Genomic DNA, 57339 nt, shown 5'->3' with positions numbered 1-57339 from the left:
ACGCTGGGCGTCATCCTGGGTGACCAAGTGCTCATGTGGTCGGCGGTGGCCGGTGTGGCCGCGCTGCTGGCAGCGTACCCTGATGCCTTCCATGCCGTGCAGTGGGCCGGTGCCGTATACCTGGCCTGGCTGGGCTTCAAGATGCTGACCGCCAAACCCGGTGCCGCACCCGTGCTCAACATCAAGGCCGGCCACTACCTGCGCCAGGCGCTGCTCATCACCCTGCTCAACCCCAAGGCCATCTTGTTTTACATGGCCTTCTTCCCGCTGTTTGTGGACCGGGCTAGCCAGCAGGGGCTGGTGACCTACGGCTTCATGGCCACCACCATTGCCTTCCTCACATTTTTGTACGGCCTGGGCGCCACGTTGCTTACGCACTTTCTGGCCGAGCGCATGCGCGCCAACCCCAAGATCGGCCGTGTGCTGGAAAAAGTCGCGGGCCTGTTCCTGGTCGGCTTCGGCATCAAGCTGGCCCTGCAGTCGCGCTGAGCGTTGCCTCTCCTCATACCGGTTTTCTAGTCTCTTCACGTAAAGCGCTCTATGGCCAAAATTTTCTGCGTTGCCAACCAAAAGGGTGGCGTTGGCAAGACCACCACCACCGTCAACCTGGCGGCGGGCCTGGCCAAGGTGGGGCAGCACGTGCTGATGATTGACCTGGACCCGCAGGGCAATGCCACCATGGGTTCGGGTGTGGACAAGCGCAAGCTGGAGCTGACCATTTACGACGTGCTGCTCGAATCGGCCTCGGTGGCTGAGGCGCGCACCACGAGCGAGAAGCTCATCGAAGGCGGCTGTGGCTACGACATCTTGGGCGCCAACCGCGAACTGGCCGGCGCCGAGGTGGAGCTGGTGGAAGTGGAGCGCCGCGAAAAACGCCTCAAGCAGGCGCTGGCCGTGGTCGATGCCGAGTACGACTTTGTGCTGATCGACTGCCCGCCAAGCTTGAGCATGCTGACGCTGAACGGCCTGTGCTGCGCGCACGGCGTCATCGTGCCCATGCAGTGCGAATACTTTGCGCTGGAAGGGCTGACCGATCTGGTCAACACCATCAAGCAGGTCAAGGCCAACCTCAACGACGATCTGCAAATCATCGGCTTGCTGCGCGTCATGTTCGATCCGCGCATTACGCTGCAGCAGAACGTTAGCGACCAACTCAAAGCGCACTTTGGCGACAAGGTGTTCAACACCGTGATTCCGCGCAATGTGCGCCTGGCCGAAGCGCCGAGCTACGGCGTGCCCGGCGTGGTGTTTGACCCCAACTCCAAGGGCGCGCAAGCCTTCGTGACCTTCGCGCAGGAGATGGTGGACCGTATCCAGGCCATGTAGGCATTCGCAAGCCAAACAGGCCTCTAGCCCCCGTCAACATTGCGCAAGCAGCTCCTGAATTCATAGCAAACCATGTCCGCTCCCACCGTCCTCGTCCTGCCCGGCTGGCAAAACTCCGGCGGCGCCCACTGGCAGAGCCGCTGGGAAGCGCTGCACGGCTACACGCGCGTGCAGCAGCACGACTGGATGCAGCCGCTGCGGGGCGACTGGATGGCGCAGCTGGAAGAAGCCGTGCTGGCCGCGCCCGCGCCCGTGGTGCTGGTGGCGCACAGCCTGGGCTGCATGCTCACTGCGGCCTGGGCCCAGCATTCGCACAACACCCACAAAGTACAGGCCGCGTTTCTGGTCGCGCCTGGCGACCCCGAGCGCGAAGAGCTGCGCGCCGCGCTCAAGAGCTGGTGGCCCATCGTGATGGACACGCTGCCCTTTGCCGCCGAGCTGCTGGGCAGCCAGAACGACCCGTATTGCAGCTTCGCCCGCGCGCAGCAATTTGCCGCCGCCTGGGGCGCCGAGTTTGTGGACTACGGCGCCGCTGGCCACATCAACGCGGACACCGGCCTGGGCGATTGGGCCGATGGCCAAGCCCGGCTGCAAGCCCTTATTGCGCGCACCGCCTAAAGCGAACGCCCCCCCCCATTTCAAAGGAAGAAGAACATGGTCACGAAGAAACCCAAGGGATTGGGCATGGGACTGGAGGCCTTGCTGGGCCCCAAGGTAAAAGACGCGCCTGCCGCAGACGCCACACCTGCCAACCCGGGCACCCCCAGCACGCTGATGCTGACCGACATGGTGGCCGGCGTCTACCAGCCGCGCACGCGCATGGACGAGGGCGCCTTGTACGAGCTGGCCGAGAGCATCAAGGCCCAGGGCATCATGCAGCCCATCCTTGTGCGCCAGCTCGGCGAGGCGGACGCGGCCAAACATATCGGTGATGGCCGCAAACGACCTATTTATGAAATCATCGCCGGCGAACGCCGCTTCCGCGCGGCCAAACTGGCCGGCCTGGACAGCGTGCCGGTGCTGGTGCGCGACGTGCCCAACGAGGCCGCCGCCGCGATGGCACTCATCGAGAACATCCAGCGCGAAGACCTGAACCCACTGGAAGAAGCGCAGGGCCTGCAGCGCCTGATCAAGGAGTTTGGTCTCACGCACGAAACCGCGGCCCAGGCCGTGGGCCGCTCGCGCAGCGCCGCATCCAATTTGCTGCGCCTGTTGAACCTGGCCGACCCGGTGCAAACCATGTTGATGGCCGGCGATATCGACATGGGCCATGCACGTGCGCTGCTGGCGCTGGACCGGGGCACGCAGATCACCGCGGCCAACCAGATCGCCACCAAGAAAATGTCGGTGCGCGAGGCCGAGAGTCTGGTCAAGAAACTGAGTGCCGAGTTTTCGCTGACGCCGCAAAAGCCGACCAAGGAAAAATCGCGCGACTTGAAGCGCGTGGAAGAAGAACTGTCCGACCTGCTGATGGCGCAGGTGGAGGTGGTGGTGAAAAAGCGCGTCAAGCGCCATGGCCGCGTGGAGGAGATGGGCGAGGTGGTGATCCAGTTCGGCTCACTCGACGAACTCAACGGCCTGATCGAGCGCCTGGCACCTGGCAGCAACCGCTAGTTGCTATCAAAACAAGAGCTGCTGGCGCATATTCCATAGGGGCTGGAGGCTGATTTGACCCCTAAACCCTGGCACCGCCTGTACCCCGCTGCTTGGCCTTGGCCGCTGCCGGCCATCGTGGCCTGGGGGCTGTGCTGGACGCTGTTTCGCATGCTGTGGGAGCAGGGTCTGGCGCTGCAGTGGTCGCTGGCGCTGGCCAGTGCGCTGGGGGTGCTGCTGAGCCTGTGGGGCGGCAGCTGGTGGCGCCGCCTGCTGATTGCGGCGGGCTTTCCGGTGTCGCTGGCGCTCACCCTCGGCTTGGTGGGCGGTAACGCGCTGCCGGCTTGGGCCTGGCTGTTGCCGCTGGCCCTGCTGCTGCTGGTCTACCCCATGAACGCCTGGCGCGATGCGCCGCTGTTTCCCACCCCGCAGAACGCGTTGGCCGAACTGCCGGTCCATGCGCCCTTGCCGGCCGGTGCCCAGGTGCTGGATGCCGGTTGTGGCCTGGGCCATGGCCTGCAGGCGCTGCGTCTGGCCTATCCGCAGGCGGTGCTGCATGGCATTGAGTGGAGCTGGCCGCTGCGCTGGCTGTGCGCGCTGCGCTGCCCCTGGGCGCGCGTGCGACAGGGCGATATCTGGAAAGCGGATTGGTCGGGCTATGACCTGGTCTATGTGTTCCAGCGCCCCGAGAGCATGGCGCGCGCGGTGGACAAGGCGCGTGCCGAGCTGCGCCCCGGTGCTTGGCTGGTGAGCCTGGAATTTGAGGCCACGCAGGCCACAACAAGCGCCAGCTGGCGCACGCCCGGTGGCAAAATGGTGTGGCTGTACCAGGCGCCCTTGTCCGCGCCCACAGGAGGAACCGCATGAACCCCGAATCAACCTTGCCCCTGGGCGACGCCGCCGAAGCCCTGCACGCCAGCCGCGTGGTGGTGTTTGCCCTGGCCACACTGGCCGAACTTCGCGAGTCCGACACAGAGAGCCACATCCTGCGCGTGCAAAACTATGTGCGCCTGCTGTGTGCCGAGCTGCAAAAATTTCCCGCGCATGCCGAGGTGCTGACGCCCGAGTACGTGAACCTGCTGCTGGCCAGCGTGCCCATGTACGACATGGGCTCTGTGGGCATCCCGGACCGCATCCTGCTCAAGCCCGGGCGTCTGACGCCCGAAGAAACCGCCATCATGCGCACCCACACCACGCTGGGCCACGACGCCCTGGCGCGTGCCGAGAAGACGCTGGGCCGCGTGTCGCCCCTGCTCACCATCGCCAAGGAAATCACGCTGTGCCACCAGGAAAAGTGGGACGGCTCCGGCTACCCCAAGGGTCTGTGGGGCGCGCAGATTCCGCTGTCGGCACGCATCGTGGCGCTGGCCGATGTGTTTGACGCGCTGATCAGCAACAAGGTCTACAAGGACGGTGTGCCCCACGAAAAAGCCGTGGAGATCATCACCCAGGCCCGCAGCAGCCATTTCGACCCCGACATGGTCGACGCCTTTCTGCAGATCCACGATGAGTTTCGCGCCATCGCCCAGCGCTTTGCGGATTCGGAAGCCGACATGCAGCAGAAGATCGAGTACATGGCGAACGCGATCGCCGAAGTCGCGGTGCTCTAAGTCACCGGACCCGGGCGCTAGGGCTTGGTGAATTTGAGCGTCATGCGGTCGCTCTCGCCAATGGCTGCATAGCGCGCGCGGTCCACCTCCTTGTTCACATACGAAGGCGGCAGCGCCCACACACCGCCGGTGTGGTCCGCCGTGTCGCGCGGGTTGGCGTTCACTTCAGACGCAGCGGCCAGCACAAAGCCCACGCTCTCGGCAATGCGCCGCACATAGGCCGTGTGCACATAGCCGGTGCTGCTGGTCGCGTCCTGCTCCCGGTCGGCGGGCAGGCGGTGCTCCACCACGCCAAACACGCCACCGGGCTTAAGGCTGTCAAACGCACTCTGGAACACGGCGCGCACCGTGGCGTCGCCCTGCTCGTTCCAGTTGTGCACATTGCGGAAGGTCAGCACCAGGTCGGCGCTGCCACGTGGCGCGTATTGCAACTGGGCCGGGGGTGCGAACACGCCCACCTGCACCTTGTCGTAGAGCTGGGGCGCCGCGTCCAGCTTGGTGCGCAGCCGCGTGGCGCTGTTGCGGTTGTATTCCACGGGCGACTGCGGATCGTCCGCCGCCAGGATCAGCCGCCCCTTGTCGCGCAGGTAGGGCGCCAGAATCTCGGTGTACCAGCCACCGCCCGGACTCAGTTCCACCACTGTGGCATCGGGTCGGATGCCGAAGAATGTCAGCGTTTCATACGGATGGCGCCAGCCATCGCGCACCGCAAAGGCCGGCGTGCGGTGCGGCGCCGCAATCGCGGCCTTGAGCGCCTCGTCCGCGTGGACGGCGCCTGTGGTGAACAGCAAAAGGGAAAGGAGCCAGGATTTTGTGCGCATGGCCCAGTGTGCCGCGCCGAGCGGCCCATGCCAACGAAGGATTTGGCATGAGCTTGTGCCGGGATGATCTGAAATCAGGGTGTTGCGGCGATGACCGGGTAGGGGGCAATGGCGCTGTACTGGTTGTTGTGGAAGTTCACCAGGCTTTGCCCCACGGTACGGACCCACTCGCGCAGCGGGGTGTCGGCCAGATTGGCAGGTCGCCCACCTGGTGGGATGCGGCTGTACAGCGCCCATTGCACGCGCGTTTGCCCATTGCGTCCGGCATCCAGGGACAGCCAAATGTGGGAGTCCGGCATGTCGGATTCAAACGGCGCCAGCGACGCGAGGTTCTGCTTGAACCAGGGATTGCTGCTGGTGGGTGCATTGCGCACCATCTGCTTCAAACTTGCAGAGTACAGCCCGCCCACCGCGCACACGCTCACTATGGAATTCGCCGTGGTACCCAAGTTCTCCACAATCTGAAATTGCCCATTAATTGGCGCTTGGCAGCGGCTCATTGCGGCTGAGGCATTGGACTGCGCGGGCAACACGGTCATCACCAGAGCCGCCAGCGCGGCGTTGGGGTCGCTGTTTCTCAGGGTCAGCGTGATATTGGTGTTTTGTGCGTCCACCCAATCGTCATGCCGACCCGCGACCAGCCAGCGCCCAGGAGGCAAAGGCAGCGCGGCGCCGTAGTTAGGCAACCGGATGGCTTCGCTGGCTTCCGCACCCACTTGCAGCGCGCTCAGTTCAACCCCTTTGGGGCCTGCGTTTTTTGGGTCGATCGCTGGTCGTGGCGTTGTAGCACTAGCAGAACTGGGAAATGCTGGCATTGGGGTTGCCGTGTTGTCCAGCATGTCGATCACGGATTGCGCACTGCCTTTCACCCACTCGCGTGCCTGCTCATCAAAGCTGCCGCCGGGCCGGAAGTCGATCGGGATGCGGGCATAGGCAACGTAATCCAAAATTCGGCCCCGGTCGCGCCGGGCATTGATGTGGACCAGGGCGTATGGCTCCGGTGCTTGTGCGGCATAGGGTGCCAGCGCCGCATACTGCTCGCGCACCTGGGCTGCCGAGTGGGTAGGGGCACCGCTCAAGAAGCTGCGCAAACCGTTGGCAAACCACTGGCCAGAGGCGCAGGCATTGCCACTTCCGTATTTGCCAGAGCCGTAGGTCTGGGTGAACGCCTTGTTGATCGTGTCACAGTAATTGCCGTTCCAGTTGACCGGCACGGAGTCGGGCGCAAACGAGACGATCAGCGCATAGATGGGGTTGGCCGGATCAGCACTTTTGAGGGACAGTGTGACCTGCGAGGTGGAGTTGAACGTCCCATCACCGCCCGACAGAGGGCGCCGACTGTCGCTGCGCGCCACGACCAGCCAGTCGCCGGGGGGCAGGGGCACCGGTTTGACAAAGGCCCCAATCCGAATCCCTTTGCCGTCCAGCATGGTGCCGGCTTTGATATCGCTGTAGTCCACTTGCGCTTGGCTGGCGCCCGCAACCAAGAGTGCCGCCAGCCCGATGGCGGCGAAGATCGTTTGTCTCATCCCAGTTGTCTTTCTTAGGTGGCCTGCACAGCGAGGGCTGCGCGTCAGGCCGCGAAAGCATAGCAGGGGACGCACGGACGGCATATCCCCAATATTGGGGATAGGGGCCTCTGGCCCGCGTGGAGTCTGCGCCAACAGCTCCCAAATCTATAGCGCGAAGATTTTGCCGGGGTTCAGGATGTTGTGTGGGTCCAGCGCGCGCTTGATGGTGCGCATCATGTCCACGGCGCCATTGCCGGTCTCTTCCACCAGAAAGCCCTGCTTGTGCAGGCCCACGCCGTGCTCGCCGGTGCAGGTGCCGCCCAGTTTGAGCGCACGCGCCACCAGTAGGTGGTTGAGCCTTTCGGCCAGCTCGCGCTCTTCGGGCTTGGTGGGGTCAATCAGATAACCCATGTGGAAGTTGCCGTCGCCCACGTGGCCGACCAGGAAGTAGGGCAGGCCGGCCTCCTGCGCTTCGGTCACGCTGTCTAGCAGCGCGTCGGCCAGGTGCGAGATCGGCACGCAGGCGTCGGTGGTGATGGCCTTGCAGCCGGGGCGCGACTGCACGCCCGCAAAGTAGGCGTTGTGCCGCGCGGTCCACAGGCGGGTGCGTTCCTCGGGCGTCTCGGCCCACTCGAAGGCCGCGCCGCCAAACTCGGCCGCAATGTCCTGCACCGTTTGCACCTGCTCTTTCACGCTGTCGGGTGAGCCGTGGAATTCCATGAGCAACATGGCGCCTTCGCGCAGCGTGAGCTTGGAGTGCGCGTTGACCATGCGGATAGTGTTGGCGTCCAGCAGCTCGCAGCGCGCAATCGGTATGCCCAGTTGGATGATCTGGATGGTGGTGTTCACCGCGTCGGCCAGGCTGTTGAACGAACAGGTGGCGGCCATCACGGCCTCGGGCAGCGGGTAGAGTTTGACCGTCACTTCGGTGATCACGCCCAGCGTGCCTTCGCTGCCCACCAGCAGGCGCGTCAGGTCGTAGCCGGCTGACGATTTCTTGGCGCGCGTGCCGGTGCGGATCACCTCGCCACTGGCCGTCACCACTTCCAGCGCCAGCACGTTCTCGCGCATGGTGCCGTAGCGCACGGCGTTCGTGCCACTGGCGCGCGTGGCGCTCATGCCGCCAATGGTGGCGTCGGCGCCGGGGTCGATGGGGAAGAACAGGCCGGTGGATTTGATCTCGTCATTGAGCTGCTTGCGCGTCACGCCGGGTTGCACCGTCACGGTCAGGTCTTCGGCATTGATGGACAGCACGGCGTTCATGCGGCTCACGTCCAGGCTGATGCCCCCTTGCACGGCCAGCAAATGGCCTTCCAGCGAGGAGCCCACACCAAACGGAATCACCGGTACCAGGTACTGCGCGGCCAACTTCACGGCATCGGTCACGTCCTGTGTGCTCTGGGCAAACACCACGGCCGCAGGCGGTGGAATGTCAAACGCCGACTCGTCCCGCCCGTGCTGTTCGCGCACCACCAGGGCGGTGGAGAACTGGTCGCCAAAGCGCGCCTTGAGGGCGTCCAGCAGGGCCGGGGGCACTGGGCGGGCATGGACTTCGGGTAGCGCTTGATGAAGGAAAGATGTTGCAGCCATATGACAGCTCCAGAAAGTGCGATGGTCGATCAATTTCACCATTTTGCCGCCGATCGGCCAGCAGAAACTTCGTGCAAGCGATAGACTACTCGGCTAGCACACTGGGCCATCGCTTTCTTGATGGCCCCTCCACCACCAAGAATCAATCGGCGCAGGGACGTATGGTCCCTCGGGTCGCTTCGGCAGTGCAGCAAACATCTGCGCCGCCGTCACAGGGAGTCCATCGTGAGAGTCGGTCTTTTAGAAGACGAGCAAGACCACGCCGCTACCACGGTGCGGGCCTTGCAAGAGGCAGGGCACAGCTGCGAGGTCTATGCACAGGGAGAGCGTTTTTTGCGCTCCATCCTGCATGAAACCTACGACGTGCTGATCCTGGACTGGGCCTTGCCTGACATGACCGGTCTGCAGGTCATCGAAGCGATCCGACAGCGACAGGACACGATTCCTGTGCTGTTTCTCACCAGCTATGACACCGAAGAAGACATTGTGCGGGCCCTGGGCAAAGGGGCCGACGACTACCTGGTCAAGCCCCCGCGCAAGGCGGAGCTGCTAGCCCGGCTCACGGCGCTGAAGCGTCGGGTCGACCAGCGTGAGGCCACTGCGGTGCTGTCTGTGTCGCCCTATGTATTGGACCCCGTCAACAGCTCGTTGCGGTTGCAGGGGCAAACCGTGGAACTCACCGTACGCCAATTTCAGTTGGCGCTGGTCTTGTTCCGCAACATTGGCAAGCTGCTGTCGCGCGCCTATTTGCTGGAGGCCGTGTGGGGTCTCAGCACCAAGATCCAGACCCGCACCCTGGACATCCACATCAGCCAGCTGCGCAGCGCGCTGGACCTGCCCGCCCATGGCTGGCGCATCACCTCTGTTTACGCCCATGGTTACCGCCTTGAACCCCTCGTCTCTTAAACCCACCGCACTTCGCATAGCCCTGGTGGGCCTGCTGCTGGCCTGTAGCGTGCAGGCGCAAGCCAATGAGCCTCTGACCATCACCATTGCCCGGGGGGACACGCTGATCAAGCTGTGCGAACACTACCTCCGCGAGCCAGGCCAGTGGCCGCAGATCAAGCGCCTGAACCGCATTGCTAAAGACAAGCGCCTGCAGCCGGGTTTCAGCCTGCGTATTCCCTTTGCGCTGCTGCGCTGGACCGAGCGTTCGGCCGAAGTGGTCCACGTGCAGGGCGTGGTCACGGGCCTGCTGTCGGGCACCACCAGTCTGTTGTCGCCGGGGCTGCAGCTCAAGGCGGGTGACAAGTTTGATACGGGGACTGCGGGCACCCTGACGCTGCGCCTGCCCGATGGCGCCACCGTGGTATTTCCGCCGCGCACGCAGGCCGGACTGGGGGTGTCGCGCGAAGTCTCGGGCACCGCAGTGCGGGCCACGGCCATTGATTTGCAAACCGGTGCGGCCGACAGCACTGTGCCTTCTCTGAAGGACCCCGCATCGCGGTTCGAGATTCGGACCCCACGCGTGGTCACGGCGGTGCGCGGCACGCGTTTCCGTGTGGCGGCGGAGGGCGATACCAGCCACCATGAAGTGCTCTCTGGCGTGGTGGCGGTGGACGGCGCCTCGGGCCACGCCAGCTTGCAGCCCGCACAGGGCCTGCGCGCAGACGGCGGACAGCTGGGCGCCGTGGTGCCCTTGTTGCCCGCGGCTGACCTCTCTGCGCTGCCACAGCGCATTGAGCGTATTGCGCAAAACCTCAGCCTGCCGCCGCTGGCCGATGCCGTGGCTTGGCGCTGGCAGGTGGCTGAAGACGCCGGCTTTGTACGCCTGTTGCAAGACGCCCGCACCGCCGAGCCCAGCTGGTTGCTCCAAGGCCTGCCGGACGCTGATTATTTTGTGCGCGTGCGTGCCATTGATGCCCAGGGCCTGGAAGGCCTGGAGGCTCAGAAAGCCTTTGCCCTGCGTGCCCGGCCCGAGCCCCCCGTGCTGATGTCGCCAGGGCCTGATGCCAGCGTGGCCCGCCCCTCTGAGCTGGTGTGGACCCAACTGGCAAAGGCACCCGCCTACCGGGTGCAGGTGGCCCGCGACGGGCAGTTTGCCGACCTGTTAGTGGACCGTGCGGACGTGCAAGGGGACAACAACAATCGCCTGGCGATGGAGCCCGCGTGGGGACCCGGCACTTACCACTGGCGGGTAGCCACCCTGCGGCCTGACGGTAGCCACGGCCCGTTTGGCGATCCGGCCAGCTTCACCGTGCTGACGCCTTCGGTGATGGCCGCGCCCGCCGTCAGTGAAAACAGCGTGCAGCTCGCCTGGTCGGGCCCGGCGGGGTTTCGCCACCGCGTGCAGGTAGCGCTGGCGGAAGACTTTGTCCAGCCCGAATACGACGAACAGGTGTCCGGTGCTCGCCTGGACCTACCCACGCCCGCCGCAGGCGTGCACTATGTGCGCACCCAGGTGGTCCTGCCCGATGGCAGCGCGGGCAGTTGGTCGGATGCGCAGCATTTTGAGGTGCCACGCAAACCCCAGTACGGCTGGTGGTTGCTCCTATTGCTAGCGCCCGCGCTGTGAGCGCACCGTGAAACGGGGACTGCGGCGCCACCTGCGGGAGCTGGCCATTCTGGCCGCGTTGCTCAGCGCGCTGGTCGTCGGCACCGTGCAGTGGGGGTGGCTGGACCGTGTGGACTTCTGGCTGTACGACACCACCGTCACCCTGTCGGGCCGCCCGGCGCCGCATGACATCCTGATTCTGTCCATTGACGAAGACAGCCTGTCGCGCTGGGGCCGTTGGCCCTGGTCGCGCCGCGTGCTGGGCAATGCGCTGAACCGCTTGACCGCAGCCGGCGCCGGGCCCGTGTTGCTGGACGTCATCTTCTCGGGCGTGCAGCGCGATGACCCTGAGGCGGATGTGCAACTGGCCGCCGCCATGCAGCGCCATGGCCGTGTGGTGCTGCCGATGTTCATGGCCGATGGGCAGGACGAAGCGGTGCTGCCTGAGCCCAGTCTGGTCGCCGCGGCCCGCCTGGGGCATTCGCAGGCGCTGGTGGACAGTGACGGTGTGAGCCGGCGCTATATGGCCCAGGAGTTTGCCAACGGCGTGGCCTACCCCCATGTGGCCCAGGTGCTGCGGGACCTGTTTCAACCGCAAGACAAAAAAGCCGTGGTGCAGGGCGGTGCCCGGTTGGCGCCCTTTGCCGGCCCGCCGGGGCATTTTGAGCGCCGCTCCTTCACCGCTCTGATGGAGGGGCGCGTGCCGGCCAAGGACATCGAGGGTCGCATCGTGCTGGTCGGTGCCACTGCCACGGGCCTGGGGGACAACCTGATCACCCCGCTGGCAGGGACCAATGGCACCATGCCCGGTGTGGAGTTCATTGCGAATGTGCTGGACGGCTTGCTCCACAACCTGGCGCCCAAGCCCCTGGGCGGGGTGGCGCGCCTGGCCCTGTCGCTGTTGTTTCTGTGGGGCCTGTTGCTGCTGCTGTTGGTGACCAGCCCGCGGGTCGCCCTGCTCACCACGGCCACGGCCTGTGTGGGCGTGGCGTTGGCATCAGGCGCGTTGCTGAAATGGGGCGGCATCTGGATACCCCCTGCTGCGCCCATCGCGGCCATGGCGCTGGCCTACCCGCTGTGGAGCTGGCGCCGGCTGGAGGCCAGCTTGAGCGCCCTGACGCGTGAGACGGTGCGCATTGCCACGTTGTCGGAGGTTGGCCGTGCGCGCTCCCTGGCGAATCGGGGAGGCGGATTTTTTGATCCGGTGGAATCACGCATCCACGCGATCACCCACGCGGTGGACAACATTGCGGCCGCGCTGACCACCGATGGCAGTACCCCTGAGGCACGCCAACATCGCGAGGACATGATGCGACACCTGGCCCATGACCTGCGTTCGCCGCTGCTGTCCTTGCGCTCGCTGGCCGACAACCTGCGCGGAGACCGTGCGGAGGACCAAACCCAGATGCTGGCGCGCGTGGACGCCTGTGCACGCCGGGCGCTGGACCTTTCCGAGCAGTTCTTGTTGATGGGGCGGGCGGATGCACTCAACCCGGCCTCGTTTGCCGAGGTCGACCTGGTGCAGATCCTGCACCAGAGTGCGGACGACCTGTGGGAGGACGCCAACACCCAGGGTGCCCGCATTGTGCGGCGCTGCGCGCTGGATTGCGCGCCGGTGCATGGCGATGCGCGGCTGTTGCAGCGCGTGCTGCTCAACCTCGGGTGGAATGCCCTGCGCCATGGCCCGCGCACGGGCACCGTCACGCTGTCGCTGGATGCCACGCCGCATGGCTACCTGCTGGCCGTGCACGACCAGGGCAGCGGGTTTGAGTCATCGGCCCTTGGCAATCTGAGCCAGCGCTATGCGCAAGGCCAGGCCGCCAGTGCAGGCCATGGCCTGGGCCTGGCCTTGGTGCAGCAGGTGGCTGACAAACACCAGATTGACGTTTCCACCGACCATCCACCGCACGGTGGGTTCCAGGTCCATTTGCAATGGCGCAGCGCGCACGCCATTCCTTAACGCAGCTCTGAGGGGGCGTTTGGGTCGCCTGCTTTGTGTGAAGTTTTTCACACAGCATGGCCCTTGTCGCGCTCCAAATGTAAACAATCCGCAGGCTGTCTCTGGGCCGTGATTTTTATCGACATATCGCTGCTAACCTCGCGCCTTCATCGTGTGATGCTATCAAATAAATAGCAAACATGGGCGTCGAATGCCTGAAAAACAGGCCCCAAGGGAAGTAAGCCGTGACGAATTTCAAGCAGTTCTCGACACCACGCGTGCTCAAACGTTTGGCCTTGGCCATTCTGAGCGTGGCGGGTGCGGGGTTGGTGCATGCCGCCAACGTGGACCTTCAGGTATCGCAGTTCACCGATACCCCCGATCCTGCCGTGCGCGGGGGCAACATCACTTACACCATCAAGGTGGAGAACAACGCTGCCGCCACGGCGAACAACGTGGTGGTGACGTCGGTGCTGCCGGCCAACACCGCCTTTGTATCGGTCAGCGATGCCGCTGTGCCGGGTGCCTGCAGCCAGGCCGCGGGTACTGTGACCTGCACCTACGCCACGCTGGCGGGCTCTGCTGCAGGCGGGCCAGTGCGCACCATTGCCATGGTGCTCAAGACCACCGGCTCCACCGTGAACACCATCAACCCTTCGGTGGCGGTCACCACCTCGGACACCGACACCAACCCCACCAACAACAGCCTCACGCAAAACACCACGATCGACGATGGTGCTGATCTGTACGCCACCCTCAATGGCGCGCCAGACCCCGTGCAGGGCGGTGCCAACGTCACCTGGACCGTGGACGGCGGCAACAACGGCCCCAACGACGCGAGCAGCGTGCGCGTCCAGATCACGCTGCCCAGCAGCCTCACGTATGTGTCTGCCAGTGGCGGCGGATTCAGCTGCACCACTGCGGGCAGCCCCGTGGTGGTGACCTGCTCGCGCAGTGCCTTGGCCTCGGGCGCCAGCTTTGCTGGCTTGAACCTGGTGACCACCGTCTCAGGCGTGTCCTCCGGCAACATCATGCTCGGTGCCGATATCAGCTCTCTGGTGGTCAGCGACCCCGATGCGAGCAACAACGGACCCACCAAAAGCATCCAGGTGAACCCCGGTGCCGACCTGCGCATCACCCAGACCGCACCATCGCCCACGCCTGGCATCGAGGGCCAGAACGTCACCTTCAGCCTGAACCCCAGCAACCTGGGATCCAGCGCTGCAACCGCGGGTCTGGACGTGACCTACCAGTTGCCTGCCGGTTTCACGTTCGTGTCGTCATCGGTCAGCAGTGGCAGCGCCACTGGCTGGGGCGTCTGCACTGTGGATGGCGCCAACCTCGTCACCTGCAGCAACACCGGCAGCTATGCCAGTGGCCGCAGCAATACGCTGCAAATTTTGGCCACCCCACCCGTGGTGGGCGCGTCCACGGTCTACAACAACATCACCGCCACCATCGCCCCACGTGCAGGCTCGCCCAGCGACCCGGTGGCTGGTAACAACACGGCCCAGGTCAACCTGACGGTGGCGCCCAACGGGGTGGACCTGTCGCTGACCAAGAGCAAGTCGCCCAACCCCGTAGCCGTGGGCGGCACCATCACCAGCATCCTCGCGGTCAGCAATGCGGGGCCGCAGCAAGCCCCATCCGGCGTGATCGAGGTGACCGATGTTCTGGACATCAGCAAGGAAACCTATGCCGGTTTTTCTGGCACCAATTGGGCCTGCGTGTTCGCGTCGCCCAACGTCACCTGCACCTACAACGCCACGCTCAACGCGGGCGTGACGCAGAGCGGCTCCAACCGCCTCACCATCCTGACCACGGCGGTGGCGGCGGGCAATGCCACCAACAACGCGACAGTTGCGTGTATCACCGGGGCCTGCCCAGGCGACTGGAACGGTGCCAACAACGGCCCCATCCCCGCCACTGTGGCGGTCACTGCCACGGCCAATTCACCGGATCTGGTGTTGACCAACACCGCCACCACCGTGGGTGGAACGGCCACCACGCTGGAATTCAACGAGACCACGTTGACCTACACCTTGGGCCTGACCAACCAGCTGGCCTCGCCGATTGCGGCGCAGGACGTGGTGGTCACTTTCGCCATCCCCGGTTTCATCACCGGCACTACGGCCGCGCCCGTGGTGGCCATGGTGCCCAGCTTCACCCACGGCTCTAACGCCACCTTCAACTGCGTGACCAGCGCGGGCGGTACCGTCACTTGCACGCAAACCGGTGGCACGCTGCTGGAGCCCGGTGACCTGCTGACCTTCAGCATTCCCGTAGACCGGGCCATGACTGCGGGCACCTACACCGGTGCCGCCGCCACGGCATCGGCCTTCTCTAGCACCCAGGGTGACCCCAACCGCGCGGACAACACCGCCTCGCTGAGCGTGACCATCGATCCCATCGCTGATGTGCGCATGGTCAGCAAGACCATCACCTCGGCCACCAATGTGGGCACCCAGACTGCATTGGCCGGCACCAACGTCACTTATGCGCTCAACTTCCAGAACAGTGGACCCGACACAGCGCAGACCATCTCGGTGGCCGATGTGTTCACTGTGGGCGTGGGTGATCCGGGCTTCACCTTCGTCTCGGCCAGTGGCAGTGGCATGTCTTGTTCCGGCCTCACGGCGGGCACGAGCTACAGCACGGGCAACCACACGCTGACCTGCACCCGCGCCAGCATGGCCAATGGGGAGTCCCGTTCGGTGGACGTGGTCATTCGCCCGAACTGGAAAGCCGGCCAGGCGGCCGGTGTGACCTGGGACATCACCAACACAGCCACCATCTCCACCACCACCAAGGAAAACAGCGCAGGCACCGACAACGGCAACAACAGCCAGAGCGCGACCCTGCATGTGGATGCAGCCCTGCTGGATGCGTTGATCAACAACACCGACAACGTGGACCCGTTGGGCTACGACGCGGTCACCCTGAGCAACAACGACATCACTTACCTGGCGCGTATCACCAACCGCGGTGCTTCACTGGCCACCGGGCTGGGCTTCACGTACACCATGACACCGCCCGCGGGCAAAACCGTCACTTTCCGGGGCGACGGTAGCGCTGCCGGTGTGGCCGCAGCCAACCCCAGCGGCACCGTGGCCGGCAGCATCTGCAACAACGTGGGCAACTCGGTCACCGGCCCGGCCACGCTGACCTTGACCTGTACCTACGCCGGCGCCAGCAGCGAGCTGGCGGCCAACGCGTCTGTCAACCGCTACCTGGTGTTCCGCGTGGGCAGCGCCCCCGCGCCCAGCGGTGACACGCTGAACACCAATGCCACGGTGTTCACCAACGAAACCGACTCGAATGCGGCCAACAACAGCGAAGCCGAAACCACCTCGGTGCGTGTACGTGCTGACATCACGTTGACCAAGGTGCCTTCGGCCAACCCGGTGCAGCTGCGCCAGCCGTTTGTCTGGACCCTGACCGCCACCAACAACGGCCCGGGCGTGAGCCAGGTCACCTCGTTGACCGACACCCTGCCCACGGGCATGGCCTTCTTTGGTGCCACGCCTTCGTGGACCAAGAGCAGTGGCGGCAGTGGCACCTGTGCCACTGCGGGCCAGGACCTGACCTGCAACTTCGGCGTGCTGGCGGCCAGCGCCACGGTGACCCTGACCGTGCCCGTGCGCATGACGGCCGTGCCCGTAGGCGGCACCACGCAAAACTGCGCCAACGTCACCACCAGTGAAGTGGACCCTGCCACGGCCAACAACCTGACGGTCTGCAACAACCCCGTGCTGGCCGTGCAAAAGTCGTCGCTGGCGGGCACCGTCTATTCCGACAAGAACAACAACGGCGCCATCAACGCTGGTGAGGGCGGCATACCCGCCGTCACGGTGACGCTGACCGGCACCGACCTGTATGGCAACGTGGTGAACACACCAGCCACCACAGCGGCCGATGGCACCTACCTGTTCGACAACCTCTCTCCCGCCGACGCGACGGGCTACACCGTCACTGAAACCCAGCCCACAGGCTACGGCGATGGCCTGGAGACCGTGGGGAGCGTGGCAGGCAGCAGCACGCCAGCGAACGACCAGTTCAAAGTGGTGCTGCCTGGCAACACCGCGGCCACCGGCTACAACTTTGGCGAACTGGGCGTGTCGCTGTCGGGCAAGGTGTTTGTCGACAACGTCACGGTGAATGGCCAGCTCGATGCGGGCGAACCCGGCATCGGGGGCGTCACCATCACGCTGTCGGGCCTCACGTCTACCGGTGTCAATGTCTGCACCGTGGTGACGTGTGTGGTCACCACCACGGCTGACGGCAGCTGGTCCTACCCGGTGCTACCGCCTTCCAATGGCGCTGGCTACACCGTGGTGGAAACCCAACCCGCGGCCTACACCGACGGGGGCGATCAGCTGGGCTCTGCCGGTGAAATCGGTGCCCATGTGAACGACCGCTTCACGGTCAACCTGTCGGTGCCCGGCACCCATGGCACGGGCTACAACCTGGGCGAGCTGGCCATTGGCGGTGCCACGGCCAGCCTCAGTGGCCGGGTGTGGTTAGACAAAGACCATGACCGCCGCTACGTGCCCGGCCCCGATGACCTGCCCCAAGCCTCCTGGACGGTAGAGCTGCTCAAGAGCGGTGTGGTGGTGGCCAGCCAGCTCACCAGCGCGTCAGGCCAATACAGCTTCCCTGGCCTGGTGCCCGGCTCGGGTTACCAGGTGCGCTTTCGCCACCCCACCACCGGAGCGATATGGGGCAGCGCGGTGCCCAACGAACAGGGCACGGCCTACACCTCGGGCGCGATGGGCGCAGGCAACCCCGCCGGTGCGCAGAACACCGACGGTACCCTGAACAACCTCACCCTGGTGGCGGGTGACAACATCGTCGAGCAGAGCCTGCCGTTGGACCCCGCGGGTGTGGTGTACGACGCCCTCTCGCGCCAGCCTGTGGCGGGTGCGGTGGTGACGGTGTCGGGCCCTGGCGGCTTCAACCCGGCCATTCACCTGGTGGGGGGCACCGCATCGGTCACCACCGGTGCCGATGGCCGCTACCAGTTCCTGTTGGTGCCCGGCGCGCCCAATGGCACCTACACCCTGGGCATTACCACCTACCCTGCGGGCTACGTGCAGGCACCGTCGTCGCTGATCCCGGTGTGCACCAACACCCTGACCGTCAACACCACCGGCGTGGGCCCCAATCCGGCCCTGGTGCAGCCGCTGAACACGGCGCCCGCCGTGGGCATTGCCTCGCACAACCCTGCGGCTTGCCCAGCCAGCACCACTGGGTTCCCAGTGAACAACACGCAGTACTGGTTCAGCCTGTCCATCACGGCGGCGGCTGCACCGTTCTCTGCCAACCTGCTGAACAACCACATTCCGCTGGATCCCTCCGCCGCCAACGTGCTGGTTGTGGCCAAGTCGGGCTCCACCAGCACGGTGGAGCTGGGCGACAGCCTGCAGTACACGGTGCAGGTGTTCAACCGCAGTGCGGGTGTGCTCAACAACGTGCGCGTGGTGGACGGCATGCCCGCAGGCTTTCGCTACATTGCTGGTACCAGCACGCTGGCAGGCACCAAGGTGGTAGACCCTGCCGGTGGTGTGGGCCCTGCACTGACCTATTCCATTGGCAACCTGGCGGCCAACAGCTCAGTACTGCTGACCTACCGGGTGCGTGTGGCCGTGGGCTCCCAGCAGGGTACGGGCATCAACCGCGCCCAGGCGTTCTCCGGTTCTATCGCATCCAACGTGGCGCAGTGGAAGGTGCGCGTGACCGGTGGTGTCTTCACCACCGAGGCCTGTGTGCTGGGCAAGGTGTTTGTGGACTGCAACGGCAACCACCTGCAGGACCCCGAAGAACTGGGCGTTCCCGGCGTGCGCCTGTATATGCAGGACGGTACCTACCTGATCTCGGACTCCGAGGGCAAGTACAGCATGTGCAACTTGCCGCCTCGCACCCATGTGCTGACGGTGGACAAGACCACGCTGCCACGCGGCAGCCGGTTGACCACTTCCAGCAACCGCAATGCAGGCGATGCCGGCAGCCTGTTCCTGGACCTGAAATTTGGCGAGTTGCACCGCGCCGACTTCATTGAGGGCAGCTGTTCCAACACCGTGCTGGAGCAGGTCAAGGCACGGCGTGCCCAGGGTGAGGTGGCGGTACCGCAGGTGGAGAAAAAGAGCGGCCTGCCGCTGCGCTTCGACAGCCAGCCCGCACTGGCTCCCCAGCAGGCCACAGATAGCGCCAACCAACCGGCCGTCAAACCCCGCTACCCCGTGCAGGCCAATGCCCCCGTGGTGCCCCAGACCGACCACGAACTGAATGTGCCCGTGCCTCTTTTGCCGATGAACCAACAGCCTGAATCTGCAGGAGGTGCCCGTGTCCTGCCTTAAGTCCCCCTCCCATTTGAATAGTTTGCCCATGTTTCGCAGTTCCATGCTCGCCCTGGCCGTGGTGCAGGCCCTGGGCGCCACCTCGGCCCAGGCGCAGGTCGCGGCCACCCCCGGATCTTCGGTGTTTGCGCAGACCGTGGGGCCCGCCAACTACGCCAGCAACGCCAATGTGGCGCGCATGGTGGTGGAGTTGGACCGCAACGGCGTGCCCGCCGATGGCCAGACGCCGGTCAAGTTCACCCTGCGCCTGCTCAACACAGAGGGCGCCGTGGTGCAGGGCGTGAACTTTGTGACGCTGGAAACCACCGGTGGCCGCCTGCAGCTGCCCGGCGGCCGCACAGACGAACTGGGCCCCGGCCGCATGGACGTAGACCGTGTGACCCCCGGCACCCAGCTGAAAGTGGAGAACGGCGTGGCCGAGTTCTCACTGTTGGCGCCTGCCGACCCCATGGACGTGCGAGTGCGCATCACCGCGGGCCGTGAAGAGGTCAGCGGTGTAGTGAGCTTTTTGCCCGAGCTGCGCGAGATGGTCGCTGCCGGTGTGGTGGAGGGCGTGATCAACCTGGGAAGCATGGCCAGCTCGCAGCTGGCACAAAGTCGCAGCAGCGATGTGTTTGAGCAAGAGATTCGCCGCTTTGAGCAGCAGTTCAACGATGGCAAGTCCAGCTACGCCTACCGTGCCGCGTTTTTTCTGAAAGGCCGCGTCAAAGGCGACTACCTGCTGACCGCCGCCTATGACTCCGACAAGGACACGCGTGAGCGCATGCTGCGCGACATCCAGCCCGAGCAGATGTACCCGGTATACGGCGATGCTTCAATGCGCGGGTTTGATGCCAAGTCCACCAGCACCCTGTATGTGCGCATCGACAAAAACAAACACTACGCCCTGTTTGGCGACTTCAACACCGGCGCCGGCTTTTCGCAGCTGGCGGGTGGCGGTGGCACGGCCAACCTCAGCAAGCGCCAGCTGGGCAACTTCAGCCGCACGCTGAACGGCCTGCGCCTGCACGGCGAGACAGACCGCTATGTGGCCAATGTCTATGCCTCGCAGGACAACCTCAAGCAGGTGATTGAAGAGTTTCCAGGCCGTGGGGTGTCGGGCCCCTATGCAGTGTCCAACAGCAGCGGCGTGCAGAACAGCGAAAAGGTGGAGCTGGTGGTGCGCAACCGCAACCAGCCCGCACAGATCCTCAGTGCCACGCCCATGGTGCGTTTTTCTGACTACACCTTCGAGCCCTTCTCGGGCCGCATTCTGTTCAGCCAGCCCGTGCCCTCGGTGGATGCCAATCTGAACCCGGTGTCCGTGCGCATCACCTACGAAGTGGAGCAGGGTGGCGAGGCCTTCTGGCTGACCGGTGGCGATGGGCAGCTGCGCCTGAACAGCCACGTCGAAGTGGGAGGCTCCTGGGTCAACGACAGCAACCCGCTGGCGCCCTTCCAGCTGGGCAGTGCGAACGTGGAGGTGAAGCTGGGCGACAAGACCACCCTGGTGGCTGAGGTCGCACGCACTAACTCCACCGTGAATACCGGCACCGGGGCCAACACCTATGTCACACCGGCGCTGTCTACACGGGTGGGCGAGGTCACAGGCAACGCGGCCCGCGTGGAGCTGCAGCACACCGGCAAGGACTGGGATGTGCGTGCCTTTGCCGCCCAAAGCGATGCAGAGTTCAACAACCAGGCCGCGTCCTACACCGGCGGGCGCTCGGACAAGGGTGTGCGTGCGCAGGCGGACGTGAATGAGTCTCTGCGCGTGTACGCCGAGGCCTTGCGTGCCGAAGACCGCGTGAGCGGTGCCAGTCGCGAGGGCGGCCAGGTGGGCTTGAGCGTCAAGGCGACCTCCCGGCTGACGGTGGACCTGGGGCTGCGCACTGTGCACGAGGAGCTCAGTGGCAACGGCAATGGCCTGAGCGTTCTCACGCCTCTCACCGCCCCGCTGGGCGCCACCAGTTCCGGCTCGTTGGCCAGTGGTGGCAGCGGTGGCTTCTTCGGGTACGGCAACAGCAACATCAACCCGCAAACCGGCTTGCCCGTGGTGAGCAACGGCACGGCCTACGGAACCACCAGCGCCAGCAGCAGCCTGCCGCAGACGCTGGACAACACCTCGGCCCGGCTGGGTCTGTTGTTTCGTGCCACGGATCGCCTGGACCTGCGGGGCGAGGTGGAAGTGGGTGTAGACGGCTACGAACGCCACCGCGAGGCCGTGGGGGTCGACTATCGCCTGGCCGAGCGCACTAAGGCCTATGCCCGTGCCGAGTCGCAAACCGGAGTGTCTTCGCTGTACTCCATCAGCCCGTCCGCCCACAGCAATGTGCTGGTGGCAGGGATAGAGACCGGCTACATGGTCGGTGGCCAGGTGTTCAGCGAGTACCGGGTGCGTGACGCCGTCAATGCGCAGGACATGGAACTGGCCTCCGGCGTGCGCAACGTGTGGGACATCTCTGAAGGCCTGCGCCTGAGCAGCAGCGCCGAACGATTGGAAGTGCTGTCGGGCAGCGGCCAGCGGGCCACGGCCCTGACGGGCGGTGCCGACTGGTCGGCCAACCCGCTGTGGCGCGTCTCGGGTCGCCTGGAATGGCGCACCACCGACTCCACCCCCACGGTGGCCGGCACGGACACCTACCTCACCACGGTGGCAGTAGCCCGCAAGCTCGACCGCGACTGGACCCTGCTGGCCCGCAACTACCTGCTGGCCACGGACTACCGGGACCGCGGCGACCTGCTGCAAAACCGCTTCCAGATCGGTGCGGCCTACCGCGACACCGACACCAACCGCATCAACGCGCTGGGCCGCTATGAGTACAAGGTGGAAAGCGACGAGAGCGTGGCCCCACGCAACTACCGCACTGCCCACATCGTGTCCACCCACGCGGACTACCACCCCGCACGCCCCTGGTGGTGGACGGGCCGGGCCGCTGCCAAGTGGGTCAAGGAAGACATGGGTGGCGTATCCGACAGCTACGAGGCCTACCTGCTGGGCGGGCGCGTCACCTACGACGTGACCGAGCAATGGAGCGTGGGCCTGATGGCGAACGCCCTGTACAGCCCGCAAGGCAACGCCACCCAGTGGGCGCAAGGCGCCGAGGTCGGCTACCAGGTGGTTACCAACCTTTGGCTGTCGGCCGGGGTGAACTGGAGCGGTTTTTATGACCGCGACCTGTCCGGTTCGGACTACACCCGCCAGGGCATTTACCTGCGCCTGCGCTGGAAGTTTGATGAAGATCTTTTCCGCAGCAGCAAACCCAGTGTGAACCGCACACTGGACCGGACCCCTTGAGTTGAGAGAGAAACACCATGAAGCTCCATCACACCCCCCTGAACCTGGCCCTGTGCACCCTGCTCGCGGCCAGCCCGCTGGCGGCGCTGGCCCAAACCCTGAACCCGGCCGCGCAGCGCATCAGCGACACGGCCATCCACGCGGACTACCAGACCTACGAGGCCACGCAGGGTCGCATCAAGGCCCTGAACGACGGGGGACGCCGGGTGCGCGACTACCACCTGTCCAAGGCCCAGTGCTGGCTGGACGTGTCGTTCCACGAGTACACGCGCAATGACCGAAGCGCCTTCCCCCAGGAGGCGCTGGACCAATCGGTGCGCCTGATTGCGCTGATGGAGCAAAAGGCCAGCCCCCTGCCTATGGACACCCCGTTGGTCAATGGTGCCGACAAACTGCGCCCCGACCTGTGGGACGCTGCCGAGCAATGGAAGGCGCGTGATGGATTTCAGTGCGTGGCACAGCGCGTGTCTTGCGCCGAGGTGGAACTGGTGCATGCCGGCAACGAACACAAGCAGCAGGCCTGGCGCCACGCCAAACCCTATGTGCAGATCGCAGAAGACTTGCTGGCCCAGGCCGAGCAGGAGGCCCAGGCCTGCGTGACTAAGCCCGCCGCGCCTTTGGTGGCCGTGCTGCCGCCCGTGGTCAGGCCATCGCAGCCCGTGGAGTTCCAGGCCAATGTGCTGTTCAACCATGACCGCCACCAACGGTCCGAAGCGCGCAAGATGACGCTGGACCGCCTCGATCAGGCGCTGGCCCGTGCCCGCGAGAGCGGTACCCGGCTGCAGCAAATCCAGCTCATCGGCCACGCCGACCGCACCGGCAATGCCGCCTACAACCAGGCCCTGTCGTCCCGCCGTGTGCAGACGGTGAAACAGTACCTGTTGGATGCCGGCGTAGACGCCGCACTACTGCACACTGCGGTGAAGGGTGACACCGTGCAGGTCTTGGCCTGCAAGGGCCAGTTCAAGACGCGGGCTGAGGAACTCGAATGCCTGCTGCCCAACCGCCGTGTAGAAGTGAACTTCATCACCGAGAGGTAAGCGCCCCCCCCCCACGTACGACCCCCCTTGGCTGGCGCGACAATAGCGCCAACCAAGGAGTTTGGACATGGGAAACCGCCTCACACAAATCGCCACCCGCACGGGGGACAACGGCACCACCGGCCTGGGCGACAACACCCGCGTGTCCAAAGACAGCCTGCGTGTGCACGCCATGGGCGATGTGGACGAACTCAACAGCCACATCGGCCTGCTGCTGTGCGAGCCCATGCCTGAAGGTGTGCGCACGCTGCTGGTGGAGATCCAGCACCAGCTGTTCAACCTGGGTGGCGAGCTGTCCATCCCTGGCTATGAGCTGCTCAAGCCCGAGGCCGTGCTGGCGCTGGATGAAGCGCTGGCCGAACACAACGAGCACCTGCCGCGTTTGCAAGAGTTCATCTTGCCCGCTGGCACCCGCGCGGCCAGCCAGGCCCATGTGTGCCGCACCGTGGCGCGCCGTGCCGAACGCGCCGTGGTGGCGCTGGAAGCACAAGAGGCGCTGAAGGACACGCCACGCCAGTACCTGAACCGCCTGTCCGACCTGATGTTTGTGCTGGCCCGCGTGCTGAACCGCTACCGCACGGACGGCACGGTGGGGGACGACGTGTACTGGAAGAGCGAACGCTTGGCCCGGGCCGACGGTACGCCCTGAGTCACCGGGTAGCCGCTATTGTTTTGGTAGCTGCTTGCACATATTCCACGGGGGCCAGAGGCCCGAAAGGCTTATAAACCCAGCGCGTTGCGCAGCTGGGTTTGCGCGATAGGCAGCTGCAGCGCGGCCGCGCGCTGCACCACAGGTGCCAGGCGCCGTTGCTTTTTTTCGTCGTGGTTCTTGGCAATGTCGACCAGGCGGTGTTCCAGAAACGGATTGAGCAGGCGGTCGCGCAGCTCCTCCAGGTACGTGCGTGCCTCAGCGCCCGTGCCTTCCGCATCAAACACTGGCAACACCTCATCGGCCCACACGGCCTCCAGCGGCGTACGCAGCGCCGGCGTGCGCATGGCCTGCACCACGGTCATGTCGGCCGGACTGCCCAGCTGCTGCCATCGTTCTGCTAAAAAGGTGTGGCCCAGGTTCAGCAGCCAGAGCTTGCGCTGCTCATAGGCCGCCAGCCGGTCGGTCACGATGAGGGCTGGGTGGGTGCAAGGCAGCACCATGCGCGGCTGGCGTTCCATGGCCCAGAGCGCATAGGGCTCCGCCACCGCACCAGCGGGCTCCAGCGGGGATGACACGATGCGGTCCACCAGCGAATTCACCCACACGCAGTGCGCGCGAAGGTAGTGCCCAAACTGGGGTGGCGCGTCCCACTCTTTGGCCAGCGTGCTGACCAGCGTGCGCAACACGTCGCCATTGCGGCTAACCAGCTCACAGGGGTAGACCGTCAACGGCGCCTGGGGCTGGTGTTGCCAGCGGTGGTAGAGCAAAACCACCAGTTTCGCGGGGTACGCAAACGGCGTGGCGTCGGGTGTTTGCAGCAGGGCGGCAGTGTCCCGGGCATCCAGAAAAAAACCGGTGTCTGCGGTGTTGGAAATGATGACTTGCACCGTGCTGGCCATGGCCTCGCGCAACCGTGCCCAGTCATGGCGGGCGTGCCACACGGCCTGCACGGCGTTCACTTGCACGGTGTCTTGGATGCGCTGGCCCTGTTGCACGCCACGCAGTTCCACGCGGTAGCCCTGCGCCAGTGCGGCAGCGCGTGCGCTGCTCTGTGGGCTGTCGGTGCTCTGCACCACGGCAATGCCACCCAGCGCCTGGCCTTGGGCCAGGGCCTGCGAGATGAACAGGTCTGCATGCGCCTGCAGAAAGCGCCCCGTGCCGAACTGGAGAATGGGATAACTCACCGACCCAACCCTCTCAACATTCAACCAGGGCCTTGACCACGCCCTGCGTGGGGTCCAGCAGTGTGGCGAACTTGGCAGGCACATCGGCCAGCGGCATGCGATGGGTGTTGAGCGCCGCGGTGGGAATCTGGCCGCCGCGCATGGCGTCCAGCACGGTCTCGAAGTCTTCCATAGTGGCGTTGCGGCTGCCCAGTAGCGTGGCTTCGCGTTTGTGGAATTCGGGGTCAGAAAACGTGATGCTGTCCCGCACCACCGACACCATCACATACTTGCCGCCATGGGCAATGAACTGGAAGCCGCGCTCCATGGCGCGGGCGTTGCCGGTGGCGTCAAAAACGACGTCGTAAAAATCTCCCCCGGTCAATGCGCGCAACTCCTCCAGGTCGTTGTCGCCGATCAGCACTCCCGCATGTGCGCCCAGGTGCTGCTTGCAAAACGCCACCCGCTCGGCTCGGGTGTCCAGCGCGGTGACCTGGCCACCCCGCAGGCCAGCAAACAGCAGAGCAGCCATGCCGATGGGGCCCGTGCCCACCACCAGCACGCGCTGGCCGGGCTGCACGTCGGCGCGGCGCACGGCGTGGGCGCCTATGGCCAGAAACTCCACCATGGCCGCCTGGTCCAGTGACACGCCCTCGGCCTTGCGCACAAACTGCGCGGGCACACTGAGGTATTCGGTGAACGCGCCGTCACGGTGTACGCCCAGTACCTGGATGTTGACGCAGCAATTGGTCTTGCCCTGGCGGCAGGCCACGCACTGCCCGCACGACAGGTAGGGCATGACGAAGACGGTGTCGCCGTGTTGCAGCGGGCTGCCTGCGGGGGCTTCCTCCACGGTGCCTGCAATTTCGTGGCCCATGACACGTGGATAGGCCAGGTAAGGCTGGTTGCCGGTGAAGATGTGCAGGTCGGTTCCACACACGCCCACGCGGCGGATACGCAGCAGTACCTCGTCCTCGGCGCGGGTGGGGGCGGCGCCTTCGATGGCGCGCAGTACGCCGGGGGTTTCGCAAATGACAGTCAGCATAGGGGTCCTTGGGAAATTACAAAGGCAGGGGCGCGGCGGGGTGGACCAGACCGCGGTCACGCAGCGCCTGCCACAGGGCAGCAGGAATGGGTTGCTCCAGCCACGCGACGTTCTGCTGTAGCTGGGCGGCAGTGCGGGTGCCGGTCACGCAGCTCACCACTGCGGGGTGGGCCAACGGAAACTGCAATGCCGCGGCCTGCAAGGGCACGTCGAATTCTGCGCAAACCTGTGCGAGGGCTTGCACACGCGCCACCACGGCAGGGGGTGCCTCGGCGTAGTTGAACTTGGTGTTGCCGGCGAGGATGCCGGAGTTGAACGGACCCGCTGCCACGATGGCATTGCCGCGGCGCAGGCATTCATCCAGGCAAGGGCTCAGGCTCTCTTGCTCCAACAGGGTGTAGCGCCCGGCCAGCATGGTGCAGTCCAGGTCAAACTCCCGCATGCTGTCCATCACCACCTGCCATTCGTTGACGCCCAAGCCTATGGCCCGTGTCGCGCCGCTGCGGCGCAGTTCATCCAGCGCGCGGAAACCTCCGCCCTGTGTCAGCTGCTGCCAGTAGGTCAGGTGCGCGTTGCCGTGGGTGTCACGGCCAATGTCGTGCACATAAAGAATGTCAATCTGGGCGAGTCCCAGGCGCTGCTGGCTGTCCTCAAAGGAACGCATCACGCCGCTGTAGCTGTAGTCGTAGTGCGGGCGAAACGGGTAGGGGTTAGCCCAACCACCGTCGCCAGGCGCCACGCTGGCGTCAGGACGCAACAGGCGGCCCACCTTGGTGCTGACCACATATTCGTGGCGCGGGCAGTCGGCCAGCTGGGCGCCCAAGCGGTGCTCGGAGCGGGTGTAGCCGTAGTAGGGCGCGGTATCAAAGTAGCGCACGCCCGCAGCCCAGGCGCTGGCAAAGACGTCCTCCACTTCGCGGGCACTGGTGGCGCGGTACAGGCCACCCATCTGGGAGCAGCCCAAACCCAGGGCGGTCAGCCGCAGGTCCACGCGGGGGAGAGATTTCAGATCCGTGGTGTGCATATGCCCATCCCCCGGCAGCGCGTGCCGGAGGTGTCCTTGGGTTGGGGTGGGTTAGTAAAGAACGTTCTTGGCAGCGGGGGTGTCGATGTTCTTTTTGGTGACCATCAGTACCCCGGTGTCGCGGAAGGCGGGCACTTTCTTGCCTTCCACGATTTCTGCCACCGTCTTCACACCCAGGTTGCCCATCTCGAACGCGCTTTGCACGGCAATCGCCTCGATGGTGCCGTCCTTCACGAAGCCTTGCAGGTCGGAGTTGCCATCAAAACCGATGGCCACGACTTTGCCTGCCTTGCCGGCTTGGGCCAATGCGCGACCCATGCCAATGGCGGTGGGTTCGTTCGCTCCAAAGATGCCCTTGAGGTCGGGGTTCGCAGCCAGCACGTCGGTGGTCTGGTTCAGCGCCGTGCCCATCTGCGAGTTGGAATAGAAGGGGCCGACGATCTGCAGCTTGGAGTGCTTTTTGATGTAGTCGGTGAAGCCACCGACACGGCCGATTTCGGAGCCTGAACCGGCGGTGTACGACATGATGGCGATCTTGCCGGTGGTGCCGATCTTGTCGATCAGTGTCTTGGCCGACATCTCACCAGCGGTCTTGTTGTCGGTGGCCAGGAAGGACTGGTAGTAGGCCTTGCCGGCGTCTGATGCGGCAGAGTCAATCAGCACGACCGGGATCTTGGCTTCCCAGGCTTTCTTGATTGCGGGGATCAGGGCATCGGGGTCCGAGGGGGCGAGCACAATGCCGGCCACTTTGCGGTTGATGGCGTTTTCCACCAGCGCCACTTGGCCAGCCAGGTCGGTGTCAGACGCCGCACCCTGGAAAGTGGCGGTATAGCCCTTGAGCGCGCCGGCAGCGGTGTCGGAGCCCTTCTTGACGTTCTGCCAGAAGTCGGAGTTGGCGGTCTTGACGATCACGGCAATTTCTTTGTCGGCGGCAGCGGCCATCGACGATGCGACCACCAAGGTGGAGGCAATCAGGGTGGTGACGAGTTTTTTCATTTCATTCCTCATGGGTGAGTGGTTGTGGAGGTTGTCTCTTGAAGTCCCGGTATGCCCTGCCGGTAGGGATCACTTGCGATGGCGCATCTGGTCAATCCACACGGCGAGCAGGATGACGATGCCAATCAGAATTTGTTGGGTGAAGGCCGAGACGCCGCCCATGTTCAAACCGTTGCGCAGGATGCCGATGACAAACGCGCCAATCACGGTGCCCGACACGGTGCCCACACCGCCGGTGAGCGAGGTGCCACCAATCACCGCAGCGGCAATCGCGTCCAGCTCGTACATCAGGCCTTCGCTGGGCTGGGCGGTCACCAGGCGCGACATCAGCACGCAGCCGGTCAACCCGGCCAGCAGGCCCGACAGCACATAGGCAAACAGGGTCACGCCCTTGACGTTCACGCCCGAGAGGCGGGCGGCTTCCATGTTGGAGCCAATGGCATACAGATGGCGCCCCAGCGTGGCGCGGTTCAGCAAGATGGACACCGCCAAGGCCAGCACCACCATCAGCACCACGGGGTAGGGAATGCCGACAAAGGTTACGTCGGGAAACCCATCCTCTCCAATCTTGGCGATGCGAAACAAGGTGCCGTTGCCCAGCTCGGCAAAGCTGTCGCCCAGACCCCCAATGGCGCGCGCATCGGTGATCTGCAAGGCCACGCCGCGCGCCACCAGCATCATGCCCAGCGTGGCGATAAAGGGCGGCAGCTTGAGCACGGTCACGCACAGGCCGTTGATGAGCCCGCACAGGCCGCCGACCAACAGGCCGGCCAGCATGCCCAGGGGCACAGGTGCGCCGGCCTTCACCAGCATGGCGGCCACCACACCAGCCAGCGCGAGGATGGCTCCCACCGAGAGGTCAATGCCGCCGGTGATGATCACGCAGGTGGCCGCAATGCCCAGGTAGGCAATCGAGGTGACCTGCAGTGCCACGGTCATGCCGTTGCCCACGCTGAAGAAGGCGTTGCTGGTGAAGGAGAAAATCACAATCAGGCCCAGCAAACTGGCCAGCGCGGCAAATTTCTGGAACAGGTCTTTTTGTTGTTCGGTCATAGGTCTACTCGGGGGGAAGTCAGAAGAGAGGCGTCAGGAAGAAGAGGGCACGCTGCGGCCTGAGGCGTAGTGCATGACGTCCTCCTGGCTGGTCTCGCGGGTGTTGCGCACGGTGACCAGTCGGCCCTCGTGAAAGACCGCCACGCGGTCCGTCATGCCCATGATTTCGGGCAACTCGGAGCTGATCATCACGACGCCTATGCCCTGGTTGGCCAGGCGGTCCAGCAGCTGGTAAATGGCGTACTTGGCACCCACGTCGATGCCACGCGTGGGCTCGTCAAAAAACAGCACACGCGATTCGCGAAACAGCCATTTGCTGATCACCAGCTTTTGCTGGTTGCCACCCGACAGCAGGCGCACCACCTGGTCACTGCTGGGCGTGCGGATGTCCAACGCTTCGATGTAGTGGCGCGCGGCCTCTTGCTCTTTGGCAAACTGGATCAGCCCCGCAGCGTTGGAAACTGCCTCCATGCGGGCCAGCGTGATGTTCTGCGCCACTGTCATCTTCAGGGCCAGGCCGTCGTGCTTGCGGTCCTCCGACAGGTAGGCCAGGCCGTGGCGCACCGCGTCGCGCGGCGAGCGGATCGCGAGCAATTCGTCCCCAAGAAACACCTGGCCCGCGTCAATAGCGTCGGCACCAAAGATGGCACGTGCCACCTCGGTGCGGCCCGCGCCCATGAGCCCCGCAAAGCCCAGAATCTCGCCGCGCCGCAGCTCGAAGCTCACGTCATGGAACACGCCCTGGCGCGTCAGTCCCTGCACACGCAGCAGCACGTCCGTAGTCGGCACCGATGTGCGTTTGGGGAACACATCGTCCAGCGAGCGTCCCACCATCTTGGCCACGATCTGTTCCACGCTGGTGTCCGCAAAGCGGTCGGTGCTCACATAGCGGCCATCGCGCAGCACGGTCACGCGGTCCACGATCTGGGCCAGCTCATCGAGCCGGTGCGAGATGTAGACAATGCCCACGCCCGCCCGCTTGAGCTCGTGGATGATGGCAAACAGTTTTTCGGTTTCCGACTCGGTTAGCGACGAGGTCGGCTCGTCCATGATCAGCACCTGCGCGTTCAGCGACAGCGCCTTGGCAATCTCCACCATCTGCTGCTGTGCCACAGACAGGGTTTTGACCAACGCGCCGGGCGCAATGTCCACACCCAGCCGGTCCAGGCACTGCTGGGCATTGCGGCGTAGCGCACCGCGGTCGATCAACCAGCCCTTGCGAGGCTCGCGTGCCAGGAAGATGTTTTCGGCCACCGACAGGTGGGGCACCAGGTTCAGCTCCTGGTGGATGATGGCAATGCCCACGGCCTCAGACTCGGCGGTGGACTGGAACTGGCAGACCTCACCACGGTAGTGCAGGGCGCCTGCGTCGGGCTGGTACTGGCCGCTGATGACCTTCATCAGGGTGGACTTGCCCGCGCCGTTTTCGCCGCACACGGCGTGCACCTCGCCACGCCGCACCTCAAAGCTCACCGCGTCCAGTGCCAATACCCCGGGGAAGCGTTTGGTAATGCCCTCCAGGCGCAGCAGCACACCAGCCGCAGCAGCGGGGCTGGGTGCGTCGGGATGGACGGTGGCGGACACGGATGGCAGCAATGCAAACTCCTGTGAGGGCGGTCTAGGGACGGGCGGGGCAGGGTATTTGCATTACCGCAAATTGGTAAGGCCACCTGACGCAACGGAGCGTATTTGGCCTTACCACGATGGGTGTGAGTACTGGTGTTTACCCGAGGTTTTGGGCGAAATGTGGGGTGAATCGGCGTAAAAAAGGCCTGTGCAAGGGCACAGGCCTGACCAGTTCGGCGGAGGTGCCGGTGCGCGGGTCTAGATCAAGACCATTCGCGCCGGTTGTTTTCCACCCAGCGCTGCTCCGAGGCCTGCAGGTGCATGCGCAGCGCGGTTTGGGCGGCCAACACATCGCGGTTTTCCAGGGCGCGAAGGATGGCTTCATGCTCCTGCAGCGCGGTCGCCCAGGTCTGGCCCGATTCCGAATGCGCGCTGAGCCGCGCGGCGATGGGGCTGTGGCGTTCGTCAAACAGCTCGCCCACCAAGCGTTCCAGCACGGCGTTGCCGGTCATGGCGGCAATGGTCTGGTGAAACTGCCGGTCAAACACCAGGGGTGAGCGGTTTTGTGCCATGGCGGCCAGCATGTTGTCCAGAATCTGGCGCAGGGCCGCCAGCGCTTCGGGAGTGGCTTTGGCGCAGGCTTGCAAGATGACGGTGCCTTCAATGGCAGCGCGGGCCTGCATCAGTTCAATCGGGCTTTCGCCCATGGTGGCCAGGGCCTGGGGCTTGCGCTGGGCCACGTTGCACACGTACACGCCGGCGCCCATGCGCACCTCCACACTGCCCTCAATCTCCAGCGCAATCAGGGCTTCGCGCACCGAGGGGCGCGAGACGCCCAGTTGCTGGGCCAGATCCCGCTCGGGCGGCAGGCGCGCACCGGGGGTGTAGTTGCCCTTGTCAATGAAGGTGCGTATCTGGTCGGCAATTTGTTGGTACAGCCGACGGTTGTCGACCTGTTTGAGTTGGTCCAGCATGGGGCCTCCGTGTGGCATGCAGTTTACGCGACGGTCAGGCCTTCCAGGCATCCATGGCCTCAACGGGTAAGGCCAATGCTGCTTTTGCTACACTGGCCTTACCAATTTGTGCAATTTGACGCCGTTGTTGTGTCTCTGGAGAACCCATCCATGCCTCCCACCATTCCCCTGCTGATCCAGCTCAGCGATATCGACAACGTGGGCGTGGCCCGTAGCCCACTGGCGGCCGGCCAGCGCGTGGAGGTGGGGGAAGGAGCTGTGCTGGTGGGTGATGTCATCGCGGCCGGCCACAAGCTGGCGTTGCAGCCGATTGCCAAGGGCGCCCGGGTGCTGAAGTACGGCCAAACCATTGGCGTAGCCACGCGTGACATCACCGTGGGCGAGCACGTGCATGTGCACAACGTGGCCATGGTCGCCTCGCAGGCCGAGCATGGCGCGGGCAGTGCCTATACGCCGGTGGTGCCAAGCAGCGAGCCAGCTACGTTTCTGGGCATCGTGCGGGCCGACGGGCGCGTGGCCACGCGCAACTACCTGGGCGTGGTGTCCAGCGTGAACTGCTCGGCCACCGTGTGCCAGCGTATCGCCCAGCATTTCACGCCCGAAGTGTTGCGCGCGTTCCCGAATGTGGACGGCGTGGTCGCCATCACCCACGGTCAGGGTTGCGGCATGGCCAGCACGGGCGAGAGCATGGACGTGCTGCGCCGCACGCTGCGCGGCTACGCGGACCAACCCAACTTTGCCGGCGTGCTGGTCATGGGGCTGGGCTGCGAGGTGAACCAGGTGGCGAGCCTGGTACAGGGCCTGCCCGAACGCGCGCTGGGCCTGTTTGCCACGCTGAAAATTCAGGAGGCGGGCGGCACGCGTGAGGCGATTGCGGCGGGCATTGCTGCGCTGGAGCAAATGCTGCCCATCGCCAACCGCGCCACGCGCGTACCGGTCAGCGCCCGGCACCTGACTGTGGGCCTGCAGTGCGGCGGGTCAGACGGGTATTCGGGCATCAGCGCGAACCCCGTGCTGGGTGCGGCCGTGGACCTGTTGGTGCGCCAGGGTGGCACCGCCATCCTCTCGGAAACGCCCGAAATCTATGGCGCTGAACACTTGCTGACTGCGCGCGCAGCCTCACAGGCCGTGGCCGACCAGCTTATGGCCCGGCTACAGTGGTGGGAGGGCTACACCCAAACCCATGGCGCAGACATGAACAACAACCCCTCCCCCGGCAACAAGGCCGGCGGCATCACCACCATCCTGGAAAAATCGCTGGGCGCTGTGGCCAAGGCCGGCAGCACCGGGCTGATGGCCGTCTACGAATACGCCCAGCCCGTGCGTGCGCAGGGCTTGGTCTTCATGGACACGCCGGGCTACGACCCGGTGTCGGCCACCGGCCAGGTGGCGGGCGGTGCCAACCTCATCTGCTTCACCACCGGGCGGGGCTCCACCTACGGCTGCAAGCCCACGCCATCGCTCAAGCTGGCCACGCACACTGCGCTGTTCGAGCGCATGCGGTTGGATATGGACTTTGACGCCGGCACCGTGGTGGAAGGCACGCAGACCATTACGCAGGCCGGGCAACAGCTGTTCGAACTCATGCTGGCCACGGCCTCCGGCCAGCCCACCTGCAGCGAAAACAATGGCCTGGGCGACAACGAGTTTGTGCCTTGGCAGCTCGGGGCGGTGATGTGAGCAAGCTCGATGTCCTGACCGTGGGCGAGGCCATGGCCTTGCTGGTGGCGCAAACGCCGGGGCCGTTGGCGGCCGTGGAGCACTTCAGCCGCACCAGTGCGGGCGCCGAGCTGAACGTGGCCACTGGGTTGGCCCGACTGGGCTGGCGCGTGGGCTACATCAGCCGCGTGGGGCAAGACCCGTTTGGCGACTACTTGCTGGCCACGCTGGACCGCGAGGGCATAGACCGTCGCTACGTGAAGGCGGACACCCAGCACCCCACGGGCATCATGCTCAAGTCCTGCGAACCCGAAGGGCACGACCCGCAGATTGCCTACTTCCGCAAGGGCTCGGCCGCCAGCCACCTGGGGCTGGATGATGTGCCTGTTGAGGGGCTGCAGGGCGTGCGCTGGTTGCACCTGACGGGCATTAGCGTGGCGTTGTCCGACAGCGTGCGCGCGCTGGTGCAGACCCTGGTGCAGCAGGCGCGGGCCGCGGGCACGCAGGTGTCGTTTGATCCGAATCTGCGGCCCCGCCTGTGGGCCTCGCAAACCGCCATGGTGTCCGGGCTCAATGCCTGGGCCGCGCAGGCCGATCTGGTCATGCCCGGTTTGTCTGAAGGCCAACTGCTGACGGGGCAGACCACGCCGCACGACATTGCCAGCTGGTACCTGGACCGTGGAGCTAAACAGGTCGTCATCAAGCTGGGGCCTGAGGGCGCCTATGTGGCCGACGCTGCAGGGCGTGCCACGGTGCCGGGCTTTCAGGTGCCGCACGTGGTGGACACGGTGGGTGCCGGCGATGGCTTTGCCGTGGGCGTGCTCAGCGCGTTGCTGGATGGCCAAAGCCTGGCAGACGCCGCGTTGCGTGGCAATGCAATTGGCGCGCGCGTGGTGCAGTTTGTGGGAGACAGTGAAGGGCTGCCGAATCCCGAGCAGTTGGCCACAGCATTGCAGGCACCCAGGCGCTATTGATTCAATAGCTGCTCGCGCAATATCGACGGGGGCTAGAGGCCGATTTTCTTGCAAACCTGCCCCGAACGCCTAGCGCGGCGCCAGAATCGCCATGGTGATGCGCGAGACGCAGTTCAGCTCGCCAGCGTCGTTGCGCATGTCGATCTGCCAGACATGGGTGGTGCGGCCCATGTGCACCGGGCGCGCTACGCCGGTGACCCAGCCGCTCTTCACGCCCTTGAGGTGGTTGGCATTGATGTCCAGGCCCACGGCGCTGTGGCCTTCGGGTGCCGCAAAGTTGGCGCCGCAGGAGCCCAGCGTTTCTGCCAGCACCACCGACACACCGCCGTGCAGCAGGCCAAAGGGCTGGTGGGTGCGCGGGTCCACCGGTACGCGGGCCACCAGAAAGTCATCGCCCACCTCCAGAAACTCGATGCCCAGATGGGACACCGCGGTGTTTGCGCTCATGCGGGTCAGGATGTCGACGGAAGCGGGTTTTTGCCAGATACGCATGGAATGGGTCGCCAGAAGGTAAAGATGGCTTCACTATAAACACCGCCGCGCGGCGGCGCTGTCATCCCGGCGGCAGTGCGCTTTACGAACGGTTGCAAGTCTATTTCTGGCGTTTACGCACTTTTGCCGGCCCGCCACGCTGGCTTTACAGCCCCTCGCCACCATGAAGGCTCCTTAACTTGGAATCTTCAAATGAAAAAACTTATTCTGACCACGTTGGCACTTGGCTCTTTGGCCGCATCGTCCGCCTTCGCCGCTGGTCCCACCGATTTGTCGGGCTTCAGCATTGGCACCACGGCCGAGTTCTCGCGCGGTTCATCCAACGCCACCGATGGCACGGCTGACACCGGGCAGAGCACCGCCCTGGGTCTGCAAGCCCGCTACGACTGGTCTCTGGCTCCCAACTTTGCGGTGGGGCTGGGCGCGTCCTACAGCTCGGGCGTCCACCAGGCCGGCACCTACGCCAGCGGCGCGGCAGCGTCCATCAACAACCGCTACTCGCTGGACATTATTCCCACCGTGGCCTTGGCCAATAACTTCCAGCTCTACGGCAAGGTGTCCTCCATCTATGGTGCAGCGTCATCGAATGACGGCAGCAGCACTGCCAACGTACAGGGTGTGGGCTATGGCCTGGGTGTGCGCCAGATGTTGGACAAAAACATGTACTGGCAGGCTGGCTACGATCTGAATCAATTCAGGGACGTGAGCTTTTCCACGGGCACCACCAGCAGCCTGAAGGAAAACGTCTTTTCCATCGGGATTGGCTACAAGTTCTGACGCCGGCCGCGCTTGGCGCGGCCCCGGGGGTGGAAATTGGTATAGATTCGCGGTTTCCCGAAAAAGCTTGCTATGACCGACACCCCCCCCCGCCCCGACTTGCCCGACCACCTGTCCATCGACCCGCGCAGCCCCCACCACATGGCTGCCGTGTTCGAGCACGACATTGGCATCCGCTTCAACGACAAGGAACGCATGGACGTCGAGGAATACTGCATCAGCGAAGGCTGGGTCAAGGTGCCCGCGGGCAAGACCGTGGACCGCAAGGGCAAGCCCCTGCTGATCAAGATCAAGGGCAAGGTCGAGGCGTTTTACCGCTAGACGGTGATCGCCTGCAGGGTCCCGGCGTTCAGCTTGAACACCGAGACCGTGCCCACCAAGTCCTGCGCCTGAGACCGCAGGCTGCTGGCCGCCGCGGCCATCTGCTCAACCAGCGCAGCATTCTGCTGCGTCATCTGGTCCATCTGCACGACCGCATCGCAAATCTGCGCCACGCCCTGGCTTTGTGCCAGGTTGGCCGCACTGAGGTTTTGCATCACCTCGGCTACCTGCTGGATCGCGCCCACCACCTCGCCCATGGTGGTGCCCGCGTGCTCGGCAAAGGCTGCACCCTGCGTGATGTTGCTGCCGCTGGCCTGGATCAGCGCCTTGATCTCGCGCGCGGCCTCGGCGCTGCGGCTGGCTAGCAAACGCACCTCGCTGGCCACCACGGCAAACCCGCGGCCCTGTTCACCTGCACGCGCCGCTTCCACGGCCGCGTTCAGCGCCAGGATGTTGGTCTGAAACGCAATACTGTCGATCACCCCCGTGATGGCGGAGATGTGTTGTGCCGATGTGCTGATGCTCTGCATGGTGCCCACCACGTTGGACACCGCCTGACCGCCCTGATCGGCAATACGCGCGGCTTGCAGCGCCAGCTGGCTCGCGTCTTTGGCGCTGTCGGCGTTGTGCTCCACCGCCTCGCGCAGCGCGGCCATGGCGCTAGAAGTTTGCTGCAGCGCCATGGCCTGGTCCTCGGTGCGGTTGGAGAGGTCGCTATTGCCGTTGGCAATCTCGGCACTCGCGGTGGACACGCTCTCAGCGCTCTCGCGCACCTGTGTCACCACCTGCACCAGACCGGCCTGCATGCTGTGCAGCGCCAGAAACAGCTGCCCCAGCTCATTGCGCCGCGTGGTGTCCAGCGGTTGGCTCAGATCGCCCGCGGCAACGGCTTGGGATACGGCCACCGCCAGGTGCAGCGGGTGGGTGATGGCGCGCACGGTCCACCAGCCGATGCACAGGCCCACCACCAGGGCCACCGCAACGGTGACGGGCACCATCCATTTCACACTCTGTGTTTCCTGTTGGGTGTTGTCGGTAGATTCGGTCAGCAAATGCGCCTGGTCCAGCAGCAGATCGTCCAGCGCGGCAAAGTAGGCGTCCTGCGCCGGATTCAGTTTGTCGATCAGCAGCGCCTTGGCCTCAAAGACCTGGCCACCCAGCGCCATCTCCAGTACCTCGGCCTGCAGCGGGTCAAACACCTGCCGGGCCACCACCACGCGGGCCACGATGGCCTTGCCCGCATCGTGCGAAATTTGGCTATTGAGCTGCTGCACCAAGCCGTCGATGCGCTTGCGCAGTGTCTCGATCTTCTGCGCCTCTTTCTGCACCTTCTCGGTATCGCTGATCAGGATCATGTTGCGCAGTGCGATCGCAATGCCGCCCAACCCTTCCTTGATCTGGTTGGCCGTGGTGGTCTCGGGGATGCGCTCCTCGATGACCTGGCCGAACAGGCGCTGCATGGAGTTCACCTTGAGCTGCGCCACCCCGCCCAGAAAGGTGATGAGCAGGACCAGCATGCCAAAGCCCAGCATCAGCAGGGTGGAGATTTTGGTGTCGCGCATGGGTGTTGGCCGTGCAGGTTAGCGACGGAACTTGCCCGAGGCCGAAATGATGGACAGGTCGGCAAAGTCCAACCCGGTGTGGTCGGTGGGGCTGAAGCTCAGCATCAGCCCACCCAGGTCGAACTTGCTCAGGGATTCGAGTGAGGCCTGCAGCTTCTCGCGCGTGGGCTTGGGGCCGGCGCGGCGCAGAGCCTCCACCAGCACCTTGGCCGATGCAAAGCCCTCCAGCATGGCGGGGCTTACCTCCAGGATGTCATGGGCCTTGGCCAGCTGGGCAGCCTCTTGCACCAGCGCGTAGTTCAGCGATTGCGGCAGCACCTGGCTCACGATCACGCCGCGCGCGTTGTCCCCCAGCAGCTTGACGAAGCCGCTCGATGCGTTGTTCGACAGGGTCACAAACTGCGCTCCGCTGCCTGCGTCTTTCAGGGCTTTGATGGCATCCACCACGGCGGTGCCTGAGCCAATCACCATGATGGCTTGCGGCGCCAGCTTGGCCATGGTGGGCGCAATCTGCGTGAAGTCGGGTTTGCTGCGGTCGAACTTGGCCACGGCGGCGGCCGTGAGCTTGGCGGTGGCCAGGCCCTTCTGCGCACCCTCCAGCCCATCGGCACCAAAACTGTCGTCCACGTGCACCACCGCAATGCGCGTCACGCCTACGGCAGCCAGGTGAGCGATAGCCCGCTCGGCTTCGCGTTGGTAGGTGGCACGCACGTTGAACACATGCTTCTTCAACGGTGTGTGCAACACCATGGCACCGGTGGACGGCGCCAGCAGCGGCACGCCGTGTTCGTCCAGGATGGGGATGATGCCTTCGGTGTGCGGCGTGCCGCGCGTCATGAACAGTGCCAGCACCTGGCGCTGTTCAATCAGCTCGCGCGCGTTGGCCGCGGTCAGCTTGGGGTCGAACTTGTCATCCAGCGTGATCAGCTCGATCTTCTCGCCCCCCACACCGCCCTTGGCATTGATGGCGTCCAGGTAGAGCTGCGCGCCAAAGTTGGACTCCTTCACCGTGGCGGCCACCGCACCGGTTACTCCCACGGTTTGGCCGATGCGAATTTGCGCATGCGTGCTGCAGGCGGTGGCCAGCAGGCTTGCCATCACCAGGTGTTGAAAGCGGTTCATAGGGCAGTCCTTTGCAAGGGGATGTAGAGCCCCGTCAGGCCGGTGTCGGCGTGCTGGCGGTGGGTATAGCGCTCAAACGGCGTGAGGCGCTGGTCGGGCTGCAGCTTGTCCAGCGAGAGGCATTGCATGGCCCGGTACCAGGCTACTTCCAGTGCCGAGTGCGTGCCTTGCAGCTCCACGGCATAGGCCTGGTGCGCGGGCATCTCGCGCATCGGCATGTGGTCAAAGCCCGGCGCCTGCACGGGAATGCCGATGTGGCAGACCGTGCGCCGGAGCTTCACATTCGTCTGTACATACACGGCCACGGGCGGGCCGGCGGGCGCAATGCCGTGCTGCGTCAGCTGCGCCTCCAGGCGCGTGATGGTTTCCTCGCGGGCCTGGGGCAGCCCGTCAATGGGGCCGCGGTAGGTCTCGTACACGTAGCGGCAAGCCGGAACCTCTTGCACGCCCACGCAGGTGATGTCATAGCGCGCTGCGGTGGCGGGTTCCAGCTGGCTGGCCATGCGGTCCAGCCCGGCGCGGCATTCGAGTGCCATGGCGCCGCGCAGCGTGGGGGCGAAGGCGCGCATGGAGAACGCCACGCGCCCGCGCAGTGTCCAGGTCACTTCGGTCTGCGCACCCACCGAGGCAAAGGACCACAGGTTGCGTGCCTTGATGACAAACGGTGACTTCAGGCGCATCTGCTGTTCCACGCTGCAGTAGGGCACCAGGTGGAGTTGCTCCACCTGGCCGCTGCCGCCGCGCTCGCTGTCCCAGCTGAAGCCGCCTCCCACCGCATCGGGTTGCCCAGACAGCACCAGGGTTTCGCCCGGGCTGTGCGCCAGCCAGGGGCTCCAGTGGGCCCACTGGCGGCAGTCGGCCACCATGGCGTACACCCTGTCGATGGGGGCATCGATCAAGCGGGTCTGGGTCACGTTGAGGCGACCGCTGTAGCGGGCCATATAGACCAGCACCGCAACCACACAGAACGCAGCGACGAAGAGGAGGGTGGACATAAATTGCGGCGCCTCAGGCTAGAGCATGCCCATGGCTCGGGGAACCACCAGCGTCAGCCACGGCCAGTAAGTGACGATGACCAGGAACACCACCATGGTGCCCAGCCACGGCATCACGGCCTTGGTGAGTTCGGTGATGCCCAGCCGCGAGATGCCAGACGCCACATACAGGTTCAGCCCCACCGGTGGGTGGCACAGCCCCACTTCCATGTTCACATCGATCAGGATGCCGAAGTGCACCGGGTTGATGCCCAGCTGCATGGCGGCAGGGAAGAAGATGGGCGCCATGATCAGGATGATGGAAGACGGCTCCATGAAGTTGCCCGCGGCCAGCAGCACCAGGTTCACCACGAACAGGAAGCCGTGTTGTCCCAGGTCCATGCCCAGCATCCAGTCGGCCACACGCTGTGGCAGGTTTTCGTTGGTCAGCACAAACGAGAACAGCACGGCGTTGGTGATGATGTACAGCAGCATCGCAGACATATTGGCCGACTCGCGCAGCACTTTGGGCACGTCCTTGAAACCCATGTCGCGGTAAACAAACACGGACACAAAGAACGAGTACACCGCAGCCATGGCGGCCGCTTCCGTGGCGGTGAAGATGCCGGAGTAAATGCCACCCACAATGATCACCACCAGCATCAGGCCCCAGGCACTTTTGCGGAACGCCATGAGGCGCTCACCCCAGCCAGCACGGGGTAGACGGGGGTAGCCATTCTTCTTGGCGATGTACCAGGTCACTGCGCCCAGCATCAGTGTGAGCAACGTGCCGGGCAGCAGGCCCGCCACAAACAGCGCACCGATGGAGGTGTTGGTGGAGATGGCGTAGATCACCTTGGGGATGGAGGGCAGCATGAGGATGCCCAGCGAGCCCGCGGTGATGATCACCCCCGCACCAAAGCGCATGGGGTAGCCGTGTGCCACCATGGCGGGCAACACGATGGAGCCGATGGCCACCACGGTCGCCACGCTGGAGCCGCAGACCAGCGCAAACATGGCGCAGGCCAGGATCGCCGCAAGGGCCAGGCCACCATGAAAGTGGCCGACCAGGGAGGTGGCGAAGTTGATCATCCGCCGCGCTACACCGCCGTGGGTCAGAAAGTTGCCCGCCAGGATGAAGAAGGGAATCGCCATGATTTCCCACTTCTCCATGCCGGTGAACAACTTGAGCGCCACCGATTCCAGCGGCACCTGCGTCATCGTGAGGATGAAGGTCAGCACCGTCAGGCCCAGCGAGACGGAGATCGGCATGCCCGTGAGCATGAGGGCAATCAGGAGCCCGAAAATAATCGCTGCGTTCATGGTTTCACCACTCCTGGGGTGTGTGCACCGGCGTGCAGGGGGTCGGCGTCTTCCACGCCCTCCACGTGAGCGTGGTCGTGGTGCGGCAGTTCACCGGTCTGGTGGAAGTTCCACGCAACCTGCAAAAACCGGAATGACATGAGCGAGGAGCCCAGGGGGATGGCCGAATACACCATCCAGGTGGGCCACTCCAGGTCGGGCGTGGTCGGGCCAATGGGCAGTGCGTCGGTGGCCAAGCCCAGCCAGCTGAAGATGGCCTGGTGGGCGCCGTTGTCCCAGACAAACTGGGCTCCCAGGCCGGCGATGGTGCCGGTGAACACGGCACCGGCCAGCAGCGCGAACAGCACAAACTTTTGCCGCAGCTTGTCGTCCAGGCGGTTGATCACCACATCCACACCCACGTGGATGCCGGTGCGCACGCCATAGGCCGCGCCAAACTTGGCCATCCACACGAACATGATGATGCACAGCTCTTGGGCCCAGCCAAAGTGCAGGGACAGCATCCAGTCCTGCACATAGGGAATCGGCATGCCGGCCAGGTAGCGGTGGATCACCGCAAAGAAAATCAGCAGGGTGGCCCCCGCCATGAGGAAGGCGATGAGCCATTCCTCCAGGTGGTCAAGAAATTTCATGGCGTGGCTCAGAGCTTGGCGGGGTCAAACTCGGTTTCCTTGTACACCTCCTCCAAGGTGTCTTTGCCTACGCGCTCGGCCATCTTGGCGTGCACCGGCACCAGGGCCTTCTTGAACGCCATGCGCTCTTCCTTGGTGGGCACATAGACCGTGGTCTTGCCGCTCTTCTTCACGCCGTCCAGTGCCAGGTCGTTCTCTTCCTGCGCAATCTTGTTGGCATACACCGTGGCCTCTTTCATGGCCTGCTCCAGCGGGCCGCGCATATCGGCGGGCAGGGCGTCCCAGAACTTTTTGTTCACGATGACGGCATAGCCCAGGTAGCCATGGTTGGTGAGGGTGAGGTGCTTTTGCACCTCGTGCATCTTCTGGGTGTAGAAGTTGGAGATGGGGTTTTCGGTGCCGTCCACCACGCCGGTCTGCAGCGCCTGGTACACCTCGGCAAACGCCATCACTTGAGGAATGGCGCCCAGCGCGCGGGTTTGCTCTTCCAGCACCTTGGACGACTGGATGCGCAGCTTTTTGCCCTTCAGGTCGGCGGGGGTCTTGATGGGCGTGTTGGCCGAGAACGACTTGAAGCCGTTGTCCCAAAACGCCAGGCCCTTGATGCCGCGTGGCTCCAGCTTGGCCATCAGGCCGGTGCCCACAGGGCCTTGGGTGACCTTGTGCAGGTCGGCCGTGTCGTCAAAGATGAAGGGGAAGTCGAAGATCTCAAATTCCTTCACGCCCAGGGGGCCGAACTTGGCCAGCGAGGGGGCCAGCATTTGCACTGCGCCGATTTGCAGCGCTTCGAGTTCTTCCTTGTCCTTGTACAGCGTGCTGTTGGCGTAGACCTCGACCTTCACCTTGCCCTTGGTCAGCTCGGCGGCCTTCTTGGCGAAGAACTCGGCAGCCTTGCCTTTGGGGGTGTCGGCCGCCACCACGTGGCTGAATTTGATGACGGTTTGCGCGCTGACGGCACAGCCGGCGGCCAACAGGGCGCTGGCCAGAATGAGTTTGAGTTTCATGGTGTCTCCTTGTGGAATCAATGTCAAAAACGAACCCGGCGAAGGTTAGTCATGACACCGCAAGGAGGTAACTGTGGCGTTCAACAGCTAGGGTTTACCCGGTCTACGCTTTCGGTAGGGCCTCGCGCACCGCGTCCAGCCAGGGCTGTCCGATGCGTCTGGCCAGGTCAGCATGCACCGGCATGACCGCGGCTTTGAACCGCACGCGTTGCGCGGCGGTGGGGGTGTGAATGCGCACGGCCCCGGTCACATGCAGGGCGGCTAGGGCTTTGTCGTTGTGTGCGTCGGCAATGTCATTGCCAAACGCCAATGCCTCGCGCAGGGCCTGTTGCACCAGCGTGCGGTCGGCGGCGGGCAGGCCCAGCCAGAAGCGCTGGTGCGCCACCACGGCGTAGCCCAGGTAGCCGTGTTCGGTCAGGCTCAGGTCGCTTTGCACGGCCTGCATGCCCTGGGTGTAGAAGTTGGAGACCGGGTTTTCGGTGCCATCCACCACACCGGTTTCTAGGGCCCGCCGTGTCTCACTGAAGGGCAGGGTAATGGGCCATGCGCCCAGCGCCCGCATCTGTTGCGCAATCACGCGCGACGACTGCACCCGCATGTGCAGGCCCGCAAAGTGCGCGGGCTCCAGCAGCGGGCGGTTGGCGCTCATGTGCTTGAAGCCGTTGTCAAAGTAGCCCAGGCCCAGCAGCCGTTGGCGGCCCAGCCCTTCCAGCAGGCGTTGGCCCACTGGCCCCTGCGTGATGTGCCGCACATCGGCCACGCTGTTGAACAGAAACGGCAGGTCAAACAGCTCGAACTCCGGGAAGCCGATGGGACCGAATTTCGACAGCGAGGGCGCCACCATGTCGATCGCGCCCAGCTGCAGTGCCTGCATTTCATCCTGGTCGCCATACAGCCGGCCTTGCGGAAAAATCTGTACCCGAATGCGCTGTGCCGTGCGCTCTTCCACCAGGGTGCGAAAGCGCTCCAGCGCCATGCCCTTGGGCGTGTCTTGTGCCACCACATGTGAAAGGCGGATGGTGGTGCCCGCGGCAGCCCGGCCGCGCAGCGGTGTGGCCGCCGCAGCCAGACCGACGGCTGTCTGCAGCCACTGGCGGCGGCGCAGATCGGCGGGCGGTGGCAGGGCAGGCATGGCCGCTATTATGCGAGTGCTCCCCACGTCCCACCCCATGCCCGACCACTCACCCGACCCCACATTCGATTTCGCCCTGCTGCGAAACGACAGCCAGGGCGGCGTTGCGCGCAACCCTTGGCCGGGCCTGTGGCTGCTGGGGTTTCTGGCGCTGGTGGTGGCCTCGGTGGCGGCGCTGGTGCTGTACCTGCAGCACTTTGAAATCGAAGAAGATGCGCGCCGCCAGGCGGCCGACGCCCAGTGGCTGGAGCAGAGCGTGCAGTTCCACTTTCGCCGCCTCGAAGAAGACTTGCGCGTGGCGGCACGGCAGTCGGTCGACGTGCAAGGCGGCCTGCTCTGGCGCGAACCCGGTGTGCTGCTGGACCAGGGTTGGGTGGGCGCCGTGCAGACGCCCGTACCCTCGCGCTGGCGGGTCGATGAAAGCACCCATGCGCAAAACGCGCAGGCCCTCGCCACCATGCAGGCCACCACCCGCGGCCTGCGCCGCTCGGCCTACGCGGGCCCCATGCTGGAGGCCAATGGCGCGATCACGGACACCGTGTGGCTGGCCGTGCCCTACTTTGAGCGGGGCCAGTTTGTAGGCAACTACGTGGCCGAACTCTCCTTGAACCAAGCCGTGCGTGCGCTGGTGCCGGACTGGTTTGCCAAAGACCATACCGTGCGGCTGGTGCTGGACGAAGGCGTGCCCTCCGTGGCGCCGGCGGGGCTGCGCCCCTACCGCGCCGCCATGAACCTGGCAGGCTCGGATGTGTTTCTGGAAGTGACCCCCGTGCAGGAGCAACCCGCCACGGTGCCGCGCATGTTCCTGCTGGTGGCCATGGTGTTTCTGGGCGGCATGCTGGTGAGCTTGTGGGCGCTGCGCCGCGACATCGTGAAACGCCAACAGGTACAAGCGCACTTGCAGGCCGAGGTGGCCCTGCGCACGGCCATGGAAAACTCGGTGACCATCGGCCTGCGCGCCTGGGACCTGGGCGGCACGGTGCTCTATGTGAACGAGGCGTTTTGCCGCATGGTGGGCTACCAGGCGCACGAACTGCTGGGCCAGTCCGCCCCCATGCCCTATTGGCCGCAAGACCAGACCAGCGGCCTGCAGCAGGTGCACGACGGCATCCTGGCGCAGGGCACGCAGCACCAGGGCATTGAGGTGCAGTTCCAGCACCGCAGCGGCCATTTGATCGATGTGCTGATTCACGAGGCGCCGCTGAACACGGCCGAGGGCACGCACATGGGCTGGATGAGTTCGGTACTCGACATCAGCGAACGCAAGCGTGCACAGCGCCTGGCCGCGCAACAGCAGGAGCGCGTGGAAGCCACCGGCCGCCTGGTGGCGGTGGGTGAGGTGGCGTCCACACTGGCCCATGAGCTGAACCAGCCGCTGGGTGCGCTGAACAGTTTCGCCACGGGTCTGTTGAACCGCCTGCACGCGGGCAGCATCAGCCCACAGGACACGGTGCCGGTGATCACCCGCATGGCGGGCCTGGCCGAGAAGGCGGGCCGCATCATCCAGCGCGTCAACGCGATTGCACGGCGGCGCGAGATCTCGCTGCAACGCCTGGACCTGGTGGCCGTGTTGCAGCGCGTGGTGCCCGCGGGGGTGGATGCCACCGGCCCCGTATGGATAGAGGCTGACGAGTTGCTGCTGGAGCACTTGGTGAACAACTTGGTGGGCAATGCGCAGGAGTCTGCGGCCCAGGGCAGCGTGCCCGCACAAGTGCAGGTGCGTGTGGAGGCTGACGCTGCCCGCCGGGTGGCGGTGCTCAGCGTGGCGGACTCGGGCGCAGGCGTGCACGAGGAGGACCGCGAGCACGTGTTCGAAGCCTTCTACAGCACCAAGGACGGCGGCATGGGCATGGGGCTGGCGATCTGCCGCTCTATCGTCGAGGCCCACCATGGCCAGATTGCCGTGGACCGTGACCCGGTGCTGGGCGGCGCCCGCTTTACGGTGGAGTTGCCCCTGGCGGCACCCCCTGCATCACAATACGCACCCGAGACAGACACCCCATGACCAGCGCAGCCATCCACATCGTTGACGACGACCCCGACGTTCGGGACGGTTTGGCATGGCTGTTCGACTCGCGCGGCCACAAGGCCGCCACCTGGGACAGCGGCCCCCCGTTTCTGGAGGCCACCAAGGCCCTTCACGGCCAGTGGCCGCAGGCCGTGGTGCTGTTGGACATCCGCATGGCGCCCATGACCGGGCTGCAGGTGTTTGAGCAGCTCAAGGCCCAGGCGTGCCCCTGGCCGGTGTTGTTTCTCACCGGCAATGGCGATGTGGGCATGGCTGTGGCGGCCGTGAAAAACGGCGCCTGGGATTTTTTGGAAAAACCGTTCCAGGACAACGTGCTGGTGGACCGTGTGGAGCAGGCCCTGGCCGCGGCGGCGGCCGATGGCGATGCCAACCAGGAAGCGCACCGCCTGCGCTACGCACTGGCATCCCTCAGCCCGCGCGAGCGCGAAGTGCTGGACCAGCTCATCCTGGGCCACTACAACAAGAACATCGCCGACCACCTGGGCATCACCCAGCGCACGGTGGAGTTTCACCGCGCCAATATCTTTGAAAAGATGGGGGTGAGTTCGGCCATCGAACTGGCCCACAAGCTGGGCCGTCTGCAGCCCATCGTCAAACCGCAGGCCTAGCGCGGCGCGCATGGTCCCCGTACAAACCCCAGTGGTGTGACTGGCACGGAACTGGCTAGTATCGACCTATAACTTGACCAATTGGTTAGGTTGTGAGCGATGAATCGGTGGCCGTGACCTGTTTTGGTGCGGCCATGACCCAACCCACTGCGTGTCAATGAACCATTCCGAAGCACTGAACGGGCAGCTCGCCCCCCCACCCGCTGGCACGCCAGCGCGCAAAGCCGTGGAAGTTCGCAATGCCAGCGTGGTCTACCAGACGGCAGACAACCCGGTCCACGCCCTGAGTGACATCTGTTTCGATATCCACGAAGGCGAATTTGTCTCGCTCATCGGCCCCAGCGGCTGCGGCAAGACCACGCTGATGCGCGTGATTGCCGATCTGGAAAAGATCAGCGCGGGCGAGGTACTGGTCAACGGCGTGAGCCCGCACGATGCGCGGCTGGCGCGGGCCTATGGCTATGTGTTCCAGGCGCCGGCGCTGTTCCCCTGGCGCAACGTGCTGGCCAATGTGACCCTGCCGCTGCAGATCCAGGGCAAAGGCAAGGCAGAGGCCAAGCGCATTGCCATGGAGCACCTGGAGCGCGTGGGCCTCAAAGGCTTTGAAGGCAAGTACCCCTGGCAGCTCTCGGGCGGCATGCAGCAGCGTGTGTCGATTGCGCGTGCGCTGTCGTTTGAGCCCAAGATTCTGATGATGGACGAGCCCTTTGGCGCACTCGACGAGATCACGCGCGACCGGCTCAATGAACAGCTGCAGCAGCTCTGGCAGCGCGAGCGCCGCACCGTGGTCTTTGTGACGCACAGCATTGCCGAAGCGGTCTACCTCTCGACCAAGATCGTGGTCATGTCGCCGCGCCCTGGGCGCATCGTCAAGGTGATTGATTCGACCTTGCCGAGTGAGCGCCACCTGGGCCTGCGGGATACACCCGAATTTGTCGCGCTGGCCCATGAAGTACGCGAAGCCTTAGCCGATGGCCACCACTAAAACCCTGACCCAACGCGCCGTCCAGAACTGGTTGCCTGTGGCCGTGGTGTTGTTGGCCGTGGTGCTGGCCTGGTACGGCGCAGCCTGGGCGCTGAACGCACCGGGCGCCATCGAGCGCGTGTTGGACGAAGAAGCTGGCTACACGCAGATGGAACTGTTCGAGGCCACCATGACCATGGAGCGCCCGCTGATGCCCGCGCCCCACCAGGTGGCCATGGACTTTTACGAGAGCCTGACCGAGTGGCCCGTGGACTCGCCGCGCAACCTGATTTACCACGTCGTTGTCACCGGTCAATCCACCTTGCTGGGCTTCGTCATGGGTACGGCGCTGGGCCTGCTGCTGTCGGTGCTCATCGTGCACAGCCGCACGCTGGACAAGGCGCTGCTGCCCTGGATCGTTGCCTCGCAAACCGTGCCGGTGCTGGCGATTGCGCCCATCGTGCTGGTGGTGCTGGGCAGCTTGGGCTTTTCGGGCACGGCGCCCAAGGCCTTTATCGCCATGTACCTGTGCTTCTTTCCGGTCACCGTGGCCATGGTGCAGGGCCTGCGTTCGCCGCAGAAGATTGAGACGGAAATGATGCATACCTACGCCGCGTCGCGCTGGCAGTCGCTGTGGCTGCTGCGCTTGCCTGCGGCCTTGCCCTTCCTGTTCCCCGCTTTGCGTGTGGGTGTGGCGGCCGGCCTGGTCGGTGCCATGGTGGCCGAGCTGCCCACGGGTGCGCAGGCGGGGCTGGGTGCGCGCCTGCTCACGGGTTCGTACTACGGGCAAACCGTACAAATCTGGTCCGCGCTGGTCATGTCGGCCCTGCTGGGGTTGGCACTCACCGGCATCGTGGCCGGTGTGGAGCGCCTGGTGCTGCGCAGCCGGGGGGGCGTATGACCAATGGTGTGACTCCGCTGTGGTTCTGGCCCGGCATGCTGCTCTTGGCGCTGGTGGCTGGCTACAGCGTCTACCGCATGGCTGCCGTCAATGGCAGTCGCTGGGTGGGCATGGCCACGGCCGCACTGTTTGGCGTGTGGGTGGTGGTGTTTTGGGAAATTTTGGTGCGCGCGCTCGATGTGCCGCGCGTGCTGCTGCCCGCGCCCAGCCTGGTGATCGGCTCGATCGATGACCATGCGCCCAAGCTCTGGGGCGATTTTGTGCAGACCGTGGGCAAGGCCGTGCTGATCGGCTGGGCCTTGGGCTGTGGCCTGGGTTTCTGTGTGGCGGTGGCGATTGACCGCATGCCTTTTCTGCAACGCGGCCTCTTGCCCGTGGCCTCGCTCACCAGCGCCATTCCGTTGGTCGGTGTGGCGCCCATTGCGGTCATGTGGTTTGGCTTTGACTGGCCGTCCAAGGCGGCTGTCGTGGTGCTGATGACCTTCTTCCCCATGCTGGTGTCCACGCTGGCGGGCCTGCAGGCCGCGGGCAAGCTGGAGCGCGAGCTTATGTACAGCTACGCCGCCAGCTACCCGCGCACATTGCTGGCACTGCGCTTGCCGGCGGCGCTGCCCTTCATCTTTGGTGCGCTCAAGGTGAATGCCACGCTGGCCCTCATTGGCGCCATCGTGGCCGAGTTTTTTGGCTCACCCACCTCGGGCTTGGGTTTTCGCATCAGCACCGAGGCCGCGCGCATGAACATGCCGCTGGTCTGGGGCGCGATTGTGGTGGCGGCGGTAACCGGTTCGGTGGCCTATGCCTTGCTAGTACAGCTGGAGCGCCGCGCGGCGTTCTGGCATCCCTCAGTGCGCGAAGGGTGAGCCCGCGCTTGGTCTGTGTTGCGTTTTTCCATTAACCCGTAGAAGGAGCTTTCCATGATTCGTTCTTCCCAATGCGCCAAGAGCCTGCTGGTTCTGGCGCTGGCCGCTGCCGGCTTTGCCGCGCAAGCTGCCGACAAGGTGACTGTGCAGCTCAAGTGGGTGCCGCAAGCCCAGTTTGCCGGCTACTACGTGGCCGCGGCCAAGGGCTTCTACAAAGACGCCGGCCTGGACGTGACCATCAAACCCGGTGGCCCTGACATTGCCCCCACGCAAGTGATCGCCGGCAAGCAGGCCGACATCGTGGTGGACTGGATGCCCTCGGCCCTGGCCGCGCGTGAAGCCGGTGTGCCCCTGGTCAACGTGGCCCAGGTGTTCAACCAGTCCGGCCTGATGCTGACCTGCAAAAAGGCCAGCGGCGTGGCCAGCCCCAAAGACTTCAAGGGCAAGACCCTGGGCGTCTGGTACGGTGGCAATGAGTACCCCTTCTTGAACTGGATGGGCAAGCTCGGCCTGAAGACCGACTCCGACATCAAGATCCTGAAGCAAGGCTTCAACGTCGACCCGCTGTTGCAAAACCAGGCCGCCTGTATTTCCACCATGATCTACAACGAGTACTGGCAAGTGGTGGACGCCGGCGTGAAGGAAAAAGACCTGGTCACCTTCTTCTATGAAAAAGAAGGCGTGGCCACGCTGGAAGACGGCCTGTATGTGCTGGAAGACAACCTGAAGGACCCCGCCTTTGTCGCCAAGATGGGCAAGTTCCTGAAGGCCACGCTCAAGGGCTGGGACGCTGCCGTCAAAGACCCCGAAGGTGCCGCCAAGGCCGTGGTGGCTGCGGACACATCGGGTAGCGCCAGCCTGAAGGTGCAAAAGCGCCAGATGGAAAACGTGGCCAAGCTCATCACCAATGCCGGTACCAAGAAGATTGGTTACCTGGAACCTGCGGCCTACGAGCGCACCGTGAAGGTGTTGCTGGCTGGTGGCAGCGACCCCGTGATCAAGAAAGACCCGGGCAAGGCTGCGTATTCGCACGCCATCTATGACGCCGCGCAAAAGTGATTGAATAATCGGCGACATGAACCACGTTGCCGATGCTCCCAAGGGCCTCATTCGCCAGACGAATGAGGCCCTGATACTTTCTGCGGCCGAGAAGGTGTTTGCGCGCGCCGGCTTTGGCGGCGCCACCATGGCCGCCATGGCCGAAGCCAGTGGCCTGCCCAAGGCCAACCTGCATTACTACTTTGGCAGCAAGGAGGTGCTGTACCGCGAGGTACTGGCGCGCATCCTCAACGACTGGCTGGTGCCCACGCATGGCATCACCGTGGATGCTGACCCCAAGACCGCACTAGCCCAATACATCCGCGACAAGATGCTGCTGTCCGCCCAACGGCCCGACGGTTCCAAGGTGTGGGCCAATGAACTGCTGCATGGCGCCCCCGTGGTGAAAAGCCTGTTGGCTACCGAACTGCGCACCCTGCTCTTGGAAAAAGCCGCCGTGGTGCAAGCCTGGGTCGATGCCGGACGCATGGCCCCGGTGGACGGCATGCACCTGTTCTTCACCATCTGGGCCGCCACCCAGACCTATGCCGACTTCGACGTGCAGATCTGCGCCGTGCTGGAGCAGGAAGCCCTCACCCCCAAAGACTTCGAACGCGCCACCGAGCACGTGGTGTCGCTGATCCTGCGCGGCTGCGGTTTATAAGCCAAATAGGCCTCTAGCCCGCGTAAAATTTGCGCTAGCAGCTCCTAATTCAGGAGCATGAATGGCATCTATCCCAATGAACTGGCTTCACCTTTTGCTGGGCAAGCGCAAGCCGCCCACGGCCGAACAGCGCGCGCAGGCCCTGATCAAGGCCGTCGACGCCGGAGGCTTGCCGCTCAACGCCGCCATCGTCAACGACATCGCCCGGCAGCTGGGGCTGGAGGTGTCGAGCCATGCGCGGATGGAGGACACGATTGCGCGGATTCGGGCGGCGTTGGGGCGGGTTTAGTGTTTGGGTGGAGCTGCTTTGCGGGGCGGAAGCAGACGTTCGCAGATTCACCCAAATGGGGGATATTCAGCCAACAACATTGACGTGAAAATCCCGCAATCTGTGACGCAATCCATTTCTTACAACCTGCGGGGTTTGTCGGAATTTTTATACCTGTACAAACTCACATGAAAATTTCTGAGATCGAGACTGAGAGCGGTTTTTCAGCGCAATTTTCGCCCAGTTTATTCCGCAGCCGCCAGAATATCCCGCAGGTTTTGCGGCATACATTACGTTAAAGCCCATGAAGAGTAGCACCACCTATTCATCTGACTTCGCAGAAGTAGCGCGCGCGTACTGTTCGTGGTGCGAGGCGGTTCACTCGGAACATAGCGATTCGCAAGCCGCCTATTGGCTCGGTCGTCTGTACTCTCAGGCTCTTCTTCTCCCTCGAGTCGGGCCGGAGAACGAGGACGGGCTGCCAGAGCTTCCTGCCGAAGCGCTCGCTCAGGCGACGAAGAATTTGGCCGTGTTTTCGGGCAGGTACTACCGCGAGGTCTTCGATCCGGATCCCTTGCTCGCAGATGAGCCCGTAATGGGCGACATTGGCGACGATTTGCTGGACACCTATAAGGATGTTCGCGCCGGTCTGGCGCTCTTCGATCGTGGCGAGACACACGAAGCAATGTGGCATTGGTCCTTTCTGCATCGCATCCACTGGGGGCGCCATGCAGTTGGCGCCATGTACGCGTTGCATTGCTTGGCGATCTCTCAAGGTGAGTGAGAATGCGCTTTAACTGGCCAATCGACACGGACCCACAACAGCAGGAGGCGGCTTCGCCGCAATGTGTTGTGGTCCTGTCATCTTTACGTTAGGCATCGCAACCCGATGCCGACAGCCGCCGATTGCAGGCTTGCTTTCATTCGCAAGTCTAATCCTCGCGTGTGTATGCGCACTGATCGGAAAAAGATTCCACACCGTTAGTTGATGTCTCAACATGGGCTGATGTATGCCCGCTATCAGTCTGAACTCGCCATTTTCTCCGCACCTCCCAAGTAACCCGTGAAAGCATGCAACGCGATGCCTTACCATCGCTTCCCATGAAAACCACCTACATTTTTGGCGCCATCCTCGTCTGCAGCATCGCAGGAACTTTGATCGGCGCGCGTGCCACCAAAACGGTCCTGTTGGTCGTCAGCGGTGTGCTTTCGGCCTACGGCCTGTTCCGCATCTTGGGCTGATTTTTTACGACGCCGGGCACACACCATGAAACGCCCATTGCTCATACTGGTCCTGACCGCCGCGGTGCACCTGCCTGGGTGGACGCAAGTATTCGGTACGGTGGATGCCGTAAGCGGACATGTGACGGTGCAGGGTGCTGATGGCGCGGGCACGCCAGCGGTGGTGGGGCAGAAAATTCAGGTGGGCCAAACGGTTGTGACATTGGCGGATGGTGAGCTGCATGCGCAAACAGAAGACCATGGGCTCATCGCGGTGCGTCCCAATTCGGTCTTCACAGTGACTCGCTATGTTGCCAGCCAAGACGGGAATGGTGTAGTCGAAATGTCTCTGCTTCAGGGGGCGCTGCGCTCCATTTCTGGCTGGATCGGCAAACTCAATCCGCGCGGCTACCGATTGACCGCGGGCACGGCCACCGTGGGCATACGTGGCACCGACCACGAAACCGTGGTGCTGGACCATGAACTGGATGGTGAACCGGCGGGTACCTATAACTCGGTGCTGGAGGGCGCCACCACGCTGCGCACCGCCCAGGGCGAGGTGCAGGTGGAGGCTGGTCAGCACGCTTTCTCTGCGCGTGGCGGGCAGGTGGCGCCGGGCCTGCTGGCCCACCATCCCCGGTTTTTTCTGAACCGCCTGCTGCGGTTGGAGGATGGCATTCCCGAGCGCAAACGCTTGTTGGCCCAGCGCCTGCAAAAACTGTTGGCACGCCACCCGAAGATGGCGGAGCGGCTGCGGGAGCGGGTGGATGGCATGGATGCCGACGAGAAAAAAGCCTTGCGCCAGCGCCTGAGAGAACGCGGACACAGAGCGAACGAAAAGTAGAAATAACTACGTGTGTCACTCAAGCACCAGTTTGGCAAGATCACCCACATTGCCCAGTGGGATATGGTGGTCCCTATCTAACCAGAGCGCTGGTTTGCAGAGACAATGGACGCTGTCTGAAAACATCTTTTTGTGAGTGGTTAGGTACAACGATGTACAGGGTAGTTACAAAGGCCATGCGCCAGTTCAAGGGAAAGTGGCAACAGGTCATAGACACCGGGCCATGGCATCCCGTTGAGGATCGTGCGCTGCAATGGGCGAACTACTTGTCTTCCACGGGTCTGTATGACGTCGTGGAGATTGAATCCAACCTGCGGGATGCGACCGACGGCCGCCGTTACCGGGTCTAGCGCTAGCCACCGTCTCTTCGGGACCCATAGGTGTTGGCATAAGCCCAGGTAAATTCCGCGCCGATGAGAAAAATCTGCGCCGAGTAGTACACCCACAGCAAAATCATCACGAGTGAACCCGCCGCACCAAAGCCGGTGACCACGCCACTGCGCCCGATGTACAGGCCGATCAGGTACTTGCCGAAGCTGAACAGCAGGGCGGTGAAGATGGCACCGATCCAGACATCGGCCCATTCCACGCGGGCCCGCGGCATGACCTTGTAAATCAGCGCAAACAAGACCGACACCAGGGCGAACGCGCCGATGGCGTTGGTGATGGCGGCCAGTGCATACCAACCGCCGAAGACCGGCTCCGCCCAGCGTCCCATGGTGGCCAGCGCGGCACTGAAGACCAGTGACACAGTCAGCAAAAATCCGATGGCCAAAATCATGCCAAACGACAGCAGCCTGGCGCGCACCAGCGTGAACCAGCCACTGGCCCGCTGCCGCAGCGGAACGCGCCATATGCGATCGAGCGCGTCCTGCAACTCAGCAAACACGGTGGTCGCGCCGAGGAACAACAGCACCACGCCCAGCGCGGTGGCCAGAGACCCTTCTGCGGGTCGGCGCACGCTGGCCAGCAAGTCTTCCACCGCCTTGGCGCCGCCGTCACCCATCAAGGCACGCAGTTGCGACGCGATCTCGCCGCGGGCCGCGTCCTCGCCAAACAGCAACCCTGCCACCGCGATGACGATGAGCATCAACGGCGCCAGGGAAAACAGGGTGTAGTAGGCAAGGGCCGCGCCCATGCTGGGCGCGTAATCGCCCAGCCAGGACTTGGCGGTTTGCACCAGCAAGCCCCATGCGGCGGTGACCGTCAGCAGTGGGGGTGCAGAGCTACGATCCCCCATATGCCCAGGGCTAGTGGTTCAGGCCGTCAGAGTACGGCGTGGTGCCGTAGTAGGTGTGCAGGCTGTTGGTCCAGGTGGTGTCCGCCATGTCGGGCCAATGGTCCTTGTCGAAGCCGGGTGCGTTTTCCAGCTTTTCTTTGGCCACGTCCAGCGTGAAGCGCTTGTTGGCGGTGTCCAGCTTCAGGGCTTCCCACGGCACGGCAAACAGCTTGTCGCCCAGCCCCAAGAATCCGCCAAAGGCCAGCACCGCATAGGCTACGCGCCCGGTGTGCATGTTCAGCAGGATTTCCTTGACATCGCCCAGGTCGTCGCCAGCGGGGTTGTACACGTCGTTGCCGATCAGGGTGTCTGCGCCCATGAGCCCAGGTCCCGGACCGTGGTCATAGTCCTGTTGGACGTCGCCGTGTTGGGGGGATTTGTAGATGCCGTAGGTGTCTCTGTCGAGGTAGTTCATATGCGTCCGATCTGTGGAATGGTTGCGGTCCTGCCCCCGCTTGCGCAGGGGCACCTGAGGAAGGCGGGGCACTTACTTGTGTTGTGCGTTGCCGTTGCGGTGCTGCGCGTTCTGGTCGGTCGACTTGTGGTCGCCCGAGCCTTGCAGCTTGCCGCCGTCCTTCTGGTTTTTGCCGGACTGTTCCACATTGGCGCCCGCTTGCTGGTGCTGCGGTTGTGGCTTGCTCTTGGGGGTGCTGCTGGAGGTTTTGCTCTGTGTCATGGTGAGTTCCTTGGAGAGTAGGTTGCAGTTGCGTGAACGCCCTATGCGCCCACAACCACATCCTAAAAATCCACCCACCACACCTCTGTGCGATAGCCTACGCAGGGATGTAACGCTTTGCTACTTAAGCGTGTGAACGTGCCCCTTAGGGCGACACGAACACCCGCGCCTTGCGGGGTGTCAGTACCACCACTTCGCCGTCTTTCAGCGCCAGCGCTTTGTATTCCTGTGCGCCAATTTGCGCTTCGATGATGTCACCACTGCCCGCGGCGCTGCTGTCTTGCGGCAGCAGCTCCAGGCGTGCGATGGGGCCCACCACGATGGCGCGGACCAGCTTGGCGGCAATGCCGTTCTGGCCGGTGCCGGCGGCGTAGCGCTGCACGTCCAGGTCGTGCGGGCGCACATAAGCGAAGGCTTTGGCATCTTGCGCAGTGGCGTGCTCGGGCGTGGCCAGACGCACGCCGTGCTGGGCTTCGCCAATCAACATCTCGCCTTCGTGGGCACGGCCGTGGAACAGGTTCACATCGCCCAAGAACCCATACACAAACGGGCTGGCCGGGTGGTCCCACACCTGTTGGGGCGAACCAATCTGCTCCACCTGGCCGCTGTTCATCAGCACCACGCGGTCGGCCACTTCCAGGGCTTCTTCCTGGTCATGGGTCACAAAAATGCTGGTCACATGCAGGTCGTCGTGCAGGCGACGCAACCAGCGGCGCAGTTCCTTGCGCACCTTGGCATCCAGCGCGCCAAACGGTTCGTCCAGCAGCAGCACCTTGGGCTCTACCGCCAGTGCGCGGGCCAACGCAATGCGCTGGCGCTGGCCGCCCGACAGTTGCGCCGGGTAGCGGTCTGACAGCCAGTCCAGCTGCACCAGGCCCAGTAGCTCGTGCACCTTTTGCTTGATGACAGTCTCGCTGGGGCGGCTGGCGCGTGGCTTCATGCGCAGGCCGAAGGCCACGTTGTCAAACACCGTCATGTGGCGGAACAGTGCGTAGTGCTGGAACACGAAGCCCACATTGCGTTCGCGCACATGCACGTCGGTGGTGTCTTCGCCGCTGAAAAGGATGTTGCCTTGGTCGGCTGTCTCCAGCCCGGCAATGATGCGCAAGAGCGTGGTCTTGCCGCAGCCGGATGGGCCCAGGAGGGCGACGAGTTCGCCGGATTCGATGTCCAGGTTGACGTCACGCAGGGCCTTGAAGGTGCCGAAGTCTTTGCTGACGTTGCGGATAGCAATGCTCATAATTTTTCTCGAAGAAAGAGGGGGCTCAGGCCTGCGCGGGCGCAGTGGGGCGTTCGGGGGGCAGCTCGGCAGCGGCCTTTTGGTCGCGCTCAAACTGCCATTCCACAAAGGACTTGATCACCAGCGTCACCAGGGCCAACAACGCCAGCAGCGAGGCCACCGCAAAGGCGGCGACCGACTGGTATTCGTTGTACAAAATTTCCACATGCAGCGGCATGGTGTTGGTCTGGCCGCGGATGTGGCCGGACACGACCGACACCGCGCCGAACTCGCCCATGGCACGTGCGTTGCACAAGATGACGCCGTAGATCAGCCCCCACTTGATGTTGGGCAGCGTCACATGCCAGAAGGTTTGCCAGCCCGTGGCGCCCAGCACCATGGCGGCCTGCTCTTCTTCGGTGCCTTGTGCCTGCATCAGCGGGATCAGCTCGCGCGCAATGAAGGGGAAGGTCACAAAGATGGTGGCCAACACAATGCCCGGCACGGCGAACACGACCTTGATGTCATGCGCCTGCAGCCAGGGGCCAAACCAGCCGTGTGCGCCAAACATCAGCACGTAGATCAGGCCCGCCACCACGGGCGATACCGAGAACGGCAGGTCCACCAGCGTGGTGAGGAAAGCCTTGCCCTTGAACTCGTACTTGGCAATGGCCCAGGCGGCGGACACGCCAAACACCAGGTTCAGCGGCACAGCAATCGCCGCCGTGATCAGCGTGAGGCGGATGGCGCTCCAGGCGTCGGGTTC

At 64.2% G+C, this 57339-nt stretch carries 52 protein-coding genes (2 of these 52 cut by a window edge); 29 read left to right on the top strand and 23 right to left on the bottom strand.

The features are described from left to right. The 6 genes from AC097R_RS01555 to AC097R_RS01530 form a co-directional block, all read left to right on the top strand. Positions 1 to 489: the 3' portion of a LysE family transporter gene (locus AC097R_RS01555; RefSeq protein ID WP_479595843.1), read on the top strand. Its footprint begins 129 nt before the window's first position; 489 of the gene's 618 nt are visible here — the last part of the coding sequence; the start codon falls outside the window, past its left edge; the stop codon is at positions 487 to 489. A 51-nt stretch (positions 490 to 540) separates the two neighbouring features. Next, entirely contained in the window at positions 541 to 1326 is a 786-nt protein-coding gene (locus AC097R_RS01550) for a ParA family protein (protein ID WP_479595842.1), read from the top strand. Positions 1327 to 1398: 72 nt separating this feature from the next. Continuing rightward, complete coding sequence (locus tag AC097R_RS01545) at positions 1399 to 1944, top strand: RBBP9/YdeN family alpha/beta hydrolase (RefSeq protein ID WP_479595841.1); 546 nt, start codon at positions 1399 to 1401, stop codon at positions 1942 to 1944. A gap of 36 nt (positions 1945 to 1980) precedes the next feature. Then, positions 1981 to 2940 (top strand): ParB/RepB/Spo0J family partition protein, encoded by a 960-nt coding sequence (locus AC097R_RS01540; RefSeq protein ID WP_479595840.1) that lies wholly within the window; start codon positions 1981 to 1983, stop codon positions 2938 to 2940. Between the two features lie 54 nt (positions 2941 to 2994). Beyond that, positions 2995 to 3786: a class I SAM-dependent methyltransferase gene (locus AC097R_RS01535; RefSeq protein WP_479595839.1), complete on the top strand. Its 792-nt coding sequence runs from the start codon at positions 2995 to 2997 to the stop codon at positions 3784 to 3786. Further along, the gene (locus tag AC097R_RS01530) at positions 3783 to 4529 is read left to right on the top strand and encodes an HD-GYP domain-containing protein (protein ID WP_479595838.1); all 747 of its coding nucleotides are present in this window, start codon (positions 3783 to 3785) and stop codon (positions 4527 to 4529) included. The genes AC097R_RS01535 and AC097R_RS01530 overlap by 4 nt, the downstream gene beginning before the upstream one ends. Before the next feature lie 17 nt (positions 4530 to 4546). On the opposite strand, the gene AC097R_RS01525 is transcribed toward AC097R_RS01530, so the two are convergent. From AC097R_RS01525 to AC097R_RS01515, 3 genes are all read right to left on the bottom strand, one after another. Beyond that, entirely contained in the window at positions 4547 to 5350 is an 804-nt protein-coding gene (locus AC097R_RS01525) for a class I SAM-dependent methyltransferase (RefSeq protein ID WP_479595837.1), read from the bottom strand. 74 nt (positions 5351 to 5424) lie between these two features. Then, entirely contained in the window at positions 5425 to 6879 is a 1455-nt protein-coding gene (locus AC097R_RS01520) for a hypothetical protein (protein WP_479595836.1), read from the bottom strand. Positions 6880 to 7026: 147 nt separating this feature from the next. Continuing rightward, on the bottom strand, positions 7027 to 8451 hold the full coding sequence (locus tag AC097R_RS01515) for an FAD-binding oxidoreductase (protein WP_479595835.1): 1425 nt from the start codon (positions 8449 to 8451) through the stop codon (positions 7027 to 7029). A gap of 225 nt (positions 8452 to 8676) precedes the next feature. Between AC097R_RS01515 and AC097R_RS01510 the strand changes: the two genes are divergently transcribed. From AC097R_RS01510 to AC097R_RS01480, 7 genes are all read left to right on the top strand, one after another. After that, positions 8677 to 9357: a response regulator transcription factor gene (locus AC097R_RS01510; protein WP_479595834.1), complete on the top strand. Its 681-nt coding sequence runs from the start codon at positions 8677 to 8679 to the stop codon at positions 9355 to 9357. After that, positions 9326 to 10966, top strand: coding sequence for a FecR domain-containing protein (locus AC097R_RS01505; RefSeq protein WP_479595833.1), 1641 nt, complete (start codon positions 9326 to 9328; stop codon positions 10964 to 10966). The genes AC097R_RS01510 and AC097R_RS01505 overlap by 32 nt, the downstream gene beginning before the upstream one ends. Positions 10967 to 10973: 7 nt before the next feature. Continuing rightward, entirely contained in the window at positions 10974 to 12905 is a 1932-nt protein-coding gene (locus AC097R_RS01500) for a CHASE2 domain-containing protein (protein WP_479595832.1), read from the top strand. A gap of 224 nt (positions 12906 to 13129) precedes the next feature. Beyond that, positions 13130 to 19240 (top strand): SdrD B-like domain-containing protein, encoded by a 6111-nt coding sequence (locus tag AC097R_RS01495; RefSeq protein ID WP_479595831.1) that lies wholly within the window; start codon positions 13130 to 13132, stop codon positions 19238 to 19240. A gap of 28 nt (positions 19241 to 19268) precedes the next feature. Then, on the top strand, positions 19269 to 22517 hold the full coding sequence (locus AC097R_RS01490; protein ID WP_479595830.1) for a hypothetical protein: 3249 nt from the start codon (positions 19269 to 19271) through the stop codon (positions 22515 to 22517). A 17-nt stretch (positions 22518 to 22534) separates the two neighbouring features. Beyond that, entirely contained in the window at positions 22535 to 23557 is a 1023-nt protein-coding gene (locus tag AC097R_RS01485) for an OmpA family protein (RefSeq protein WP_479595829.1), read from the top strand. Between the two features lie 67 nt (positions 23558 to 23624). After that, positions 23625 to 24206 (top strand): cob(I)yrinic acid a,c-diamide adenosyltransferase, encoded by a 582-nt coding sequence (locus AC097R_RS01480; protein ID WP_479595828.1) that lies wholly within the window; start codon positions 23625 to 23627, stop codon positions 24204 to 24206. Between the two features lie 71 nt (positions 24207 to 24277). On the opposite strand, the gene AC097R_RS01475 is transcribed toward AC097R_RS01480, so the two are convergent. From AC097R_RS01475 to AC097R_RS01445, 7 genes are all read right to left on the bottom strand, one after another. Next, entirely contained in the window at positions 24278 to 25393 is a 1116-nt protein-coding gene (locus tag AC097R_RS01475) for a mannitol dehydrogenase family protein (protein ID WP_479595827.1), read from the bottom strand. Positions 25394 to 25406: 13 nt separating this feature from the next. Then, positions 25407 to 26417: a zinc-binding alcohol dehydrogenase family protein gene (locus AC097R_RS01470; protein WP_479595826.1), complete on the bottom strand. Its 1011-nt coding sequence runs from the start codon at positions 26415 to 26417 to the stop codon at positions 25407 to 25409. Between the two features lie 16 nt (positions 26418 to 26433). Then, complete coding sequence (locus AC097R_RS01465) at positions 26434 to 27441, bottom strand: aldo/keto reductase (RefSeq protein ID WP_479595825.1); 1008 nt, start codon at positions 27439 to 27441, stop codon at positions 26434 to 26436. A 51-nt stretch (positions 27442 to 27492) separates the two neighbouring features. Then, the gene (locus tag AC097R_RS01460; protein WP_479595824.1) at positions 27493 to 28437 is read right to left on the bottom strand and encodes a substrate-binding domain-containing protein; all 945 of its coding nucleotides are present in this window, start codon (positions 28435 to 28437) and stop codon (positions 27493 to 27495) included. A 69-nt stretch (positions 28438 to 28506) separates the two neighbouring features. After that, on the bottom strand, positions 28507 to 29490 hold the full coding sequence (locus AC097R_RS01455; RefSeq protein ID WP_479595823.1) for an ABC transporter permease: 984 nt from the start codon (positions 29488 to 29490) through the stop codon (positions 28507 to 28509). Positions 29491 to 29523: 33 nt separating this feature from the next. Beyond that, positions 29524 to 31074, bottom strand: coding sequence for a sugar ABC transporter ATP-binding protein (locus AC097R_RS01450; protein ID WP_479595822.1), 1551 nt, complete (start codon positions 31072 to 31074; stop codon positions 29524 to 29526). A 245-nt stretch (positions 31075 to 31319) separates the two neighbouring features. After that, positions 31320 to 32030: a FadR/GntR family transcriptional regulator gene (locus tag AC097R_RS01445; protein ID WP_479595821.1), complete on the bottom strand. Its 711-nt coding sequence runs from the start codon at positions 32028 to 32030 to the stop codon at positions 31320 to 31322. 150 nt (positions 32031 to 32180) lie between these two features. Here AC097R_RS01445 and AC097R_RS01440 point away from each other — a divergent pair, with 150 nt between their 5' ends. Together AC097R_RS01440 and AC097R_RS01435 are read left to right on the top strand one after the other, a co-directional pair. Next, the gene (locus AC097R_RS01440) at positions 32181 to 33710 is read left to right on the top strand and encodes a UxaA family hydrolase (protein WP_479595820.1); all 1530 of its coding nucleotides are present in this window, start codon (positions 32181 to 32183) and stop codon (positions 33708 to 33710) included. Continuing rightward, on the top strand, positions 33686 to 34663 hold the full coding sequence (locus AC097R_RS01435; RefSeq protein ID WP_479595819.1) for a sugar kinase: 978 nt from the start codon (positions 33686 to 33688) through the stop codon (positions 34661 to 34663). The genes AC097R_RS01440 and AC097R_RS01435 overlap by 25 nt, the downstream gene beginning before the upstream one ends. 69 nt (positions 34664 to 34732) lie before the next feature. Here the strand turns inward: AC097R_RS01435 and AC097R_RS01430 are convergent, their stop codons facing one another. Then, the gene (locus AC097R_RS01430) at positions 34733 to 35155 is read right to left on the bottom strand and encodes a hotdog fold thioesterase (protein ID WP_479595818.1); all 423 of its coding nucleotides are present in this window, start codon (positions 35153 to 35155) and stop codon (positions 34733 to 34735) included. 192 nt (positions 35156 to 35347) lie between these two features. On the opposite strand from AC097R_RS01430, the gene AC097R_RS01425 reads away from it, so the two are divergent. Continuing rightward, positions 35348 to 35932: an outer membrane protein gene (locus tag AC097R_RS01425; RefSeq protein ID WP_479595817.1), complete on the top strand. Its 585-nt coding sequence runs from the start codon at positions 35348 to 35350 to the stop codon at positions 35930 to 35932. Between the two features lie 72 nt (positions 35933 to 36004). Then, on the top strand, positions 36005 to 36253 hold the full coding sequence (locus tag AC097R_RS01420) for a DUF3297 family protein (RefSeq protein WP_479595816.1): 249 nt from the start codon (positions 36005 to 36007) through the stop codon (positions 36251 to 36253). On the opposite strand, the gene AC097R_RS01415 is transcribed toward AC097R_RS01420, so the two are convergent. From AC097R_RS01415 to AC097R_RS01385, 7 genes are all read right to left on the bottom strand, one after another. After that, on the bottom strand, positions 36250 to 37815 hold the full coding sequence (locus tag AC097R_RS01415) for a methyl-accepting chemotaxis protein (RefSeq protein WP_479595815.1): 1566 nt from the start codon (positions 37813 to 37815) through the stop codon (positions 36250 to 36252). The genes AC097R_RS01420 and AC097R_RS01415 overlap by 4 nt on opposite strands. An 18-nt stretch (positions 37816 to 37833) precedes the next feature. Next, positions 37834 to 38937 (bottom strand): ABC transporter substrate-binding protein, encoded by a 1104-nt coding sequence (locus AC097R_RS01410; RefSeq protein WP_479595814.1) that lies wholly within the window; start codon positions 38935 to 38937, stop codon positions 37834 to 37836. Further along, positions 38934 to 39932, bottom strand: a complete 999-nt coding sequence (locus AC097R_RS01405; protein WP_479595813.1) for an SRPBCC family protein — start codon at positions 39930 to 39932, stop codon at positions 38934 to 38936. The genes AC097R_RS01410 and AC097R_RS01405 overlap by 4 nt, the downstream gene beginning before the upstream one ends. A gap of 18 nt (positions 39933 to 39950) precedes the next feature. Beyond that, entirely contained in the window at positions 39951 to 41234 is a 1284-nt protein-coding gene (locus tag AC097R_RS01400; protein ID WP_479595812.1) for a TRAP transporter large permease, read from the bottom strand. Next, on the bottom strand, positions 41231 to 41866 hold the full coding sequence (locus AC097R_RS01395; protein WP_479595811.1) for a TRAP transporter small permease: 636 nt from the start codon (positions 41864 to 41866) through the stop codon (positions 41231 to 41233). Before AC097R_RS01395 ends, AC097R_RS01400 begins: the two co-directional genes overlap by 4 nt. Before the next feature lie 8 nt (positions 41867 to 41874). Continuing rightward, a complete protein-coding gene (locus AC097R_RS01390; protein ID WP_479595810.1) occupies positions 41875 to 42870 on the bottom strand; it encodes a TRAP transporter substrate-binding protein in 996 nt (331 codons plus the stop codon). 103 nt (positions 42871 to 42973) lie between these two features. Continuing rightward, positions 42974 to 44002 (bottom strand): DctP family TRAP transporter solute-binding subunit, encoded by a 1029-nt coding sequence (locus AC097R_RS01385; RefSeq protein ID WP_479595809.1) that lies wholly within the window; start codon positions 44000 to 44002, stop codon positions 42974 to 42976. Positions 44003 to 44039: 37 nt separating this feature from the next. Between AC097R_RS01385 and AC097R_RS01380 the strand changes: the two genes are divergently transcribed. From AC097R_RS01380 to AC097R_RS01325, 12 genes are all read left to right on the top strand, one after another. Then, positions 44040 to 46007 carry a two-component system sensor histidine kinase NtrB gene (locus AC097R_RS01380; RefSeq protein WP_479595808.1) on the top strand — a complete coding sequence of 656 codons (1968 nt, stop codon included), beginning with the start codon at positions 44040 to 44042 and terminating at the stop codon, positions 46005 to 46007. Beyond that, entirely contained in the window at positions 46004 to 46639 is a 636-nt protein-coding gene (locus tag AC097R_RS01375) for a response regulator transcription factor (protein ID WP_479595807.1), read from the top strand. Before AC097R_RS01380 ends, AC097R_RS01375 begins: the two co-directional genes overlap by 4 nt. Before the next feature lie 157 nt (positions 46640 to 46796). Next, positions 46797 to 47624 (top strand): ABC transporter ATP-binding protein, encoded by an 828-nt coding sequence (locus AC097R_RS01370; RefSeq protein WP_479595806.1) that lies wholly within the window; start codon positions 46797 to 46799, stop codon positions 47622 to 47624. Beyond that, positions 47611 to 48504 (top strand): ABC transporter permease, encoded by an 894-nt coding sequence (locus AC097R_RS01365; protein WP_479595805.1) that lies wholly within the window; start codon positions 47611 to 47613, stop codon positions 48502 to 48504. Before AC097R_RS01370 ends, AC097R_RS01365 begins: the two co-directional genes overlap by 14 nt. Then, entirely contained in the window at positions 48501 to 49364 is an 864-nt protein-coding gene (locus tag AC097R_RS01360; protein ID WP_479595804.1) for an ABC transporter permease, read from the top strand. The genes AC097R_RS01365 and AC097R_RS01360 overlap by 4 nt, the downstream gene beginning before the upstream one ends. Positions 49365 to 49418: 54 nt before the next feature. Continuing rightward, positions 49419 to 50423, top strand: a complete 1005-nt coding sequence (locus AC097R_RS01355) for an ABC transporter substrate-binding protein (protein ID WP_479595803.1) — start codon at positions 49419 to 49421, stop codon at positions 50421 to 50423. 16 nt (positions 50424 to 50439) lie between these two features. Further along, the gene (locus AC097R_RS01350; protein WP_479595802.1) at positions 50440 to 51066 is read left to right on the top strand and encodes a TetR family transcriptional regulator C-terminal domain-containing protein; all 627 of its coding nucleotides are present in this window, start codon (positions 50440 to 50442) and stop codon (positions 51064 to 51066) included. 61 nt (positions 51067 to 51127) lie between these two features. Beyond that, positions 51128 to 51355 carry a hypothetical protein gene (locus AC097R_RS01345; protein ID WP_479595801.1) on the top strand — a complete coding sequence of 76 codons (228 nt, stop codon included), beginning with the start codon at positions 51128 to 51130 and terminating at the stop codon, positions 51353 to 51355. A 283-nt stretch (positions 51356 to 51638) separates the two neighbouring features. Then, complete coding sequence (locus AC097R_RS01340) at positions 51639 to 52118, top strand: DUF5063 domain-containing protein (RefSeq protein WP_479595800.1); 480 nt, start codon at positions 51639 to 51641, stop codon at positions 52116 to 52118. Positions 52119 to 52435: 317 nt separating this feature from the next. Beyond that, positions 52436 to 52576 carry a hypothetical protein gene (locus AC097R_RS01335; protein WP_479595799.1) on the top strand — a complete coding sequence of 47 codons (141 nt, stop codon included), beginning with the start codon at positions 52436 to 52438 and terminating at the stop codon, positions 52574 to 52576. Between the two features lie 25 nt (positions 52577 to 52601). Further along, complete coding sequence (locus AC097R_RS01330) at positions 52602 to 53399, top strand: FecR family protein (protein WP_479595798.1); 798 nt, start codon at positions 52602 to 52604, stop codon at positions 53397 to 53399. Positions 53400 to 53575: 176 nt separating this feature from the next. Continuing rightward, entirely contained in the window at positions 53576 to 53749 is a 174-nt protein-coding gene (locus AC097R_RS01325) for a hypothetical protein (protein WP_479595797.1), read from the top strand. A 2-nt stretch (positions 53750 to 53751) separates the two neighbouring features. Here the strand turns inward: AC097R_RS01325 and AC097R_RS01320 are convergent, their stop codons facing one another. The 5 genes from AC097R_RS01320 to cysW all read right to left on the bottom strand — a co-directional run. Continuing rightward, entirely contained in the window at positions 53752 to 54639 is an 888-nt protein-coding gene (locus AC097R_RS01320; RefSeq protein ID WP_479595796.1) for a YihY/virulence factor BrkB family protein, read from the bottom strand. 10 nt (positions 54640 to 54649) lie between these two features. Further along, on the bottom strand, positions 54650 to 55093 hold the full coding sequence (locus AC097R_RS01315; RefSeq protein ID WP_479595795.1) for a PRC-barrel domain-containing protein: 444 nt from the start codon (positions 55091 to 55093) through the stop codon (positions 54650 to 54652). Between the two features lie 72 nt (positions 55094 to 55165). Beyond that, entirely contained in the window at positions 55166 to 55354 is a 189-nt protein-coding gene (locus tag AC097R_RS01310; RefSeq protein WP_479595794.1) for a hypothetical protein, read from the bottom strand. Positions 55355 to 55499: 145 nt separating this feature from the next. After that, on the bottom strand, positions 55500 to 56594 hold the full coding sequence (locus AC097R_RS01305) for a sulfate/molybdate ABC transporter ATP-binding protein (RefSeq protein ID WP_479595793.1): 1095 nt from the start codon (positions 56592 to 56594) through the stop codon (positions 55500 to 55502). A 25-nt stretch (positions 56595 to 56619) separates the two neighbouring features. Then, positions 56620 to 57339 carry the 3' portion of a sulfate ABC transporter permease subunit CysW gene (gene cysW / locus AC097R_RS01300; protein WP_479595792.1) on the bottom strand. 180 nt of this gene lie beyond the right edge of the window, so the window shows 720 of its 900 coding nt (coding positions 181-900); its start codon lies off the right edge, out of view — the gene reads right to left on this strand; it ends in the stop codon at positions 56620 to 56622.

The sequence above is a fragment of the Rhodoferax sp. ZS1R25 genome (assembly GCF_056521335.1).
Note: the sequence above shows the minus strand (reverse complement) of the source record. Positions and strands in the feature narration are given on the sequence as shown.

Excerpts from the sequence above, each read along its gene's own strand:
- AC097R_RS01550 (WP_479595842.1), top strand. The coding sequence starts at position 541 with ATGGCCAAAATTTTCTGCGTTGCCAACCAAAAGGGTGGCGTTGGCAAG.
- AC097R_RS01545 (WP_479595841.1), top strand. The coding sequence starts at position 1,399 with ATGTCCGCTCCCACCGTCCTCGTCCTGCCCGGCTGGCAAAACTCCGGC.
- AC097R_RS01540 (WP_479595840.1), top strand. The coding sequence starts at position 1,981 with ATGGTCACGAAGAAACCCAAGGGATTGGGCATGGGACTGGAGGCCTTG.
- AC097R_RS01530 (WP_479595838.1), top strand. The coding sequence starts at position 3,783 with ATGAACCCCGAATCAACCTTGCCCCTGGGCGACGCCGCCGAAGCCCTG.
- AC097R_RS01525 (WP_479595837.1), bottom strand. The coding sequence starts at position 5,350 with ATGCGCACAAAATCCTGGCTCCTTTCCCTTTTGCTGTTCACCACAGGC.
- AC097R_RS01520 (WP_479595836.1), bottom strand. The coding sequence starts at position 6,879 with ATGAGACAAACGATCTTCGCCGCCATCGGGCTGGCGGCACTCTTGGTT.
- AC097R_RS01515 (WP_479595835.1), bottom strand. The coding sequence starts at position 8,451 with ATGGCTGCAACATCTTTCCTTCATCAAGCGCTACCCGAAGTCCATGCC.
- AC097R_RS01505 (WP_479595833.1), top strand. The coding sequence starts at position 9,326 with ATGGTTACCGCCTTGAACCCCTCGTCTCTTAAACCCACCGCACTTCGC.
- AC097R_RS01490 (WP_479595830.1), top strand. The coding sequence starts at position 19,269 with ATGTTTCGCAGTTCCATGCTCGCCCTGGCCGTGGTGCAGGCCCTGGGC.
- AC097R_RS01485 (WP_479595829.1), top strand. The coding sequence starts at position 22,535 with ATGAAGCTCCATCACACCCCCCTGAACCTGGCCCTGTGCACCCTGCTC.
- AC097R_RS01480 (WP_479595828.1), top strand. The coding sequence starts at position 23,625 with ATGGGAAACCGCCTCACACAAATCGCCACCCGCACGGGGGACAACGGC.
- AC097R_RS01470 (WP_479595826.1), bottom strand. The coding sequence starts at position 26,417 with ATGCTGACTGTCATTTGCGAAACCCCCGGCGTACTGCGCGCCATCGAA.
- AC097R_RS01465 (WP_479595825.1), bottom strand. The coding sequence starts at position 27,441 with ATGCACACCACGGATCTGAAATCTCTCCCCCGCGTGGACCTGCGGCTG.
- AC097R_RS01460 (WP_479595824.1), bottom strand. The coding sequence starts at position 28,437 with ATGAAAAAACTCGTCACCACCCTGATTGCCTCCACCTTGGTGGTCGCA.
- AC097R_RS01455 (WP_479595823.1), bottom strand. The coding sequence starts at position 29,490 with ATGACCGAACAACAAAAAGACCTGTTCCAGAAATTTGCCGCGCTGGCC.
- AC097R_RS01445 (WP_479595821.1), bottom strand. The coding sequence starts at position 32,030 with ATGCTGGACCAACTCAAACAGGTCGACAACCGTCGGCTGTACCAACAA.
- AC097R_RS01440 (WP_479595820.1), top strand. The coding sequence starts at position 32,181 with ATGCCTCCCACCATTCCCCTGCTGATCCAGCTCAGCGATATCGACAAC.
- AC097R_RS01430 (WP_479595818.1), bottom strand. The coding sequence starts at position 35,155 with ATGCGTATCTGGCAAAAACCCGCTTCCGTCGACATCCTGACCCGCATG.
- AC097R_RS01425 (WP_479595817.1), top strand. The coding sequence starts at position 35,348 with ATGAAAAAACTTATTCTGACCACGTTGGCACTTGGCTCTTTGGCCGCA.
- AC097R_RS01420 (WP_479595816.1), top strand. The coding sequence starts at position 36,005 with ATGACCGACACCCCCCCCCGCCCCGACTTGCCCGACCACCTGTCCATC.
- AC097R_RS01415 (WP_479595815.1), bottom strand. The coding sequence starts at position 37,815 with ATGCGCGACACCAAAATCTCCACCCTGCTGATGCTGGGCTTTGGCATG.
- AC097R_RS01410 (WP_479595814.1), bottom strand. The coding sequence starts at position 38,937 with ATGAACCGCTTTCAACACCTGGTGATGGCAAGCCTGCTGGCCACCGCC.
- AC097R_RS01405 (WP_479595813.1), bottom strand. The coding sequence starts at position 39,932 with ATGTCCACCCTCCTCTTCGTCGCTGCGTTCTGTGTGGTTGCGGTGCTG.
- AC097R_RS01400 (WP_479595812.1), bottom strand. The coding sequence starts at position 41,234 with ATGAACGCAGCGATTATTTTCGGGCTCCTGATTGCCCTCATGCTCACG.
- AC097R_RS01395 (WP_479595811.1), bottom strand. The coding sequence starts at position 41,866 with ATGAAATTTCTTGACCACCTGGAGGAATGGCTCATCGCCTTCCTCATG.
- AC097R_RS01390 (WP_479595810.1), bottom strand. The coding sequence starts at position 42,870 with ATGAAACTCAAACTCATTCTGGCCAGCGCCCTGTTGGCCGCCGGCTGT.
- AC097R_RS01385 (WP_479595809.1), bottom strand. The coding sequence starts at position 44,002 with ATGCCTGCCCTGCCACCGCCCGCCGATCTGCGCCGCCGCCAGTGGCTG.
- AC097R_RS01380 (WP_479595808.1), top strand. The coding sequence starts at position 44,040 with ATGCCCGACCACTCACCCGACCCCACATTCGATTTCGCCCTGCTGCGA.
- AC097R_RS01375 (WP_479595807.1), top strand. The coding sequence starts at position 46,004 with ATGACCAGCGCAGCCATCCACATCGTTGACGACGACCCCGACGTTCGG.
- AC097R_RS01370 (WP_479595806.1), top strand. The coding sequence starts at position 46,797 with ATGAACCATTCCGAAGCACTGAACGGGCAGCTCGCCCCCCCACCCGCT.
- AC097R_RS01365 (WP_479595805.1), top strand. The coding sequence starts at position 47,611 with ATGGCCACCACTAAAACCCTGACCCAACGCGCCGTCCAGAACTGGTTG.
- AC097R_RS01360 (WP_479595804.1), top strand. The coding sequence starts at position 48,501 with ATGACCAATGGTGTGACTCCGCTGTGGTTCTGGCCCGGCATGCTGCTC.
- AC097R_RS01355 (WP_479595803.1), top strand. The coding sequence starts at position 49,419 with ATGATTCGTTCTTCCCAATGCGCCAAGAGCCTGCTGGTTCTGGCGCTG.
- AC097R_RS01350 (WP_479595802.1), top strand. The coding sequence starts at position 50,440 with ATGAACCACGTTGCCGATGCTCCCAAGGGCCTCATTCGCCAGACGAAT.
- AC097R_RS01345 (WP_479595801.1), top strand. The coding sequence starts at position 51,128 with ATGGCATCTATCCCAATGAACTGGCTTCACCTTTTGCTGGGCAAGCGC.
- AC097R_RS01340 (WP_479595800.1), top strand. The coding sequence starts at position 51,639 with ATGAAGAGTAGCACCACCTATTCATCTGACTTCGCAGAAGTAGCGCGC.
- AC097R_RS01335 (WP_479595799.1), top strand. The coding sequence starts at position 52,436 with ATGAAAACCACCTACATTTTTGGCGCCATCCTCGTCTGCAGCATCGCA.
- AC097R_RS01330 (WP_479595798.1), top strand. The coding sequence starts at position 52,602 with ATGAAACGCCCATTGCTCATACTGGTCCTGACCGCCGCGGTGCACCTG.
- AC097R_RS01325 (WP_479595797.1), top strand. The coding sequence starts at position 53,576 with ATGCGCCAGTTCAAGGGAAAGTGGCAACAGGTCATAGACACCGGGCCA.
- AC097R_RS01320 (WP_479595796.1), bottom strand. The coding sequence starts at position 54,639 with ATGGGGGATCGTAGCTCTGCACCCCCACTGCTGACGGTCACCGCCGCA.
- AC097R_RS01315 (WP_479595795.1), bottom strand. The coding sequence starts at position 55,093 with ATGAACTACCTCGACAGAGACACCTACGGCATCTACAAATCCCCCCAA.
- AC097R_RS01310 (WP_479595794.1), bottom strand. The coding sequence starts at position 55,354 with ATGACACAGAGCAAAACCTCCAGCAGCACCCCCAAGAGCAAGCCACAA.
- AC097R_RS01305 (WP_479595793.1), bottom strand. The coding sequence starts at position 56,594 with ATGAGCATTGCTATCCGCAACGTCAGCAAAGACTTCGGCACCTTCAAG.